The organism is Solirubrobacter phytolaccae, from assembly GCF_027587195.1.
Classification (GTDB): domain Bacteria; phylum Actinomycetota; class Thermoleophilia; order Solirubrobacterales; family Solirubrobacteraceae; genus Solirubrobacter; species Solirubrobacter phytolaccae.
In genome coordinates, this window is the sequence record NZ_JAPDDP010000046.1 from 1 (window position 1) to 56,382 (window position 56,382).

The following is a 56,382-nucleotide window of genomic DNA, read 5'->3' on the forward strand; positions in this document are numbered from 1 at the left end:
CGGCAACCGTCACCCGCGCCCCCGCCTGCCCGGGCGGCGCCGCGAGCCCGCGTCCCGGCCACGCGGCCACGACCCGCCTCGTGTGCGCGGACGCCGACGGCGATTCGCTCACGCTGAAGATCACGACGCCGCCCCGCCCCGTGGACTCGCCGGCCGCCCCCGCTGGGGTCGTGCTGCTCGGGCACGAGGTCGGCGAAGACGTCGTGATCGCCGCGGCGCGCGCCGCCGAGGCCGCGGGCTGGCCCGTCGTGCTGAACCCCGCGCCCGCGCGCGAGCTGCCCGCCGCGCCCCTTGCCGTGCTCACGCCCAACGCGTCCGAGGCCGAGCAGCTCACCGGCGAGCGCGATCCCGAGGCCGCCGCCCGAGCGCTGTCCGAATCGACCGGCGCCGCCGTGCTGATCACGCTCGGCGCGCGTGGCGCGCTGCTCCTGGAGCCGGGCGGCGAACCGGAGCGGTTGGCCGCGACGCAGGTCGACGTCGTCGACACGACCGGCGCCGGCGACACCGTCAACGGCGCGCTGGCCGCCGAGCTCGCCGCGGGCCGCCCGCTGCGGGAGGCCGCCGAGTTCGCCCTGAAGGCCGCGGCGCTCTCGACCACGAAGCCCGGTGCGCGCGGCGGCATGCCGACGCGCGACGAAGTCGACGCCGCGTGAGCGCGACCACGCCCCTCGCCGCCGGCGCGCACGAGGTGCGCGCGTGAAGCGACGCTCGTCACCACGCGCCCGCGTTCGCGCCGCGCTCGGCGTCGTGCCGGCGCCCGTCGTCGGCGGCGCGCTCGCGACCGGGGCCGGACTCGCGGCGTGGGCCGGCTGGATCGAGCCCCGCCGGCTGGTCGTGCGTGACGTCGAGCTCGCCCTGCCGCACTGGCCGGAGGCGCTCGACGGGCTCCGGGCCGGGGTCATGTCCGACCTGCACGCGGGCGTGCCGCACGCGGGGCTCGACAAGATCGCGCGGGCCGTCGACGCGCTGAACGCGCTCGAGCCCGACGTGCACCTCCTGCTCGGCGACTACCTGGACTCCAGCCAGAAGCTCGCCCGCAAGCTCGCGCCCGAGGCGGTCGCGGCCGAGCTCGGACGACTCCGGGCGCCGCTCGGCACGTACGCGGTGATCGGCAACCACGACTGGCGCAACTCCGGCGACCGGATGTGGCGCGCGCTCGACGCCGTGGGGATCACCGTGCTCGAGGACCGCGCGGTGAAGGTCGGCGCGTTCTGGATCGCCGGGCTCGGGGACATGCGCCACCGGATGCCGAACGTCGTCCACGCGCTGCGCGCCGTGCCCGAGGACCAGCCCGTGATCGTGCTCTCACACGACCCGGACCTGTTCCCGCGCATCCCCGCGCGTGTCTCACTCACGCTCTCCGGCCACACGCACGGCGGGCAGGTCGCGATCCCACTGGTGCGGCGCCCGCTGATGCCCTCCCACTACGGCGAGCGTTACGCACGCGGGCACATCGTGGAAGAAGGCCGGCACCTGTACATCACGAGCGGTGTGGGCACGAGCGGGCTCCCGATCCGTTTCCTCGCGCCACCCGAGATCCTCCACTTGCAGCTCCGGAGCGAGTGAGCTCAGCGCTGTCCTCGACCGCGCCGGGCTCGTTGCCGCGCAGCGGCACGGTCGCGAGGTGAGGTACGTCGTCCAGCCCGAACCCCTCCAGGCGACGGCGGCGTGGATGTCACGACTTGCGGCGGGCTGGGTCGCTCGTCTGGCGGCGGTGAAGCGGCTGGCGGAGCGGGCTGCGGACGGCGACGGCTCTCCCGGATGAAGATCACGAGCTGAGCGGCGAAGAACAGGAAGCCGGGGACCGCGAGGATCCACAGCCCGTCGGCCGCGGTGAGGATCGTGAACGCGGCGGCGAGGGGCAGCAGGACGAGCGCCGTGCGCCTGCGTTGTTGGCCGAGCGTTCTCCGCACAGATGGAGTTGTACCCGGCGCGGGTACCAAGGACCGATGCGATTCGTGCTCGCGCTCTTCGCCGCCCTGCTGCTCGCCGGCCCCGCCCACGCCGCGACCAAGCCCGTCGGCGCCAAGCCGCTCACCGACAAGCAGGCGGCCGCGAAGGTCAAGCGCTCGAGCTGGGAGCCCCGCCCGGACAACGCCGACGAGAACCGCCGCACGCTGACCGCGAAGCAGCTCCGCGCGTTCCGAGCCAAGTCCGACATGCCCTACAAGGCGCGCGTCACCGGCCGCTTCAAGGGCACGACGGACGAGATCATCCAGTGGGCCGCGTACAAGCACGGGATCGACGTGAACGTGATGCGCGCGGTCGCGGTGGTCGAGTCGTGGTGGCGGATGTCGACCGTCGGCGACAACGGGGACAGCTTCGGGCTCTACCAGCTGCGCCGACCGTTCCACTGCTGCCCCGCGTACGCGAAGTCCAGCACCGCGTTCAACGCCGACTACTACGGCGCGATCATCCGCGCCTACTACGACGGCAAGATGCCGTGGCTCAACGACGTCGAGCGGGGTCAGGACTACAAGGCGGGCGACCTGTACGGCTCGCTCGGCGCGTGGTTCGCGGGCCGCTGGCACACGCAGCCCGCGAACGAGTACATCCAGCGCGTGAAGGACACGCGCTCGCAGCGCACGTGGCGCACCCCGGATTTTCAGGGTTGAAAGCGCGCGCCCCGCGTCTACCTTTACCGCTTCAGTCGCCGTGCGTTCGGGAGCACGCAGGGCAGGGGTCCAGGCTGCGCATCGCGCCTGGTAGTGCCATCCGTCGTCCGTCCGCCTTCACGATCGCCCTCTGGGGAGGGCGGCGGTCGTGAAGGCGGACCGACGGAGGCGTACCCCGACGTGGCTTCAGCCCGCTTCGAGCTCGAGCGACCTGGCGACGGCCTCGCCGTCGAGGCCGTCGTCGTGTCCCGTGGAGACGAGCTGGACCACGGACTTGCGGTCCTTCGGGACGGCGTGGACCATGACGACGGTCTCCTGCTTGCCCTCGGTCTTGAAGCGGACGCGGTGCTCGGCGTGCGCCGACTCGAAGTCGACGTCCTGCACGCTCAGCACGATCAGGGCGTTCCGGTCGCCCGGCGCGGTGGCGCGCCACTCGGTGTTGTCGCGCTTGACCGTCCAGCCCTGTGGGTGGACGAACGACGCCGCCGGCGCCTCGTAGGTCATGTAGTCGTCGGGACCGGACGCGGCGCCGCCACAGCCGGCGGTCGCGAGCAGGGCCAGCACGGCGATGAGCGTTCGCATGATGGTGCGGTAGCCGCCTGCTCAGGCGTCGTAGAGCCCCTCCAACGAGAAGATCCGCCGCATGATCGCCACCGACGACGCGTAGGTGGAGTCCAGCCCGTAGTACGACAGCCCGCGGGCGCCGAGCGTGCGGGCCTGCGAGTAGGGCGTGTCAGAGGCGTAGTGGATGATCCCGAAGTCGATCGGGAGCTTGGAGAAGTTGACCGCCTCGCCGCTCGGGTAGCGGTCGGCGTCGGCGATCTCGTAGACCGCGTTGCAGAACGGGCCCGCCTCCATCTCGACCACGGTGTACGCCTCGCGGTAGTAGAAGTCGAGGTAGTTGCGGTTCTGCAGGAAGGTCGACTTGACGGTCACCGCGCGCTGGTTGTCCAGGCCGGAGCCGAACACCAGGTACGGGGCGACATCGTCGAAGGTGAACGCGTTGTCGAGCCAGTAGGTCGAGCCGGAGTGCTCGTCGTGGATGACGCCGCTGATCAGGACGTCGCCGACGTCGGCGTTCAGGGTCGCCGCCTTGCCGAGGACGTAGACGCCGCGCAGCGTGTCGTGCGCGGTCGTGATCTCGCGCAGGATGTTGTAGGCGGCGAGCCCGAGCGGGTACTCGATGTTGACCACGACCCCGCCGGTGCGGGCGAGCTTGTCGGCGTCGATCGGGCCGAGCCGGGAGTCCAGCCCGGCCGGGTCGAGCTTGGCCAGGTCGATCACCTGCGCCGAGACGCGCAGGCCGGTGCGGGAGGAGATGTGCGTGATGCCGAGCTCGCGCTCGGCCTTGCGGCGCCGATCCCACGCCGGCCCGTCCTCGGGCTGGCGCTCGTAGAACAGCCGCGCGCCGTAGTAGAGGAAGTTCTCCCACGAGCCGGTCTTGCGGCTGGTCCGGAAGCGCTCGAGCTCCTCGAGCAGGTAGTCCGGGCCGTTGGCCTCCACCCAGGTGACGATCTCCTCCTCGCTCACGCCCGCCCTCGTCGAGACGAGGTTCATGATCGAGTGGGTGTTGGAGGAGACGAAATACATCGGCCGGTCCGACAGCGACTGGTCCGTCAGCCGCGCGCGCACCGGCGCCCACCAGCGGCGCGTGAGCCGCTGATAGCCGGCCTGGGAGCCGCCGAGCATCCGGATCCGCAGGTTGAGCTTGCGGTCGCCCACCTCGCGCACGAAGCCCGCGAGCCCGTCGGGCCAGGACTCGTGCACGCGCGCCCAGTCGCCCGCCGAGCCGCCGTACGCGGACGCCGCGGCCTCCGGCTCCGGGTCGTCGGGAACGGTCGCGGCGCGCATCAGCACGTGCAGCTTGTTCCACTCGAGCTGGTAGGCGACGAGCGACGGGATCGCGTCGTCGAGGTCCGAGGTGGAGGCGAGCAGGACCGCGAGCGTGCCTTCGCCGTTGTCGAACCAGCGCCGCCGCCGGGCGGGCGCCTCCATCGCGGTCCAGTCCTCGATCCGGCCGAACCCCGCGCGCGCGAACGCCTCGGCCTCCTGGCCCATCACCACGCGCTGCGCCCGCCAGACCGACTCCGGCAGGCGCCGCAGCGAGTACAGGAACGCACCGAGGTCGGGCTGCTCGAGGTCGTACGCGAGCGGGTGCAGGCTCGAGTTCATCGCCGCGTGCGAGGGCTCGAGCACCCGCAGCAGCGTCTCGCCCGAGGACCGCAGCAACGTCGTGTACGTGCGGTGGTAGAGCTCGACCTCATCCGAGGCCCGGTGCAACGTCCCACTCGGCTCGGCGGACGGGACGCGAAGACGAGGGACGGCCATGCGCCTGGACGCTACCGCACCGGCTGACACGACCCGCCGACCACTCATTGTGGAAGGCTTCACCGGTGCTCGACGGGATCGTCAACCGCGACGCGCGCCGGGTCGCGCGGGCGCTGCGCGGCCTGCCGGAGGCCGAGCGTCGCGCGCTCGCGCCGGAGCTGCTGCGACACGCACGCGGCATCGCGGGGACCGGTGGCGAGTCCGTGGTGCACGTCGCGCTCGCCGGGACGGCGACGCTGACGGAGATCCGCCGCCTCGGGATCTGGTCGGCCTCGACCATCGACGTCGAGCAGGGCCTCGCCGTCCTGCTGGACCGGCGACCCGACTGGCTGCAGGAGTACGCGGAATGGCGGCTGACCGGGGACGCCCTGGACTCGCCGTGGACGCTCGTGCGTGGGCTCGTCCGGGCGGGAGCGATCGAGCGGCCCGGCCCGCCGTACCTGAGCGCGCTGATCCGCGCGAGCCGGCCGCGGTACCACGGCGGGGAGGCCGCCGCGGAGCTCGTCGCCGCCGACCCCACGCTGCTCGAACGCGAGGTGTGGGACCTGCTCACCTCGGACACGGGCGAGGAGTCGCTGCGCGCCGCCGACGTGACCAACGACTGGGCCCCTGGCGCGGGCTGGAACGAGGTGATCCGCGCGCGGCTGCCACGCGAGCGCGTGCTCAACGCCGTCCTCGACGGGCTCGCGAACGACATGGTCGCCTACCGCGCGGCCTGGCACACGAAGCTGTGGAAGGACCTGGCGCCGACGCCCGCCGAGCTCGCGGCCCGCGCCGACCGACTGCGGGTCCTGCTCGGCGCGGCCGCCGAGGCGATCGTCGCGTTCGCGGTCGAGCAGCTCACGCGCGCGAAGGTCCCGGTGCCGGCCGACGACCTCGCCCCCGCGCTGGCGGCGGCGTCGAAGAAGACCGTCCGCGGCGCGCTCAAGCTGCTGGGCGACGAGCCGGCGGCCGCGACCATCGCGCTCGGCCACGCGGACGCGGCCGTCCAGGGCGCGGCGCTCGACCGGCTCGAGCGCACCACGCTCGACGATGGCGCCCGCGACGGGCTCCTGCGTCACCTGGACCTGCTGTCGGCGACGATGCGGCCGCGGGCGGAGGCGCTGCTCGGCCTCGCGCTCCCGGCGACGGAGGAGGTCGTCGCGGTCGACGTGTCGGAGCTCCCAGAGGCGATCCGTACGGCGCTGAACTTCGGCGGCCCGCTGCCGCCGGCGCCGATCGCGGGCGAGCCGGTGCTGGGCGAGCCGGTCCCGCCGCTGGAGACCGTCGAGGCGCTCGCCCAGTCGCTCGCCGAGCGCCACGAGTACGGCCCGCCGTTCCCGGAGGACGAGCGCCAGCTGGACGCGATCCTGCGCCACTGCGCGACGCGGGAGCCGTTCGAGGGCGCGCTCGCCCCGTTCGTCGAGTCCTTGCGCGAGCTGTCCGTGGACGGTTGGCTGCTGTGGCCGCGGGGTGTGGCGGCGAGCTGGCTCACCGGCACGGAGCCCAAGTGGAGAGACGGGCCGTCGTCGGTCGACTTCCTGCGCCTCCACACCGTCGGCACCCGTGCCGCTCGCGGCGAAGCGGGGCCGCTGCTCGCGTTGCCGACGCACGTCGGCGGGTGGATCGACGCGCGCGTGCTGGTCCAGCGCGTCGTCGCCTCGGGCACGCGGGTCGACGAGGTGGAGCTCGCGCAGGCGATCCTCCGGCTGGCCCTGGATCACCGCGCGGAAGCGCTCGCCGCCGCGGCCGACCTCCCCGGAGCGTCCGGCGCGGCGCTGCGCTGCGCGTTCGGCGGCGAGCCGGTCGAGGCCGGCAGCTGGGTCGCGGACGCCGCGCGCGCCGTCGCCGGGCTCACGCCGATCGTCGCCAAGGTCGTGCATCACCAGACCTTCAAGGGCGACGCGTTGCGCGTGCGCGTGCCGACGGGTCCCGTCGGCGGCGGGCCGCTCGGCGCGGCGCTCGGCGGCATCGGCGGCGACGGGTGGTACGACAGCCACGACTTCCCGGCGCGCACCGATCTCGCCGCGGCCGCGGCGATCCGCAGGATCAGCCGGTACCTCGACAGCACCGAGTCGGTCCCCACCGCCGGCGCGCTGCTGCCGCGTCTGCTCCCGCCGCGCCAGCCGATCGCACCGCTCACGGTGCGTTTCCTCGTCCTCGCGCTGGGCTCCGGCGCGCCGGGCGAGCATCTGCTCGCGGTCGACGTGCTGATCGCCGCGATCGAGGACGGCCGCGTCGACGCGCTGCCGCCCGACGACGTCGGCTTGATCAAGCCGAACCGGCTCGCCGCGCGGCTGACCACGATCGCCGAGGCCGGTCCGCTCCACGGCGCCGTCGTGCGCGAGCTGCTGGACGCGTCGATCCACCTCGTGCCCGCCCGCTCCGGCCCGCTGCTCGTGCTCTTCGACGAGCTCTGCGCGCAGACGAGCACCGGCCCGCGACGTTCCCGCGAGCACCTGCGCACGTCCAAGCACAAGGCGGCGAAGGCGTTGCTCAACCGACACGGCGACCCGCCCGCCGAGGAAGCGCAGCTTGCACTCGCCGCGCGCGCCCGCCGGGCCCGGCGCTGGATGGCGGCGACGTGAGCGCGTTCCCGGACACCCTGCTCGACGCGCTCGTCGCCGCCGACCAGGCGGGCGTGATGTCCGCGCTGCGCGGGCGCGAGGAGGCGGAGCGACGCGCGGCCGCCAAGCTCCTGATGGCCGCGCCCCACCGGGACTTCGGGTTCATCGAGCGCGCGCCGGACGGCGGGCTCGTCGCGGTACCGCGGACCGAGTGGACCAACGAGGCCTCGATGCGTGAGTACGAGCAGGGCAAGCTGTTCTACCTCGCGCTGCTCGGCACCGCGTCGATGGAGCAGCTGCGCCGTCACGCGTGGGCGCTGAGCTGCGTCGACGACGCGCCCGCCGCGACGGTGCTGCTCGAGCGCCGCCCACGCTGGCTCGCCTCCTGGGCGCAGTGGATCCTCTCCACGCAGACCGCGTTCGTGAAGTGGCCGCTGGTCCGCGACCTCGTCCGGGCCGGCGCGATCGAGCGCCCCGACGCTTACGTTCCCGCCCTGCTGCGGATGCGCTGGTACCACGACCCCACCCCGCTGGCCGAGCTGCTCGACGGCGACCCCGAGTTCTGGGAGCGCGACGTGTGGGAGCTGATCGCCTACCGCGGCGACGACGCCAGCCAGCGCGCGGCAGACGTGTGCGGGTGGAGCACGCTGATCGCGGCGCGGGTGCGGGAGCGCGACCGGCTGCTCGACGCGCTGCTCGAGCCACTCGCGGACCTCAGCGCCTACCGCGCCGCCTGGCACACGAAGCTGTGGAAGGCGTTGAAGCCCACGCGGGCCGAGCGCGCGGCGCGGGCCGACACGCTGCGGGCGCTGCTCGGCGCGTCCGCCGAGCCGGTCGTCGGCTTCGCGCTGGACGAGCTCGTGCGCTCCGGCGCGCCGATCGCCGCGACCGACCTCACCCCCGCCCTCGCCGCCACCGCGAAGAAGACCGTCCGCACCGCGCTCAAGCAGCTCGACGGCGCGCCCGCGCTCGCATCCATCGCGCTCGGGCATCCCGACGCCGACATCCAGGCCGAGGTGCTCGACCGGCTCGAGCGTGGCCCGCTCGACGACGCCGCCCGGGGCGAGCTGCTGCGCCAGCTGGACGGGCTCGCCGCGACGCAGCGCCCGCGCGCCGAAGCCCTGCTCGGCGTGGCGCTTCCAGAGGCGCACGAGACCGTGGAGGTCGACGTCTCGGGCATCCCCGCGGCCATCCGCGCCGCGCTGAACTTCGGTGGCCCGCTGCCCGACGCGCCGATCCCGGGCGAGCCGGTGCTCGGTGAGCCGGTGACGCCGATCGCGACCGTCGACGCGCTCGTGCGCGAGCTCCAGCCGCTGTCCGCGCGCGACGACGTGCTCGACGCGCTGCTGCGCTTCTGCGACCGGCCCGCGCCCACGGCGCTGATGGAGCGATACCCGGAGGGGATGGGGTCGTGGCTCGGCGCGCTCGACCGGGTCGGCTACGCCTGGGTGCACCGGGAGCTCGCCGCGCCGCCCGAGTACCACCCCGAGGTGCCGCCGGCGCCCGCGGAGCACCGCGCCGCGCGCGCCGCCGCCGGCCCGTACCTCGCGCTGCCCACCCACCGCGGCGGCTGGATCGACCCGCGCGCGCTCGTCGCCCGGCTGCACGCGCACGCGACCGAGGACGAGCTCGCCCGGGCGATCCTCCGGCTCGCGCCCGAGGGCCGCGCCGAAGCACTCGCGGCGGGCGGCGAGCCGCTCCCGCCCGCGCTGCGGTGCGCGCTCGGCGGCGAGCCCGTCGGCGGCGACGGACCGGCGGCCGTCGCGGCACGCGCGGTGGCCGGCCTCGACCCGTTCGCCGTGGAGGTGGAGTGGGGCCCGGACGAGTGGGAGTCCGAGAGCTTCGAGGTGCGGGTCACGCCGCTGCCGAGCGCCGGCCCGCTGCGCCGGCACGTCGAGGAGGCGTGCGGCGAGCACAGCGTCTACGGGCGCGTGCCGCTGGACCCGAACGCGTTCCCCGGCCGCCGCGAGCTCGCGTGCGCGGCCGCGATCCGCGAAGTCGGCTGGAACCTGGACGACGTCCGTCGCGGCGAACTCGGCGCGGTCGTGCTGGAGACGTTGGCGCCCGCGACCGAGCCGCTCCCGCCGCTCGGCATCCGCCTGGCCGTGCTCGCGCTGGGCTCGTTCGCCGAGCGGGAGCGGCTGCTCGGCGCCGACCTGCTGATCGCCGGCATCGAGGACGGCCGCATCGACCGGCTCCCCATCCTCGACGCCGCGCGGCTCAAGCCCAACCGGCTCGCGACCGGCCTGGGGAACGTCGCCACCGCCGGGCCGCTGCCGCGGGCGCTCGTGCGCGCGTTCCTCGACGCGACCGAGCCGCGCGCCGCGCCGCTCCTCGTCCTGTTCGACGAGCTGTGCGCGCAGACGCACACCGGGCCGGTCGCGGCGCGCGCGCACCTGGGCACGCTCACCGGCTCGAGCAAGGCCGCGAAGGCCGCGCGTTCGCTCCTCGCGCGCGAGGGGAACGAGGATGTCGAGTCCCTGGTCCTCGCCGCGCGGGCACTCCGGGCACAACGCTGGATGGAGCCATGATCGAGCACGCGTACACCTACGCCCACCCGTCGACCGCGACCGCGGACGCGCTCGACCTGGCCACGAGCGGCGGCGTCGCCGCGCACCCGCACCTGTTCCGCGGCGAGCTCAACGACCCGGCGATCCACGCGAGCGCGATCCTCGCCGTCGCGCGCACCGCCCGCGCGCGGTTCTTCGAGCATGGGAAGGTGATCACCGACCCGGTCGTCACCTGCCACGCGGACCGGATCCGCTTCGAGGCGCTGAGCTCGTGCGCGGGCGTGTACGCGCGTCACGACGCCCTGCTGAGCGGCGCCGACGGCGAGGTGCTGCGCGTCGGCGTGACCAACGTGGACGTCAATGAGGCCACCCGCGGCGTGCTCGCCCGCGTCGGCGGAACCGGCTGGCTGCACCTCGCGGTCGGCGAGGACGAGGTGCAGGTCGCCGGGCCGGGCGGGGTCGCCGTCGAGCGCAAGGTGGCGCTGCCGACGCGCTGGGTGAAGGGCTTCGGCGAGGTCGGCGTCGCCTCGCGCGCGCTGCAGCCGGGGTTCGAGCTGTCCGGCGTCGCCGCCCAGCGCTTCCTGCGGACGTCGGTCCCGCGCACGCGCGAGGTCTTCCTGATGCCCGGCGGGCGCTGGTCGGTCGCGGGCGGTGCCGGCGCCGTCGCCGTGCGCGATCCCGAGCGGCTGAAGCTGCTCGAGCCGCTCGCCCGCTTCGGCAGCGCGCTGCGCGTGTGGGGCGGCCCGACCGGCGTGAGCGCGTTCACGCTCACGCTCGGCACCGCGGGCACGTTCACGCTCGTGCTCAGCCCGGCCAGCTCACGCGGATTCTCCGGCGAGGGCGGCTCGCTCAACCCGCTGGCGACCGAGGCGCTGCAGCCGCAGGCCGACGACGCCGAGCTCGACCTCGCGTGGCAGCCCAAGCTCGCCGGCGACCCCGCCGTGCTCGACGTCCTCGCCGCCCGCGGCCGCGCGGGCTTCGACCTCGACGCCGGCGGCTTCTTCCACCGCGACCTCCCCTACGACCTCACGCAGGTCGAGGCGCTGCACCCGCGCCTGCTCGCCGCGCGCAAGCTCGTCCCCGAGGTGCGATGGGAGGGCGACCACGCGTGGGTCGGCCAGTACCGCGTGTCGCCGCCGGCGTGCACGTGCGAGTGGTGGGGCCGCTACCGCGGTGAGCGCGGGCCGTGCAAGCACGTGCTGGCGGCAGAGCTCGCGCGTGACGCCTGACCCGCTGCTCGCCGCGATCATCGCGGGCGATGCGCGCGCCGTCGTCCTGCTGCTGCGCGGGTGGACGGAGGCGCAGCGGCGGGAACGAGCGCCGGCGTTGCTCGCGCTCGAGCGGGCGACGGACGACCCGCTGAAGCTCCTCGACGACGCCGGCAGGCCGCACGAGGTCGGCTGGGACGACCGCGAGCGCTACGACCGCGCGTACGCGCAGCGTCGGGCGCTCGAAGTCGCCCTTGTCGGCACCGCGTCGCTGGCGGAGCAGCGCGCGCTCGCCGAGCCGTTTCCCGCGTGGCTCGACGTGCAGCGCGCCGCCCAGGTGGTGTTCGACCGCGACCCGCCGTGGCTCGCCGACTGGACCGCGTGGCAACTGCGCAGTGAAGGCCCGGAAGGCCGCTGGCCGCTCGTGCACCTCCAGGTGCGGGCAGGGCTGATCAAGCGCCCGCGCGACTACCTCGACGGCCTGCTCGGCGCGTTTCCCTGGTTCGACGCGCGCGACCTGCTCGAGGATGACCCGGAGCTGCTCGAGCACGATGTCTGGGCGTTGCTGTGCCACCACGACGGTCAGGAGAGCCTGCGCGCGGCGCAGGACCGCGGCGCGCACTGGCGCGAGGCGCTGATCGCGCAGCTGGACCGCGAGCGCCTGATCGACGCGACACTCGAAGCGCTCGGGAGTGACCTCAGCGCCCACCGGGCGGCGTTCTTCACCGGGCTGTGGCGCGAGCTCGCGGTCACCAACGCGGAGCGGGCCGCGCGGCATGACCAGCTGCGCGGACTGCTCGGCGTGGCCGCCGCGAACGTGCTCACACTCGCGCTCGACGAGCTCACGCGGGACCCGCGCCCGGTGGCCCCGCCGGAGCTGGCTCCCGCCCTGGCGGCACGCGCCAAGCGGACGGCCCGGGGTGCGCTGAAGCTGCTCGACCGCGCGCCCGACGCCGCGACCGCGACGATCGCGCTGGGCCACCCCGACGCTGACGTCCAGGCCCAGGCGCTCGACCGGCTCGAGCGCTGGGGCCTCACCGACGCCGCCCGCGACGCGCTGCTGCGCCAGCTCGACCTGCTCTCCGCGACCCAACGCCCGCGCGCCGAGGCCCTGCTCGGCGTCGCGTCGCCGCGCTCGCGGCCCGACCCCGTCGAGCTCGATCTCGACACCATCCCCGAGGCGATCCGACGCGCGCTCAACTTCGGCGGAGCCGTGCCGCGCGCGCCCGTGCCCGGCGAACCCGTCCTCGGTGAGCCGATCGAGCCGATCGCGTCACTCGACGAGCTCGCCGACGTGCTCGCGACCACGTTGTCGGAGCCGTGGCGCGGCGACGAGCGACTGCTCGACGGCGTGCTGCGGTTCTGCGACCGGCCGTTCGACGGCCCGCTACGGCCGTTCCACGAGCGCATCCTGGACCTCGAGCACTGGTTCTTCTCCCCGGTCACCGTCGCGGCGGTGTGGGCCACGGGCTTCGTGACCCGAGCGCCGGACGAGCACGGCAGCCCGTGGGAGTTGCGGCTCTACGAGGCGTCCCAGCGCGTGGTGCGCGGTGAGGCGCGGCCGCTGCTTTCGCTGCCGACCCACGCGGGCGGGTGGATCGAGCCGCGCGTGCTGCTCGACCGGATGCACGAGGACCCCGACCCGATCGACCTCGCGCAAGCGCTGCTGCGGCTCGCGCCCGAAGGCCGAGACCACGCGCTCAGGCGGGTGCGTCGGCACACGAAGCGGGGTCCCGCCGCGGAAGCCGCGCGGGCGGCGCGCGAGCCGGACCGCTTCGCCGTCGAGGTCGTCTACGACGACGCCGAGCCGCTCAACCAGCGCGTCAAGGTGCTGATCGACGGACCGCGCGTGAAGCACGACGGCCCGCTCGCGGAGTACGTCGACACGCAGCGTCGCCGCTGGTCGGGCGCACCGGTCTGGTCCGTGTGGCCCGAGCGACGGGACATCGCGTGCGCGTGCGCGTTGCCGGAGCTGCTCCAGAACCTCGAGAGCGGCAGCGGCCGGGACACCGACGTCGGCGTCCTGCTGGAGGCGCTGCTGGACCAGCCGCTGCCTCCGCTGGCGCTGCGGCTGCTCGTGCAGGCGCTCGGCTCCGCGTACGACCGCGAGCACATCGCCGCCGTCGACGTGCTGATCGCGGGCATCCAGGACGGGCGTGTGGACGCCACCGCGCTCCCGCCCGACGACCTCGCGCGGATCAAGCCGAACCGGCTCGCTGCTCGCCTGCAGACCGTCGCGGACGGCGGGCCGCTGCAGCGGGCGGTCGTGCGGGACTTCCTCGACGCGCACGTCGCCGCCGTGCCCGAGCGCCCCGCGGCGCTGCTCGTGCTCTTCGACGAGCTGAGCGCGCAGACCGGCGTCGGCCCCCAGCGCTCGCGCGCCTACCTCGAGACGCTCAGCGGCACGTCCAAGGCCGCCAAGGCGGCGAAGGCGCTGCTCGCCCGCGCCGGCGAGCCGCCGCCGGTCGAGGCGGAGCTCGCGCTCGCCGCGCGGGTGCGGCGAGCTCAGCGCTGGATGGGGTAGCCCGCGCGGCCCCAGGTGCCGACGCCGCCGTCGACGACGTGCAGCACCTCACCCGCGCCGAAGCGCTGGACCAGGGACGCGCCGACCGCGGCGCGCTGACCCGAGGCGCAGATCACGGCCACCGGTGTGTCCGCGTCCAGTTCGGGCGGGAGCGCGTCGATGTCGTGGTAGGGCACGAACACCGAGCCCGGGATGTGGCCGGATTCCCACTCGTCGCGCTCGCGCACGTCGAGGATCTGCAGGCCGTCACGGCGCGCGTGGAGCTCGTCGACGGTGAGCCGCTCGATCTTCGATACCGGCAGCTTCTCCTCGCGCCAGCTCGTCATGCCGCCCGCGAGGTAGCCCGCGATCCGGTCCACGCCGACCGCGGCGGCCAGCTCGGCGGCGTGCAGGGCGTCGGCGTCGTCGCGGCCGACGAGCACGATCTCCTCGTCCGGGCCGGCGATCCACGCCAGGCGCGTGCCGAAGCCCGACTGGAGGATCGTGTTGGAGATCGCGCCCGGGATGTGCGCGTCGTCGAACTGCAGTGAGGTGCGCACGTCGATCACGGGCGCATCGAGCGTCTGGATCTGGCGCGGCGTCAGAGGGTGCGCGTCCACGGTCCGGCGATCCAGCGGCCCGCGGTTGATCGCGACGATCCCCTTGAAGTTCGGCGGCTGCGGGCGGAGCCCCGACGTTGCGCGCGTGACGAACTCCCCCTCGTCGTCGACGCCCAGCAGCGCGTTGTGGCGGCGCTCGAAGCCGATCGTCGTGGACACCTTCAGGTCCATCGCCGGCCCGCCACACAGCGACCCGCCGAGGTGGCCGGGCCAGACCTCGACGTCGTCGCCGAGCGACAGCAGCTCGCCGTGGAGAGAGCGGAAGATGTCGCGCGCGCCTTCCTCCTTCTCGACCGCGAGGTCGGGCCGCGCGATGTCGCCGACGAACAGCGAGTCGCCGGTGAGCACCGCCCAGGGCTCAGAACCCCGAGCCGTGTCGATCAACGCGAACGCCGTGTGCTCGGGCCGGTGCCCGGGCGTGTGCAGCGCGCGCACGATCACGTCGCCCAGCGCGAGCTCCCACCCGTGGTCGAACGGCTCGTGGTCGTAGTCGGGCGACGCGAGGCGGTGGACGTGGATGCGCGCGCCGGTCGCGGCCGCCAACCGGCCGTGGCCGCTGACGTGGTCGGCGTGGTTGTGGGTCTCGAGGATGTGCTCGATCTGCACGCCGAGGTAGCGGGCGACGCGTAGGTACTCGCCGATCTCCAGGCGCGGATCGACGACCGCGGCCACGCCCGCGGACTCGTCGCCGACCAGGTACGACGCGCACCCGAGATCCTCATGGGCGATCTGGCGGAAGATCACGGACCGAACCCTACAGCGGTCCGTGAGGCCAATCACATTGCATGCGCAAGCAACCGCTATCTTAGTCTGCGTGACTGAGATTTTCGACACCACTCCCACGCTCTGCGCCGTCTGCGGCGAGCGGCCGGGTACGGTGCGCATGGTGTTCGCGGCGGGCCCTCAGCGGCGCACCGCGGTGCTGTGTGAAACGTGCGCGGCCGAAGTCCGCGACCGCACGCCCGCTGACCCCTCCCGCGCCAAGCCGCAGGGTGCGCTCAGCGAGTTCGGCCGTGACCTGACCGCCGACGCGGCGGCGGGGCGGGTCGATCCGGTCGTCGGTCGCGACGACGAGATCGCCCAGACCATCGAGATCCTCGCCCGCCGGCGCAAGAACAACGCCGTGCTGATCGGCGAGGCCGGCGTCGGCAAGACCGCCATCGCCGAGGGCCTGGCCCTCCGCATCCACCAGCAGGACGTCCCCGAGACGCTGCACGGCACCCGCCTGGTCGCGCTCGACCTGAGCGGCATGGTCGCCGGCGCCCAGTTCCGCGGCCAGTTCGAGAAGCGCCTGAAGGAGGCGCTCGAGGACGCCAAGGACGGCAAGACGATCCTGTTCATCGACGAGCTGCACACCGTGCTCGGCGCGGGCAACGCCGAGGGCGGCATGGACGCGGCCAACATCCTCAAGCCGCTGCTCGCCCGCGGTGAGCTGCGCGTGATCGGCGCCACCACGCTGGCCGAGTACCGCAAGATCGAGCGCGACTCCGCCCTCGCCCGCCGCTTCAGCGCGGTGACGATCGAGGAGCCGTCCGTCGAGGACACCGTGACGATCCTGCGCGGCCTGCGCGGCGCCTACGAGAAGCACCACAGCGTCATGATCGACGACGCCGCCCTCGAGGCCGCGGCGCGGCTCAGCGACCGCTACATCAGCGACTACCACCTCCCCGACAAGGCGATCGACCTCGTCGACCAGGCCGCGGCGCGGCTGCGGCTGACGGGCGCGAAGGACCTGTCGGAGGAGATCGCGGACGCCGTCGCGCGCGAGGACTATGAGCGCGCGGCCGAGCTCAAGCGCCGCCAGTCGGACGCCGGACCGGTCGTCGTCGGCGAGACGCAGATCGCGTCGGTCGTCGCCGCCCGCACCGGCATCCCGGTCGGCGAGCTGGTCGAAGGTGAGCTCCAGCGCCTGACCGAGCTCGAGGCGGACCTGCACGAGCGCGTGGTCGGCCAGGACGCGGCGATCGAGGTCGTCGCGGACACGATCCGCCGCGCCCGCGTCGGGCTCTCCGAGGGCGACCGGCCCCTGGGCAGCTTCCTGTTCCTCGGCCCGACCGGCGTCGGCAAGACCGAGCTGGTCAAGGCGCTCTCGGAGCGGCTGTTCGCGACCGAGAAGGCGCTGGTCCGGATCGACATGTCCGAGTTCCGCGAGCCGCACACGGTCGCGCGGCTGATCGGCTCTCCCCCCGGCTACGTCGGGTACGGGGACGGCGGCCAGCTGACCGAGCCCGTGCGCCGGCGCCCGTACTCGGTGATCCTGCTCGACGAGATCGAGAAGGCGCACCCCGAGGTCTGGAACGTCCTCCTGCAGGTCATGGACGACGGCCGGCTGACCGACGGCGAGGGCCGCACGGTGGACTTCACCAACGCGGTGATCGTGATGACGTCGAACCTCGGCGCGGGCAAGGCCAAGCGCGGGATCGGCTTCACGGCCGGTGAGCCCGCCGCGGAGGCGTCGCGCATGGAGGACGCCGCCAAGCAGGCGTTCCTGCCGGAGTTCATCAACCGGATCGACGAGATCGTGACCTTCGACGCGCTCGCCCCCGAGCAGGTCGAGCGGATCGCGGGCCAGATGGTCGCCCGGGTCGGTGACCGGCTGCGCGCCGAGCGCGGGATCGAGCTCGACGTGTCCGGCGAGTACGTCGCCGCCCTGGCGCGTGAGGGCTTCGACGAGGCCTACGGCGCCCGCCCGCTGCAGCGGCACATCCGGCGCACGCTGGAGAAGGCGCTGACGCGCGCGATCCTCGCCGGCGAGATCGCCGACCACGATCGCGTGCACGTTGCGGAAGATGGCGCGCTGGCCATCGAGCCGGAGCACGCGATGGTCTAAAGCTCTGACCATCGGCGCCGATCATCGGAGGTCGATGGGACGGATCTTGAGCCGCCGCGAGGTGATCACCACGGTGATCCTCCTCGCGGCGGCGTTGTCGTACTGGAGCCCGCTCGGGCTCGCGGCGCCGCTGGTGGTCATCCCGCTGGTGGCGGCGCTGTGGTTCTTCGCGCGCGAGCGCCGGATCCGCGCGGAGCAGGTCGCGACGCTGCGGGTGATCCTGCAGCACGCCTCCGACCTGATCCTGATCGTCGAGCGCGACGGCCGCCTGCGCCGGGTGCTCGGCGCGTCGGCGACGCTGCTCGGCGACGCGGAGAGCGGCGGGCGCCTGATCGACCACGTGCACGAGGACGACGTGCCGGCCGTCCTGCGCTACCTGGACGCCGGGACCGGCGAGGCCGAGTTCCGGCTCCGCCACGCGGACGGCTCCGTGCGCCACGTGCACGCGGTCGCCGCCGACCTCACCCGTGACGAGCGCGTGCGCGGGCTCGTGCTGACCGTGCGCGACGACGAGTCCCGCCAGGCGCTCCGCCACCGCGCGTGGCACGACCCGCTGACCGGGCTCGCGAACCGCGCGCTGTTCGACGAGCGCCTGACCGAGACGGGCGAGCCCGCCGTGCTCTTCATCGACCTCGACGCGTTCAAGCCGATCAACGACCGGCTCGGGCACGCGGCCGGCGACGAGGTGCTGCGGATCGTCGCCCGGCGCCTGCAGACCTGCGTGCGCGCGACGGACACGGTCGCCCGGCTCGGCGGCGACGAGTTCGCGCTGCTGGTCGAGGCGGGCTCCGAGCTGGAGGTCGCCGCGCGCGTGGAGGAGGCGTTCGCCGACCCGTTCGCGGTCGGCGGCGAGCTGCTCGTCGTGACCGCGAGCGTCGGCGTCGCCGCGGGTGGCGAGGACGTCCTCGCCGCCGCCGACCGCGCGATGTACGCCGTCAAGCGGCAACATGCCCGGGATGACCGACTTCCCGCTGCCGGGCTCGGCGACTCCGACGGTCGCGGCCCCGGCACCCGGTAGGGGACCGCAGTTCTGGGCCGGCGCGCCGTGCGCCGTGCTCGACGAGTATGGGACGTTCGTCGTCGGCTACCGCGTCCGCAACGGACCGGACACCACCGACGAGACCGTGATCGCGCGCTCCGTCGACGGCGAGACGCTGGAGACGGTGCTCGTGCTGCCCCAGGACCACTTCGGCGCGCAGTGGACCGAGCGCCCCGCGCTCGCCCGGACCGAGGCCGGCTGGCGCCTGTGGGCGAGCTGCGCCACGCCCGGGACGAAGCACTGGTGGATCGCCGTGCTGGAGGCGCCGACGCTGGAGGGCCTTGCCGCTGCGGAGATCAGCGTCGCCTTCGCCGGCGACGAGGCGACCGCCGTCAAGGACCCGATCATCCGCCGTGCCGGCTCGGGTTGGGAGGCGTGGATCTGCTGCCACCTGCTCGACGTCCCGGGCGAGGAGGACCGCATGAACACGGCCTACGCCACCAGCGCCGACGGCTGGACCTGGGACTGGCACGGCACCGTCCTCGAGGGCCGCCCGGGCACGTGGTCCCAGCGCGGCGCGCGCCTCACGACGGTCCTGCCCGACGGCCGCGCGGCCTACGACGCCCGCGCCTCCGAGGCCGAGAACTGGTTCGAGCGCACAGGCGTCACCGTGCGCGACGGCGACCGCTTCGAGGCGAGTGGCGAGCCGCTCGCGGACGTCCGCTACCTCGAGGTCCTCCCGCTCTCCGACGGCTACCGGATCTGGTACGAGGCGCGCCTCCCGGACGAGTCGCACGAGCTGCGTACCGAGCGGCTACGCGCCACGAAGTAGGTCACTGTCGATATCGGGATCGCCCGGTCGTCGCGCTTGTAGATCCCAACCAAGGAGACTGCTGGCAATGGCTCGATTCCTGCTCTTCATGTACCCCGTCATCAGCGACGAGGAGTACGCCGCCGGACCGTCGCTCGAGGACGTCGAGGCGATGAACAAGTTCAACCAGGCGCTGTCGGACGCGGGTGCGCTGCTCGGCGCGGACGGGCTGGCGCCCGAGTACACGCGCGTGAGCGAGGGCGGCGTGACCGACGGGCCGTTCAGCGAGGCCAAGGAGCTCGTCGGCGGCTACTGGATCATCCAGGCCAAGGACCAGGCCGAGGCGGTCGAGTGGACCAAGCGGATCCCGCTCTCGGGGCAGTCGTTCGTCGAGGTCCGCCGGATCTACGAGATGGAGGACTTCAGCGAGGACATCGCGGCGGCCGCCGAGATCAAGTAGTGCCCCGAGTCGGAAGTTCGCGGGCGCCTACCGGACGTCTCGCCGCGCCTGGCGGCCGCCGGCGATCCCGCACGTACCACCAGTATGCGCTGGAATCACCAGCGGACCCAGCCACGACGATCGGGCCCGCTATGCACGCGCCAACTTCCGACTCGGGACACTAGGTGTCATCGCGCGAGGCCATCGAGGCGGTCTGGCGGATCGAGTCCGCCCGGCTCATCGGTGGCCTCGCGCGGATGGTGCGGGACGTCGGCGTCGCCGAGGACCTCGCGCAGGACGCGCTGGTGGCGGCGCTGGAGACGTGGCCGCGGTCGGGCGTCCCGGACAACCCGGGCGCCTGGCTGATGGCCACCGCGAAGCACCGCGCGATCGACCTCATGCGCCGCAACCAGCGGCTGGCGACCAAGCAGGAGGAGCTCGCGTGGGAGCTCGGCGTGCAGCTGGCGATGACGCGCGTCGAGCGGCCCGGCGACGAGATCGGCGACGACGTGCTCGCGCTGATGTTCACCTGCTGCCACCCGGTGCTGAAGGTCGAGGCGCGCGTGGCGCTCACGCTGCGGATGCTCGGCGGCCTCACCACGCCCGCGATCGCGCGCGCGTTCCTCGTGCCTGAGGCGACGGTCGCGCAGCGGATCGTCCGTGCCAAGCGCGCGCTGGCCGACGAGCACGTGCGCTTCGAGGTCCCGGAAGGCGACCAGCTCGCCCCACGGCTCGCGAGCGTCCTCGAAGTCGTCTACCTGATCTTCAACGAGGGCTATACGGCGTCCGCCGGCGAGGACTGGATGCGGCCCGACCTGTGCGAGGACGCGCTGCGGCTCGGCCGCATCCTGGCGCGGCTGGCGCCCGGCGCCTCCGAGGCGCACGGGCTCGTCGCGCTGATGGAGATCCAGGCGTCACGCCTACACGCGCGGACCGACCGGGCCGGCAACCCGATCCTGCTACTCGACCAGGACCGCCGCCGCTGGGATCCGCTGCTGATCCGCCGCGGGCTCGAAGCGTTGGCGAACGCCGAGCGGCTGGGGCTCGGCCCGTACGGCCTGCAGGCCGCGATCGCCGCCTGCCACGCCCGTGCGCGCCGCCCCGAGGACACCGACTGGTACCGGATCACGGCGCTCTACGAGCAGCTCGCGCGCCTGTCCCCCAGCCCGGTCGTGGAGCTCAACCGCGCCGTCGCGATCGGGATGGCGTTCGGCCCGGCCGCCGGCCTCGCGCACGTGGACCAGCTGCGCGACGCGCTCCCGAGCTACCACCTGCTGCCGAGCGTGCGCGCCGACCTGCTCGCCAAGCTCGGTCGCGCGGACGAGGCGCGCGCGGAGCTGGAGCTCGCCGCCACCCTCACCGACAACGCCGCCGAGCAGCAGCTCCTTCGCACGCGCGCCGCCGCCCTGTAACGTCCGCGAGGTCACCGGCAGGGGGAGGAGAGACCCGTGAGCGACGTCGACCAGTGGTTGTCCGAGTTCGACACTGCACTGCGTGCAAACGACACCGCGGGAGCCGCGGCGCTGTTCCACGAGGAGAGCTTCTGGCGCGACCTCGTCGCGTTCACGTGGAACCTCAAGACCGTCGAGGGCCCGAGCGAGATCGAGGCGATGCTCGACGCCACGCTCGAGCACACGCAGCCCACCAACTGGCATACGACGGAGCCGCCGGACACCGCGGACGGCATCACGACGGCCTGGATCGCGTTCGAGACCGCAACCGGCCGCGGCAACGGCCTGCTCCGCCTCAGAGACGGCAAGGCGTGGACGCTGCTCACCGCGCTCTACGAGCTCAAGGGGCACGAGGAGCCGAAGGGCACGCATCGGCCGAAGGGCGTTATCCACGGCGCCGACCCGGACCGCGTGACCTGGCTCGAGGATCGGCAACGCGAGGCGGAGGAGCTCGGCTACAGCGTCGACCCCGAGGTCGTGATCGTGGGCGGCGGCCAGGGCGCGATCGGCCTCGGCGCGCGGCTGCGCCAGCTCGGCGTGCCGACGATCATCTGCGAGCGCAACGAGCGCCCCGGTGACAGCTGGCGCCGGCGCTACAAGTCGCTGTGCCTGCACGACCCGGTCTGGTACGACCACCTGCCGTACATCAAGTTCCCCGAGAACTGGCCCGTGTTCTCGCCCAAGGACAAGATCGGCGACTGGCTCGAGATGTACACGCGGGTGATGGAGCTCAACTACTGGGGCTCGACCACCGTGCGGAGCGCCTCGTACGACCCCGACGAGGCGCGCTGGACGGTGCAGGTCGAGCGCGCCGGCCAGGCGATCACGCTCCGCCCGCGCCAGCTCGTGCTCGCCACCGGCATGTCCTCGCAGCCGAACCTGCCGGTGATCGACGGCATGGACGTCTTCAAGGGCGACCAGCACCACTCGTCCAAGCACCCCGGCCCGGATGCGTACGCCGGCAGGAAGTGCGTCGTCATCGGGTCCAACAACTCCGCCCACGACATCTGCGCGGCGCTGTGGGAGGCGGGCGCGGACGTGACGATGGTGCAGCGCTCCTCCACGCACATCGTCCGCAGCAACACGCTGATGGAGATCGGCCTCGGCGCGCTCTACTCCGAGGAAGCCGTCGCGGCCGGCGTCACGACCGAGAAGGCCGACCTCATCTTCGCCAGCCTCCCCTACCGGATCCTGCACGAGTTCCAGATCCCGCTCTACGACCAGATGCGCGAGCGCGACAAGGACTTCTACGACCGGCTTGAGGCCGTCGGCTTCCAGCTCGACTGGGGCGAGGACGGCTCCGGCCTGTTCATGAAGTACCTGCGTCGCGGCTCGGGCTACTACATCGACGTGGGTGCGTCAGAGCTCGTCGCCGACGGCAAGATCAAGCTCGCCCACGGCAAGGTCGCGCGGCTCACTGAGCACGCCGTCGAGCTCGAGGACGGCACCACGCTCGAGGCCGACCTGGTCGTCTACGCCACGGGCTACAACTCGATGAACGGCTGGGCCGCCGAGCTGATCTCCCAGGACGTCGCGGACACGGTCGGCAAGGTCTGGGGCCTCGGGTCGGATACGACCAAGGACCCCGGTCCGTGGGAGGGCGAGCAGCGCAACATGTGGAAGCCGACCCGGCAGGACCAGCTGTGGTTCCACGGCGGCAACCTGCACCAGTCGCGCCACTACTCGCTCTACCTCGCGCTGCAGCTCAAGGCCCGCATGGAGGGCGTCGAGACGCCCGTCTACGGGCTACAGGAGGTCCATCACCTAGCGTGAGGACGCCACGCGCTGAACCGCCCACAGGACGATCCCGAGTGCCACCAGCGCACCCGCGTAGGCGAAGTACTCGGGGTTGTCCGACGCGCGACGGATGAGCAGGAAGACGATGATCACGACCGAGGCGACGGGGATCACGCTCGGCGCCTGGAAGTGCGGGTGCGCGCCGGGGTCGGGGCGCAGCACGAGCACGGCGACGTTGACGATGGCGAAGACGAACAGCAGCAGGGTCGTCGTCGTGCCGGCGAGGTCGCTGAGGTCGCCGAGCGAGGCCAGCAGCATGGCCAGCCCGGTCGTGAAGATGATCGCCGCGATCGGCGTGTGCCGGCCGCTGTGCACGCGGTCGAAGATCCGCGGCACGACGCCGCGGACCGACATCCCGTAGACGAGCCGGGAGGCCATGATCATGTTGATCAGCGCGCCGTTGGCGACCGCCAGCAGCGCGATCCCGGCGAAGAGCTTGGTCGGGACGCCGAGCGGGCCTTCGCGCACGACCTCGAGCAGCGGACCGTCGCTGTCGGTGAGCTGCTGCGTCGGCACGACCATGGACGCCGTGAAGGTCACCAGCAGGTAGATCACGCCCGCGATCAGCAGGCCGCCGAACAGCGCCTTGGGGAAGTTGCGCGCCGGGTCCTTGGTCTCCTCGGCGACGTTGACCGCGTCCTCGAAGCCGATCAGCGCGTAGAAGGACAGCGCGGCGCCGCCGACGATCGCCAGCGCCACGTTCTCGCCCGCAGGGAAGTCCAGGTTACGGCCGGCGTCACCGTCGCCGTTGGCGAGCGCGGCGACGCCGATGACGACGATGATCACGAGGCCGAGCACCTCGATCCCCGTCAGCACCATGTTGAGCTTGATCGACTCGCTGATCCCGCGGAAGTTGATGAGCGCGACGATCAGCAGGAAGCCGATCGCCACGAGCACGACCGGCAGCTCGACGAACTCCGACAGGTAGTCGCCCGCGAACGCCTTCGACAGGGTCGCCGCGGAGGCGATCCCCGAGCACATGACCGCGAACGCGATCACGAACGTCAGCAGCGGCACCTTGAAGGCGGTGTCGACGTAGGTCGCGGCGCCGCCCGCCGCCGGGTACTTCGTGACCAGCTCCGCGTAGGAGAAGGCGGTCATGATCGCGAGGATGGTCGCGAACAGGAACGCGGTCCAGATCGCGCCGCCGGTCTCCCCCGCGACGACGCCGACGAGGGCGTAGATGCCGGCGCCGAGCACGTCGCCGACGACGAACACCAGCAGCATCCCCGGCCCGATCACCCGCTTGAGCGGCGTCTCGAACTCGCCGGTCTCCGGGTTCAGATCTGCGCGGGGTGGTTCGGCGACGGCCATAGGGCGGGCGTTACCCAGGGCGAGTATCCACCCAAAGGGACCGACGAGCCAAGCCCTGGGGCCCGCCGGTCCGAACTAGGACGGTCAGGGGGCGGGCGGACGCTCCGGCGACATGCCGGTGCGACGCAGCACGAAGCCCGCGAGCGGCAGCACGATGAGCACGCCGATGACCGCGGAGAGGAGGCCGCCGAGGTCGAAGACGTCCTCGTCGCCGATCCCGAGCAGGTAGGTGAACAGGAACCAGCCGACGGCCGCGCCGAGCAGGCCGATGACGAGGGAGACGAGCCACGAAGTGGGCCCGTTCATGTGACGGAAGACATCGCCGGGCATGAGAAGCCGCCCGATGATGCCGGCAAGGAATCCAAGGATGAGTGCGCCGATCATCCCGAGGCCCTACCCCGGCTAGGCTCCGGATCATGCGCCTCGACCACGTCATCTACGGCACGAGCGACCTCGACGCGGCCAGTGAGCGGATGCGCGCGCTCGGCCTGGAGGTGCGGCCCGGCGGCGTGCACGAGGGCCAGGGCACGCACAACCGGATCGTCCCGCTCGGTGAGACCTACCTGGAGCTGATGGCGATCGGCGACCGCGACGAGGCCGCCGCGCACCCGTTCGGCAGCCGCGTGCTGGCGCGCATCGAAGCGGGCGACGGGCTGATCGGCTGGGCCGTGCGCGTGGAGAGCGTCGAAGCGGTCGCGGAGCGGCTCGGCACGCGCGTGTCGACGATCCGCCGCGCGGGCCTGGAGGGCAAGCTGACCGGCGTCGAGGAGGCGCTCGACGAGCCGACGCTGCCGTTCTTCATCCAGGGCACGTCGCGGCCCGGCGAGGGTGGCGCCCCGGAGCTCACCTTCATCGAGGTCGCCGGCGACGCGGACCGGCTCGGCCGCTGGCTCGACGGCGCCGACCTCGGCGTGCGCGTCGTCGATGGCGCGCCGGCGGTGCGCGCCATCGGCCTCGGCGAGCAGACGTTCAGGCCGTAGCCTTGCGCTCCGCGAACTGCTCGCGGAGCGTCTTCTTGGAGAACTTGCCCACGGACGTCTTGGGCACCTCCTCGATGATCTCCAGGTCGTTCGGGAGCCACCACTTGGGCACGCGCTCGGCCAGGAACTCGCGCAGCTCGTCCAGCGTGACCTCCTCCCCGTTCTCCGGCACCACGCACGCGAGCGGCCGCTCGGACCACTTCTCGTCCGGGATGCCGATCACCGCGGCCTCGGCGATCTTCGGGTGGGCCATGATCGCGTTCTCGAGCTCGACGGACGAGATCCACTCGCCGCCGGACTTGACGAGGTCCTTCGTGCGGTCCACCAGGCGCACGTAGCCGTTGGGCGAGATCGTCGCCACGTCGCCCGTGCGCAGCCAGCCGTCCTCGGTGAAGGAGTCGTCGGAGCGCTCGTCGTTGTAATAGGCGCGGGCGATCCACGGCCCGATCGCCTGCAGCTCGCCGCGTGCCTCGCCGTCCCAGGGCAGCTCCTCGCCCGTGGCGGGATCGGCGATCCGCAGCTCGACCAGCGGGATCGGCGTGCCCTGCGCCGCGCGCAGGTCCGCCAGCTCCTCGTCGGAGGCGTCCGCGAACTGCGACTTGATCCGCCCGGTCGTCGCGACCGGCGAGGTCTCGGTCATGCCCCAGGCCTGCAGGATCGGCAGCCCGACCTGCTCGCGGTAGGCCTCGCTGAGCGACTTCGGCACCGCGGACCCGCCGCACACGATGTCCCGTAGAGACGACAGGTCCCGTCCCTTGAGCTCCGGCAGCACGCCCATCCAGATCGTCGGCACGCCCGCGGCCAGCGTCACCTTCTCGCCCTCCATCAGCTCCGCGATCGCGGCGGGCTGCATCTTCGGGCCGGGCATCACGAGGTTCGCGCCCGCCATCACCGCCGCCTGGCACAGGCCCCAGGCGTTGGCGTGGAACATCGGGACGACCGGCATCACGCGGTCCTTCTCGGAGACCGCGGCCGCGTCGACCACGAGCGCGCCCATCGAGTGCAGGACGGTCGAGCGGTGCGAGTAGACGACGCCCTTCGGATGGCCGGTCGTGCCGCTCGTGTAACACATGGCGGCGGCCTGGTTCTCGTCCTCGAGCACCGGGAACTCGGCGGGGGAGGCGGCCGCGAGCAGCGTCTCGTAGTCCTGCACGCGCGGATCGTCGGGAACTTCCTCAGGAACACCGTCGTCCATGACGATCACATGCTTGACGGTGCTCAAGCGATCGACCAAAGGCCAGAACACGCCGAGCAGCGACCGGTCGACGAACACGACCTCGTCCTCGGCGTGATCGGCGATGTAGACGATGTCGTCCGGGAACAGGCGGATGTTCAGCGTGTGCAGGACGCGGCCGCTGCAGGGCGCTGCGAAGTAGAGCTCCAGGTGGCGCGCGGTGTTCCAGGCGAAGGTCGCGACGCGGCCGTCCGGGCTGATCCCCAGCTCGTCGAGCACGGTCGCCAGCTTGCGCGTGCGCTGCGCCCACTCGCCGTAGGTGATGCGGTCGATGCCACCGGCCTGGACCGTCGCCACCCCCTTGTCCGCGAACAAGCGCTCAGCCCGATTGAAGATGTGGGTGAGTGTGAGCGGGTACTGCGACATGAGTCCTTGCATGCGGCCTCTCTCCTTCCCGTTCGTCTAGCTCATGTTCCCGTATTTGCTGCCATGGTGGGCCGTGTGAAGTGGTGGAGGGTCCTTGCCGTGGCCGCGCTCGTGCTCGCCGGCTGCGGAGAGGAGCAGCGCTCGGAGCCCGTGCCCACGCCCGCGCGCTTCGACGAGCTGGATCGCCTGCCGCCCAAGACCGGCGGGTTCGACGCCCTCGTCAAGCGCCGTGAGGCCTACGAGGCGGCGCGCCGGGCCGAGATCGCGCGCATGCGGCGCTCGAAGTCGGTCGAGGGTGCGCTGCGCGTCGCGCGGCTGACGGGCCGGATCACGGTCGGCGCCGAGGGCTCGATGCGCGCCGAGTGGACGAACGCGAACGCGGTCCTCGGGCGGCTCTCCGGCGTCCCCCACACCGAGCTCGCGTACGTCGTGAACGCGGTCCGCTCGCTGGCCGCCGGGCACATCCTCACCGCCGACCGGCTGCGCCCGACGTTCCTCATCCTGCGCCAGAACGTGCGCTTCTGGAAGGACCAGCCGGTGCCCGCGTCGGGCTGGCGCACGACCTTCGGGCGCGACCCCACGATCTTCCAGTACTACCCCGGCCGCGGCCTGCAGCTCCAGCCGCTCGCGAGCTGGGGCCGGGCGAACGCGATCGCGGGCGCGTGCCTGGCCGCGCTGCGGACCAAGACCACGCGCGACACCTGCCGGCGCGCGGCGGTCACGCGCTCCCTCGACCGGCTCGCCTCGCTCGGCGCCCGCCGCAGTGGCTACCTCGCGTGGGAGTACTACTTCGCCTACGGGACCGGCTCCCCGCCGTGGGTGTCCGGTATGACGCAGGCGACCGCCGCGCAGGCGCTCGCGCGCGGGTACCGGGCGCTCGGCTACACCCGCTGGAAGCGCGCGGCGGAGCGGTCGCTCGGCGCGTTCGAGCAGGCGCCGCCGAGCGGCGTCGCGGTGTCCGGCCACTACCGGCTGTACTCGTTCTCGCCCGGCCATCAGGTGCTCAACGGGGAGCTGCAGGCCGTGCTCGGCCTGCGGGACACGAGCGCGCTCCTGCACTCCGACCGCGCGCGCCGGCTGTTCCGCTCCGGCGACCGCGCCGCGCGCCGCTCCGTCGCCGAGTACGACACGGGCGCGTGGTCGCTGTACTCCCAGCGCGGCGCCGAGTCCACGCTCAGCTACCACGCGCTGACGGCCGGGTTCCTCGGCGGGCTATGCGACCGCACCGACGCACGGATCTACTGCCGGACGTTCTCGCGCTTCGAGCGCTACGAGAAGGAGCCGACGCGGATCGGGCTCGCCCCGCTCAAGGGCACCCGCTGGGACCGCGCGCGGACCGTGCGCTTCAGCCTCTCGAAGGTCTCCTCCGTGAAGGTGCGCGTGTGGGGCAAGCGCGGGCTGAGCCTCTCCCGCGACTTCGCGCAGCTCCCGCGCGGGAGCCACTCGTTCGCCTGGAAGCCGGAGGGCCGCGGGCGCTTCCGGGTCCGGATCGAGGCGCGGGGCCCGAGCGGGCCGGTGGGCGTCGAGACCCGGGTCGTCCGGGTCACGACACCGGCCGCCAAGAAGAAGAAGCCCAAAAAGCAGAAGAAGGCGAACAAGCGCCAAGCGGCAGGTGAGAGACCCGACACAGGTTGAGTCGTCAACGCGCGCCGACGTGACACACTGGCGCGCAATGACGGCCACCCAGCCCACCCGCGACGATGTCCAGCCGGTCGCCAACGAGAACCTCGACCGCTTCCTGACCGGAACGGTCACGGTGCTGCCGATCCTGGCGCTCGGAGTCGTCGCCTGGCAGGTATGGTCGGAGCTGCTCGGCTGGAGCGACCTGATCGTGTTCGCGATCATGTACACGCTCACAGGCTTCGGGATCACGGTCGGCTTCCACCGGCTGTTCACGCACCGCTCGTTCAAGACGGGCAAGGCCGTGCGCGCGATCCTCGCCGCGCTCGGCAGCGCCGCGATCGAGGGTCCCGTCATCTCGTGGGTCGCCGACCACCGCAAGCACCACACGTACTCGGACCAGCCGGGCGACCCGCACTCCCCGCACGTGGACCACGGGCACGGCCTCAAGGGCGCGCTCCGCGGCCTGTTCCACGCGCACGTGGGCTGGCTGTTCATCCACACGGAGCGCGGCCTGAAGTCCCGCTACGCGCCGGACCTGATGAAGGACCCGGTCGTCAGCTTCATCAACCGCACCTTCGTGCTGTGGGTGGCCGCCGGGCTCGTCGTGCCGTTCTTCCTCGGCTGGGCGATCGGCGGCACGGTCGCCGAGGGCCTCACGGGCCTGCTGTGGGGCGGCGCCGTGCGGATGCTCGTCCTGCACCACGCGACCTACAGCATCAACTCGCTGTGCCACTTCTTCGGCCGTCGCAAGTACGAGACGACGGACGAGTCGCGCAACCTGTGGTGGCTGTCGTTCTTCACCTTCGGTGAGGCGTGGCACAACAACCATCATGCGTTTCCCACCTCCGCGCGGCATGGTCTCTCACGATGGAACTTCGATCCTTCCGCGTGGGTCATCTGGGCCCTCGAGAAGACGGGCCTCGCCTGGGACGTGGTCCGCGTGCCCCCCGAACGTCAGGCCGCCAAGCTCGCGACGTGACGGAGGAGCTCCGCGCTGCACTGGCGGAGGCGCTGCCGGACCGCCCGTTCACCCTCCAGCTGTGGGACGGCACCTCGCTGTCGCCCACAGGCGGCGCTGAGGGCCCCACCTTCAGCCTCACCTCACCCGTCGCGCTGGGCCACATCCTGCGCGCGCCCTCGCAGCTCGGCGTCGGCCGCGCGTACGTGAGCGGCGGCATCGAGGTCGACGACATGGACGCGGCGATGGCGCTGATCGCGCGCTGGTCGCCGCCGCCGATGGACAACGCCACCAAGCTCAAGATCGCGCGCGGCGCGGTCAAGGCCGGCGCGCTCCGGCGCGTGCCGAAGGTGCCGGCGATGGAGTTCCGCGCGAAGGGCGCGCGGCACTCGATCCTGCGCGACAAGCGCTCGGTCACGCACCACTACGACCTCTCCAACGAGTACTTCTCGCTGTTCCTGGACGAGTCGATGACGTACTCGTGCGCGATCTGGTCGCGCGGGGCGAAGACGCTCGAGGAGGCGCAGTTCACCAAGCTCGAGCTGGTCTGCACCAAACTCGGGCTCAAGCCCGGGATGCGCGTGCTCGACGTCGGCTGCGGCTGGGGCGCGTTCGCGATCCACGCGGCGCGCGAGCACGGCGTGCACGTCACGGGCATCACGCTGAGCGAGCCGCAGGCGCGGCTGGCGCGCGAGCGCGCGGCCGGGCTGCCCGTCGACATCCGGGTGATGGACTACCGGGAGCTCGGCGGTCGAACGCAGCAGCCGACTTCGTCGGCGCTAAGCGCGACCACTGGCGAGCAGTTCGACGCGATCGCCTCGATCGGCATGGTCGAGCACGTCGGCGCGGTGAACGTCGACGCGTACATGGCCAAGCTGGCGTCGCTGCTCAAGCCGGGCGGGACGCTGCTCAACCACGGCATCGCGCGGTTGCGCGTCGGGGACGCGGAAGCGGGCCCGTTCTCGGAGCGCTACGTCTGGCCCGACGCCGCGCCGCTGCACGTCTCGCGCATCCAGACGGCGGTCGAGCGCGCCGGCCTGCACACCCGCCACGTGGAGGACTTTCCGGACGACTACGCGCGGACGCTGCTCGAGTGGCAGCACCGGTTCGAGGCCAACCTCGACCGTGCCCGGCAGCTCGGCGGAGACGAGCGCGTGCGGGTCTGGCGCATCTACCTGCGCGTCTCCCGTCAGGGTTTCGAAAGTGGGTTCCTGTCCGTTTACCAGGTGCGAGCAGAGAAAACGTCACACAACGGCTAGCCCGCCGCGCGCTAGCATGTACCTCACGGGCGGCATCCGGCTGCTCGTGAGGTTCGAGCGCACTTGAGTCCGCCACCCGGGCGGTTTGGGGTCGTCAAAGCCTCCCCAGATCTTCCGCGGCCGCTCCCCAGTGCCGCCCCCTTAGGAGTTTCTTTGTCCCAGAAGTCTTTCGCCGATCTCGGCCTGTCGCAGCCTGTTGTGGGCGCGCTCGCCAAGAACGGCATGCAGTCCCCGTTCGCCATCCAGGCCCTCGTGATCGAGGATGTCCTGGACGGGCGTGACGTGCTCGCCAAGTCCCCCACGGGCTCCGGCAAGACGATCGCCTTCGGCGCACCCACGGTCGACCAGCTCGACCCCAAGCAGCGCGGCATCGCGGCGCTCGTGCTCGCGCCGACGCGTGAGCTCGTGAGCCAGATCGTCGAGGAGCTGCGGCCGATGGCCGAGGCCCGCGGCATCCGCGTCGCCTCCGTCTACGGCGGGGTCGGCTTCGAGAAGCAGATCAAGAACGCCCGCGCGGCGCACATGATCGTGGCCACGCCCGGCCGCCTCGAGGACCTGCTCGCCCGTAACGCCATCTCGCTCTCCGACGTCGAGATCCTCGTCCTCGACGAGGCCGACCGCATGCTCGACATGGGCTTCCGCCCGGCCGTCGACCGGCTCGTGAAGCGCTGCCCGGACGACCGTCAGACGCTGTTCTTCAGCGCGACGCTCGACGGCGAGGCCGGCCGGATCGCGGCCGAGTACACGTACGAGGCCGTCACGCACGAGCACCGTCCGACCGAGGAGTCGCGCGGCGAGATCGAGCACCGCTTCCGCGCCGTCGACCGCGACAGCCGCCTTCCGGCGCTCGTCGCCGAGCTCAACGACGCCGAGCTCGCGCTCGTCTTCGTGCGCACCAAGCGCGGCGCCGACCGCCTCGTCAAGCGCCTCGAGACGCAGGGCATCAAGGCCGTCGCCATGCACGGCAACAAGTCCCAGAACCAGCGTGAGCGCGCGCTCGCCGCGTTCGAGTCGGGCCGGGTCACCACGCTCGTCGCCACCGACGTCGCCGCCCGCGGCATCGACGTCGAAGGCGTCAGCCACGTGATCAACTTCGACGCGCCGGACGACCGCGAGGGCTACGTGCATCGCATCGGCCGCACCGGCCGCGCCGGCCGCACCGGCATCGGCATCACGTTCGTCGAGGCCGACCAGGCCAAGGACGTCGGCCGGATCGCCGCCGCCCTGCAGCTGCACGGTGAGTTCGAGGGCACGGGCTTCGCGGCCGCCAGCACGGCGCGCCCGCACGCCACGGGCGGCCCCGCGCGGCGCAATCGCCGCCGCCGCCCGGCGCGCAGCAACAACAACCACGCTTCCCGCTAGTCCTCGTGTCAGTCGCGGCGCCCTCGGGCGCCGCGGCTAGGACTTTCCGGCGTTCTCGCTGACGTAGTCCGCGATCGCCTGGATCTGCTCGGGCGAGAGCTTGCCCTTGAAGGACGGCATCGCGCCGCCGCCGTTCTCGGTCTGGGACTTCACGAGGTCCGGGCCCGGACGCAGGTCGTCCAGGTTCGGGCCGACCTGGCCCTTGGCGCCGGCGGCCGCGAGCGTGTGGCAGTTCGCGCAGTTCTGCGTGAACAGCGCCGCACCGTCGGCCGCGCCACCGCCTCCACCCTGCGCCGGAGTCGGGGTGCTCTCACCATCTGAACCGCCCCCGCAAGCCGCGAGGACGAGCGCCGCACCGAACGCGGCGACACAAGCCGGGATCTTCACACGACGCACCCTATCTGGCCAATAGGTATGTCGGACGCGGCGGTTCTCGCCTATCCTCGTCTGCGATGAAGCGCGCCCTGGCGTTCGTCTGCATGTTCGCGCTGGTCGCGACCGCGCTGGTCGCGTCGCCCGGCCTTGCCTTGACGATGGCGCCGGCGCTGTTGCTGCTCGCGCTGCTCGCGGGCGGTTTCCGGCCCGGTGAGGCGCTGATCGAGCGCCTGCGCGACCGTCGTCGCCCGGCCGTCGCGCTCCCGCGCGCGGTCTCCATGCCCCGCCCCCGGCTGGCGCTCATCGCTCGCCCCACGGCCGGTCCGGCCGCATCCGCGCTCGCGATGCGGCCACCCCCTTCCGCGTTCGCCGTCACCACCTGAGCGAACGTGGCGCCCCGCGCGCCGTCAACCCGGAAGAAGGACACTCACATGCGCAACAAAGTCACCACGGCCCTGGCGGCCACCGCCGCCGTCTCCGCGATCGTCACCGCGACCGCCTTCGCCCACACCGAGGTCAAGTCGACCTACCCGGGCAACAACAAGTCGGTCTCGAAGAACCTGAGCAAGGTCACCGTGACCTTCTCGGGCCAGATCCGCAGCGGCACGATCAAGGTCACCGGCCCGAGCGGCACGATCTCCTCCGGCAAGGGCGGCCGCGACCCGCGTGACGTCAAGCGCCTCGCCGTGCCGATCAAGTCCTCCAAGAACGCCGGCACCTACACGGCCAAGTGGACGATGAAGGCCGCCGACGGCCACACGCAGACCGGCTCCTTCAAGTTCAAGATCAAGTGATCCGCCGCACCCTTCTTGCCACGCTCGCGGCGACGCTGGTCGCCGCGGTGCCCGCGTCCGCACACGTGCAGGTCCGGCCCGCGCTCGTCGCGCCCGGCGACCCCGTCCTGTTCGAGGTGATCGTGCCGAACGAGCGCGACGCCCACACGACCGAGGTCACCCTGCAGATCCCGAAGGACCTGATCCCGTTCTCCTTCCAGGAGCCGGAGGGATGGACGCGCGAGAACAAGGAGGGTGCCGACGGCAGCCTCGAGACCGTGACGTGGAAGGGCGAGCTGGCCGAGGACGGCTTCGCGCGCTTCTCGTTCCTGGCCTCGACGCCCGAGCAGCCGGGCGAGATCTCCTGGAAGGCGATCCAGACCTACGACGACGGGTCCGTCTCGCGCTGGATCGGCGCGCCGGACTCCGACAACCCCGCCGCGGTGACGACGGTCAGCGCCGACGCGCCGCGCCAGAACGCGGGCGGTGAGGGCGCGGAGGACGCGACCGAGGCGACGGCGACCGCCACCGCGGCCGCGCCGACCAGCGGTGAAGGCGAGGACACCGAGCTGAACCTCTCGTCGCCGGCCGAGGACGACTCGGACTCCCCGCTGCCCCTGATCCTCTCGATCGTGGCCGTGGCGCTCGCCGCCGTGGCTGTCCTCCTGCAACTGCGCCGCCGCACACCATGACCAAGCCCGCCGCACTCCTCGCCCTCGTCGCGCTGCTGTTCGCCGCGCCCGTCGCGCTCGCCCACGAGGGCAACCCGAACTACCGCTCGGTCGTGAAGACCGTCACGCCCACGACCGACGGCGCGAACTTCGAGATCCTCAACTTCGACGACCGCATCCTGCTGCACAACACCAGCGGCAAGGACATCGAGATCTTCGACTACGAGAACGGCCCGTACGCGCAGGTCAAGGCGGACGGCACCGTGCTCCTGAACACGAACTCGAAGGCGTACTACCTCAACGAGGACCGCCAGGGCCAGTCCGCGGTGCCGCAGGACCTCGGCTCGGAGCCGAACTGGAAAGAGCAGTCCAAGAGCGGCCGCTTCGAGTGGCACGACCACCGCATGCACTGGATGGGGGCCGGCGACCCGCCGAACCTCACCGACAAGGGCAAGGAGACGGTGATCGACGACAAGTGGGAGATCCCGATCTCCATCGGCGGCCAGAAGGGCGAGGTCACCGGCACGCTGACGTGGGTGCCGCTGGACAGCGGCGGCCTGCCGATCGGCGCGATCTTCGGGTTCGCCGCGCTGCTCATCGTGCTCTCGGTCGCGGTCTTCGTCGTGCGCCGTCGCCGCTCGTCGGATGACGGCGGGGATTCCGGGCCTGCCGACCAGCAGCCCAAGGCACCCGTCGAAGCGTGGTGAGGCGGGCTCTCGCCCTCACGCTGGTCCTGCTCGCGGGGCTGATCGCGCCGGCTTCGGCGCTCGCCCACGCGACGCTGCAGTCGACCGTCCCGGAGCGCGGCCAGAAGCTGGACGCCGTCCCGCCGGAGGTCGTCTTCATCTTCGACGAGTCCGTCGAGGCGAGCTTCGGCGCGCTGCGCGTCTTCGACGCGAGCGGCAAGGAGGTCCAGACGGGCGAGGCCTTCCACCCGAACAACCGCGGCGAGCAGATCGCCATCAAGCTCAAACCCGGCCTCGGCGACGGCACCTACACCGCGACCTACCGCGTCGTCAGCGCCGACGGCCACCCGATCTCGTCCGGCTTCGTGTTCACCGTCGGCGAAGGCGCGGCCCCGTCGGCGACGCTCGACGAGCTGCTCGGCTCCGGTACGTCCGCCCCGGTCACCAACACGGCGCTCGCCGTCGCGCGTGGCCTGCAGTACACGGCGATCGCGCTCGGCCTCGGCACCCTGATCTTCTTCCTCTTCTGCTGGCGCCCGGCGCGCCGCGAGTCGCGCCCGTTCACCGCCCGTCTGGAGCGGATCCTCCTGGCCGCCGCGCTCACGGGCCTGGTGTCCGCGCTGCTGGCCGTGATCCTGCAGGGGGCGATCGGCTCCGGCGAGTCGTTCTGGAATGCCGCGCGGCCGGACGTCTTCACCGAGGTCCTCGGCACCCGCTTCGGCCGGGCCTGGGGCATCGGCGCCGCTGTCTGGCTGGTCGTGCTCGTGGTGCTGCTGGCCTTGCGCCCCCTGCGCGACCTGCCGGCCCAGCACGAGACGGGAGAGCGAGCCCTCCAGGCGAGTTCTCCCAACGACCCGAGCCGCAAGGCGAGGGTCGTCGCGCTCGCGGTGCCCCTGTTCGCGATCACGTTGCTGCCGTCGCTCGGCGGTCACACGAGCGTGCAGAAGCCCGTCGCGGTCCTGATGCCGATGAACGTCCTGCACGTGCTGGCGATGGCGGCGTGGCTCGGCGGCGTCGCCGTGCTCGTGCTCGCGCTGCGCGCGGCCACCGCGGGCGTCGAGCCCGAGGAGCGCACGCCGCTGCTTGCGACCGTCGTCGGCCGCTTCTCGACGCTCGCCGGCCCCGCGCTCGCGGTGCTGCTCATCTCCGGCTCGGTCCAGGGCATCATCGAGGTCGGCCGCTTCGGTGCGCTGCTGGACACGCCGTTCGGCCGCTCCGTGCTGATCAAGATCGTGATCGCGCTGGCGATCATCGCCCTGGGCGCGTACAACCGGCAGAAGCTCGTGCCGGCGCTCAAGCGGTTGACCGGCTCACCGGGCAAGACGGGCGTGCTGCTGCGTCGGATACTGGTCGTCGAGCTCGCGCTCGGCGTGATCGCGCTCGGCGCCACGGGCGCGCTGTCGAGCTACGCGCCGTCCACCGCGCAGTCGGCGGGGCCGTTCTCGACCACCGTCAACGTCGGCCCGGCCCGCGTCGAGGTCACCGTCGACCCCGCGCGCGTCGGCCCCAACGAGACGCACGTCTACCTCTTCGACCGCAAGTCCGGCGCGCCCTACGAGGCCGCCAAGGAGCTGCGGCTGACGGCCGAGATGCCGTCCAAGAACATCGCCAAGATCACGCTGGAGCCGAACGTCGCCGGCCCGGGCCACTACGTCGTGAACGCGGCGAGCCTCGGCGTGGCGGGCGACTGGACGATGGAGATGACCGTGCGGATCTCCGACTTCGACGAGTACACGTCGAAGTTCGAGGTGCCGATCGACGGTTAGCGCATCGTTCGGCGCAGCAGCACGAAGCAGATCGCGGCGATCACGAGCGCGATGACGGAGAGGAAGCCGACCTCGAGCACGCCGACGATCGAGAGCAGGAGCCCGATCGCACCGACGAGGCCGAACCCGCCGGTCGCGAGCACGAGTTGGTACGCGCGGTCGGCGCGCTGCTTGCGGGAGGGGCGGGAGCCGCCGCGGCGTTCGAGATCACTCATCGCCGTTAAGGATGCCACGGGTCAATACGATCCCGCCCGATGAGCGACCCGCTCCGGTCTCTCGCCGACGCTGCGCGCGCCGTCACGGCCGCCGCGACCGACGAGGACGTGCTGAACATCGTCGCGGCCGCTGCGCGTGATGTGATCGGCGCGCGCCAGGCCGCAGCCCGCCGTGGACCCAACGGCGCGCCGCACGGCCCGCGGCTCGTCGCGCCGCTCGTCGCCCGTGACGGCTCCAGCCTCGGGCTGCTGGAGCTGTGGGACAAGGACGGCGCGTTCACGCGCGACGACGAGGCGATCGTGTCCGCGCTCGCACAGATGGCGGCCAACGCGATCGAGACGCTCGAGCTGCTCAACCGCGAGCACGCCGCGCGCGTGGAGGCCGAGGAGACCGGCCGCCGGCTGCTGCTCGAGAAGCAGCGCGCGGAGGCGCTGCACCGCGTCGGGCAGGCGATCTCGCGCCGGCTGGAGCTGCAGGAGATCGTCCAGCTCGCCACGGACGCGGCTCGCGAGCTGACCCCGGCGCAGTTCGGCGCGTTCTTCTACAACGTGATCTCCGACGCCGGCGAGGCGTACATGCTCTACACGCTCTCGGGCGTCGAGCGCAGCGCGTTCGAGCGCTTCCCGATGCCGCGCAACACCGACATCTTCGCGCCGACGTTCAACGGCGAGGGCGTCGTCCGGCTCGATGACGTGCTCGCCGACCCGCGCTACGGCCACAGCGCGCCGTACCACGGCATGCCCGAGGGCCATCTGCCCGTGCGCAGCTACCTCGCAGTGCCCGTGCTCACGAGCGACGGCGAGGTCGTCGGCGGGCTCTTCTTCGGCCATCCGGAGCCGGGCATGTTCAGCGCCGAGGACGAGCACATGGTCGCGGGGATCGCGGCGCAGTCGGCGATCGCGATCGAGAACGCCCGCCTCTACCAGGAGCGCACGCGCACGGCCCAGACGCTGCAGCGTGCCCTGCTCCCGCCGCACCTGCCGACGATCGAAGGGCTGGAGCTGGCCGCGACGTACCGCGCCGCGGGCGAGGGCAACGAGGTCGGCGGCGACTTCTACGACGTGTTCGGGCAGAGCGACGGGAGCTTCGCGCTGGTCGTCGGCGACGTCTGCGGCAAGGGCCCGCAAGCCGCGGCCGTCACCGCGCTCGCCCGCTACACGCTGCGCGCGCACGCCGTCGCCGGCCTGCGCCCGAGCTACCAGCTCGTCCGCCTGAACGACGCGCTGCTGCGCCAGCAGGCGCCGGGGTTCGTGACCGCCGCGCTCGCGCGCATCGACCTCACCCCCGCGGGCGTTCATCTGGAGCTCGCGACCGCCGGTCACCCGCTCCCGATCCTCGCCCGCGCCGACGGCACCGCGACGCCGATCGGGGACGTCGGCACCCCGCTGGGGATCATCGAGCGCCCGGAGCTGCCGGAGGTCGCGCTGGCGCTCGAGCCCGGCGACCTGCTCGTCTTCTACACCGACGGCGTCAGCGAGGCCGCCGCGCCGCGCCTCATCCTGAGCGAGGACGACCTCGCCCGGCTCGTGGCCGAGAAGGCCGCCGAGGGGCCGCGCGCGGTGGTCGAGCACCTCGAGCGCACGGCGGTCGCCAACGCCGGCGGCAACCCGCGCGACGACATCGCCTGCCTGGCGCTGCGGGTCGCCGCGCCGCTGCGCGTCTCGCAGCGCTTCGCCGCCGCCCCGCGGGCCGCGCACGACGTCGCGGACGCGCTCGCCCCGATCGCCGCGGAGCTCGGCGAGCGGCTCGCGATGGACGTCCGGCTGCTCGTGACCGAGCTCGTCGCCAACGCCGTCCGCCACACGGGCGTCGAGGGCGGGACGGTGGCGATCGAGGTGCGGATCGCGCCGCGCACGGTGCAGCTGAGCGTCTACGACGACGGCCCCGGGTTCGAGCTGCCCGAGCGCCCGATCGCGAACCCCGAGGGCCCCGGAGGCTGGGGCCTGTACCTCGTCGACCAGTGCGCGGCCCGCTGGGGCACCGAGCGCACCGACCGCCACCGTGTGTGGCTGGAGCTGGACCGTGGCTGAGATCATCACCGAGCCGCTCGGGCCGGGCACCGCCGTCGTCGCCGTCGACGGCGAGGTCACGTTCTCCAACGTCGCCGCGCTCGACCACCAGATCACGGTCGCGCTCGCGGAGGCGACCAACCTCGTCGTCGACCTCACGGCCGTGACGTTCATCGACTCGTCCGGCCTCTCGACGCTGCTGACCGCGTCGGCGCGGGCGCGCGAGGGCGGCGGCACGGTGGCGCTCGTGGTGGCGCAGGACGAGCCGCCGTCGATCTTCCGCTTCCGCGGCGTGGACCGGCTGCTCGCGCTCTACCCGAGCCGCGAGGCGGCGCTGGCCGCTTTGTCCTGACGCGGCGCGCACATCTTGGCCCGCGGTCCACACGCGAGCGCGGCGGGGCCGGGCAACCTGTCGGCCACGAGTGCAGATCGGTCTCGTCCTCCCCGGTGGTGGGGCGCGCGGTGCGTATGAAGCCGGCGCCCTCTCGATCCTGGTCCCCGCGCTCGAGCAGCGCGGGGAGCGGGTCGAGATCGTGTGCGGGACGAGCGTCGGCTCGATCAACGCCGCGGTCGTGGCGGCGGTCGCCTCGCTTCCGGCGCGCGAGCAGGCGCTGACGTTCCTCGAGCACTGGCGGTCGGTGCGCAAGGGGTCGGTGATCCGGCCGGTGATCGGCGTCGGGACGGGGCTCGGCCTCGCCCGGCTGGCGGGTGAGCTGCTCGAGCTGCCGGGCATGCGGGCGGCGTCCTTGCTCGATCCGTCGCCGCTCGCGCGGAGCCTTGAGGGCTGGATCGACTGGGACGCGCTGCACGCGAACGTCGCCGGGCGCGTGATCCACGCGGTGTGCGTGATGGCGACGTCGGTCGAGCGCGGCGTGCCCGTCGGGTTCGTGGAGAGCGCGGCCAAGCCGCCGCGCAGCGACCGCGAGATCGAGTACGTGCACACGCGGCTCGAGGGCCAGCACGTGCGCGCCTCGGCCGCGATCCCGCTGCTGTTCCCGCCCGTCGAGGTGACGGCGCCGCTCGGGGCCGCGGGCCACTACGTGGACGGCGCGACGCGGCTGAACGCGCCGATCTCGCCCGCGCTGGCGTTGGGCGCGGAGCGCGTGATCGTGGTCGGGTACGAGCCCTTCGCGGGCGCACGTGCGCCGGCCGCTACGCCGCGCACCACCGGCGACGGCTCGGGCCGCGCCGCCGTCTCGCCCCACGCGCCCGCGTTCTCCCCACCGCGGTTGGCGGACGTCGCCGCGAACGCGCTCGACGGGCTGCTGCTCGACCAGGTCGCGCACGACGTGCGGCGGATGCTCGCGGTCAACGCGTTCTTCGCCGAGCACCCGTCCACGGGCACCTCGCGCGCCGCCCGTGCGTACCGCGAGGCGCAGGGCCGGCCGCCGTACCGGCGGATCTCCTACGCGCTCGTCGCCCCGACGCGGCGGGGCGAGATCGGCGCGCTGGCCGAGGCCGTGTTCCGCGAGCGCTACGGCGGGCTGCGCGGGCTCCGGTCACCCGACTTCGCGCTGCTCTCGCGCCTGCTCGGCGGTGGCGGGGCGGCCGCGCGCGGCGAGCTGCTGTCGTTCATCTTCTTCGACGAGGTGTTCATCGAGCGGCTGCTCGAGCTCGGCCGGCGCGACGCGCGGCGCTGGCTGGAGGAGCACCCGGGCTTCTGGTCGTCCGACGCGGGCGCGGTGGGCTTCGAGGCGCCCGAGGTGTCTTCCGACGCGGTCGCGCTCGACGAGTTCCGGGCGCGGCGGCGCCACTAGGTGCTGGGGCCGCGCAGCACGGAGACGCCCGAGTGGCCGGGGTCGCCGTCGCCGGCCTCGAGGGAGACGTCGAAGTAGCGGAACGCGCCGGGGTCGACCGGGAGCGGAAGCCGGAGCGTGGCCGTGCCGTCCTTGTCGACCCGGAACGAGCCGAGCCCGACCAGCTGCTGCTGCTCGCCGAGCAGCCAGAGCTCGTAGAACTCGCCGTCGCCGGTCGGCCTGAGGCCGTTCACGCGGACCGTGACGCGATCGCTGCCGACGCCGACGCGCCCCGTGGCCGTCGGGTCCAGTCCGCCCACCGGGGCAAGCGCGAGCGGCGTGCTCGGCTCCGGGTCACGGTCCAGCAGCACGCCGAGGCCGACGCCTCCGGCGAGCAGGGCGAGCGCGCACAGCGCCGCGACCGCCGGTCGCAGCACGAGTCGACGGGCGCGCCGCGGGGCCGACGGCTCCGGCATCCCCGGGAGCCGGAGCGGCGGCGGAGCAGCCGCGTCCCAGCCGTCGGCGGGCAGGTGCTCGAGCCGGGTGACGACCGGTCGCAGCGCGTCCACCTCGGCCCGCAACGCGGTGTCGGTGGCCAGCGCCCGCTCGAAGTCGGCGGCCCGCTCGGGGTCCATCTCGCCCAGGAGGTAGTCGGTCGCGTCGCTCACGACCCGCCCTCCAGGAGCTCACGCATGTGGCGCAGCGCGCGCGTCATCCGCGTCTTGACCGTCCCGAGCGGCATGCCCGTCGCCTCCGCGATCTCCGTCTGGCTCTGCTCGAGGTAGAAGCGCCGCCGGAGCAGCTCGGCCTCTTCCGGCGGCAGCTGGTCGAGCACGCCGACGAGCCGCCACTGCTCGAGCAGCTCGTCGATCCGGGTGGCTTCCGCTCCGTCCGCGAGCGTGACCGTGGCCGCGGGATCACGGGGTTCGGGAACGCGGCGGCGGAGATGGTCGACGGCACGGCTGCGGGCGATCGTGAGCAGCCAGGCGACGAGGTTCCCTCGTGAAGGGTCAAAGCGATCTCCGTGCTGCCAGGCCTCGAGGAACACCTGCTGCTGGACGTCCTCAGCGGCCGCGCGGTCGTCGAGCAGGCGCAGCAGGAAGCCGAACGTCGTGCGGCCGTGCAGCGCGTACAGCTCGCGGACGGCCGCGGGATCGCGGCGCGCAAGGCGCTCGATGAGTCGCCGTTCTGCCCGGTCTTCGAAGGCCACGCGGACCCGCATGTTGCCATGCCCGTTCCTACGTGGCGCATCGGCACCCGGTTGTGCCGAATCCGAACCTGGCGCACCACACGTAGGGCCGGTCACAGACGTCAAACGACCCTCGGAGGAGTCCTTGACCAGAAACCTCGTCGCCGCGGCCACGGCGCTATCGCTGCTGGCCGCAGCGCCCGCTGCGCATGCGCAAAACCCGCTTGCGTCGGGCACCACCACCCTGAAGCTGGACCGGGGCATCGCCCGTGTCCTGGCCGACAACGGGGTGCGCGTCGCTCCCGTCAAGCCGGCCCGCGGTGGGGTCTCGTTCCCCATCACCGGCGGCTCGCTCGACGGCGCCCGCGGCACGATCGAGCACTCCGGCGGCCTGCGCTTCTCGGCCGGCGGCAAGTCCCTCACCGCCCGCTCGTTCACCGTCAAGTTGGCGCGGCAGGCCACGCTCACGGCCCGCGTCGGCAGCGCCCGCGTGACGCTGCTCGAGCTGGACACGAGCAAGGCCCGCGTGACCCGCGCGGGGCTCGACACGCGCATCTCCCGCGTGCGCGTCGCGCTGACCGGGGCGGCCGCGAAGGCCTTGAACGCCACCTTCAGCACCCACCTGTTCCGTGCCGGGCTGGAGCTGGGCAGCGTGACCGTGCGCGCCACGCCCGAGTCCGTCGCGTTGGCGTCGGGCACGACGTCGGTGACGCTCGCCGCGGGCGCCGGAGCCGCGCTGCAGAGCCTCGGCATCGCCGCGGCGCCGATCGGCAGTGACGCGCTGGCGTTCCCGATCACCGGCGGACGCGTGGACGCGAAGACCTATGCCGGCTCGATCGAGCACTCGGGCGGCATCGCGCTCACACGCGGCGCCACACGCGTCGAGCTGACCGACTTCACCATCGGCATCGACGACACGCCGGAGCTCACCGCGCTCGTCGGCGGCGCACGCGTGCCGATCCTCACCGTCGACCTCGCCGCGCTGAAGGCCTCGGTCAAGGGCCGCCAGATCACGCTGGCCGGCGCGGCGCTCAAGCTCACCGGCGCGGCCGCCGCCGCGCTCAACCAGGCGTTCGCCACCACGGCGTTCACCGAAGGCCTGCTGCTCGGCACGGCCACCGTCCAAGCCACCGCGGAGTGATGACCATGCGCAAGCTCATTGCCACCCTGGCCGCGCTGATGCTGCTCGCGCCCGCCGCCGCCGAGGCGCGGACGTACGGCGCCACCACGCTGACGCTCGACCCCGGCGCCGTCGCGGCGCTCACCGGCTTGGGCGTGACGCCGGCGCCGATCGCGCCGGCCGCGGCCACGCCGGACGGTGCGTTGGCGTTCCCGATCACCAACAAGCCGTTCGGCGCGCTGCTGTCGGGGACGATCCGCCACAGCGGCGGGATCTCGCTGACCGCCGGCGCGACCACGGTCAAGCTGGAGACGTTCTGGATCGATCCGATGCGGCGCCAGCTCACGGCGCTCGTCGGTGGCGCCCGCGTCCCGATCCTGGCCTTGGACTTCTCACGCACGCGAGTTGGGCTCGGCGGCGGGACGCTCAGGCTCGGCCCGGTCGGCGGGTCGCTGACGGCGGTGGCCGCCGGCGCGCTCGACAGCGCGTTCGGGCTGGCGCCCGGGACGATCCCGCCGGGCCTCAAGCTCGGCGACGCCACGGTGCGCTACCGGCTTTTCTGAGGGGTACGGTCCGGCCGGGCGCAGCGCTTGCGTCCGGCCGGATCAGCTAACGTCTTGGGGGATGCTGCTGTTCGCCGATGAGGCCCTGGCCGTCACGCTCGTGTCGCTCGCCATCTGGGTCGTTCTCTTCCCGGTCCTGGTCCAGGGTGGAATCGCCTTCGCGATCGTCCTCGCGCGCGGTGAGAAGCGCGAGAACGACGAGTACAAGGCGAGCCACGGCTACGGGCCTTCCGACCTGAGTTAAGGGTCAGGATCAGGGAGCTCCCTCATGTGGGAGCGCCCCCGCCGCGGCGAGGATCGCGGCATGCCCTCCCCAGACGTCCTCGCGTTCTTCGCCGCCACCACGCTGGCGCTGCTGCTGATTCCCGGCCCGTCCGTGCTGTTCATCGTCGCGCGGACGCTCGAGCACGGCCGCCGCGGCGGCCTGGAGTCGATGCTCGGCGTCGAGACGGGCGCGCTGCTGCACGTGCTCGCGGCGACCGCCGGCTTGGGCGCGCTCGTCGCCGCCTCGCCGAACGCGCTGCTGGCCCTGAAGCTGGCGGGCGCGGCCTACCTCGTCTGGATGGGCGTGCGTGCGCTGCGCGGGAGGACCGACCTCGCCGCCGCCCCGGGCGGTGACGGCAAGCTCTACCGCCAGGGCCTGCTCGTCGACGCGCTGAACCCGAAGACCGCGATGTTCTTCGTCGCCTTCCTGCCCCAGTTCGTCGACCCGACGGGCAACGTCGCGCTCCAGACGCTCGTCCTCGGCCTCACCTTCGTCGCGCTGGCGACGCTGACCGACGGCGCCTACGCGCTCCTGGCGGGCGTGATCGCCGAGCGCCTCCGGCGCCGCACCCGCCACCTCTCCCGCGCCGCCGGCACGGCCTACCTCGGCCTCGCCGGCTCGCTCGCGATCTAGGACGTCTCGACGATGGTGAAGCGCTCGGCCACGACGAACGTGCCGCCGAGCTCGAGCAGGGACAGGCCGTTGCGGCCCGGGCCGGTGACGGTCAGGTTCGTGGCGACGCCGTGGTCGTCGGCGACGTGGGCGTACTGGCGCAGGAGCGTGACCGGGCCGCTGGCCAGGCGGCCGTAGCCGACCGCGAGCCGCGCTGCGAGGCCCTCCTCGAAAGCGATGTGGCCGCCGGCGGCCTGGGCGTGGGCGGCGCGCAACGCCGCCTCCAGCCGCTCCGGCTCGGCGACCGCGCCGTTGAAGGAGAGGCCGCCGCGCTCGTCGACGAACGGCAGCAGGCCCGGGTGCTCGGCGTGGAGGTTCGCGCTCAGGAACGGCTCGCTCGTGGCCTGCCAGCGGACGGCGCCGTCGCAGCGGAGGGTCCGGTTCCAGGCACGGTCGCGCCACGCGCTCAGGCGCACGTAGAGCTGCAGGGCGTCGCCGCGCACGCGCGTGCCGACGACCGAGCCGGCCGCCTGCACGCCCTCGTCGTGCAGCAGCGCGGGGATATCACCGAGGTCGCTGGCGATGCCCGCGCGGCGCTTGAGCTCGGCGCGCGGCGCCGACGCCGGCCCGGGCCAGAGCTGGAAGCGGTACTCGCCGTCGCGGGCCGACCAGCGGGCGCGATAGGCGCCGTTGGCGATCCCCACCCGCACCGGCCCCGTCGTGCCCGAGGCGAACGCCAGCGACTCCGACTCCACCCGCAGCGAGAACTCGGTCACCTGCTCCCAGCGGGCGAGGTCCAGCGCGGGCTTGGCGCCGTAGCCCTCGAGCCGCACCGGCACGCCGAACTCCCCCACGTGCGGCATCCGCAGATCCACGCGCGCGGCGGTGTCGCTCCAGTGCCCCGCGCCGTCGTGGACGTACAGGTGCCCGAAGTCGTACGCGATCTCGATCTCCGTCGTCCACGCCGTCATCCGGCGCGAAAGGTAGACCGCTCAGAGCCGATTGAGGAGCTGTGCGAACTCGCTGGCCGGCGGGATGATGATCTGCTCCTCGGTCTCCTCGAGGTCGATGAGCGCCAACGTGCCCTCGCGCAGCCAGTACAGGTTCGGGCTGATCTGGCCCGGATCGCGCTCGACGGCGCGCCGTGCGAGCTCGAGCATCGGCGTCAGCATCGCCACCACCGAGCGGTCGCGGATCGGGTGGGCGAACACCACCTGGCGGTTCGGGACCGCCACGAGCGTGCCGTGCTCGGACTCCGGCGGGTCGAACTCGGCCGCCCACAGCGCGTGCGTGGCGGTGAAGTAGGAGTCGCCGCTGACCATCAGCAGCTCCGAGCCGGCGACGGCGTGGCGCGTGAGCTCGAGCCCCTGCTCGCTGCGCGTGCGCACGAGCGCCTCGGCGAAGATCGCGTCGTCGTCGTACTCCGTGCCCACCGACTCGACCCGGTCGGGCAGGTCGGCGGCGAGCACGAGCAGGAGGTCGTCCGCCGCGCGGCGCGCCACGACCTCGCGGGTCTCCAGCTGGGACTCGGCAATCAGCCGCACCTTGAGCGTGTCGTTGTCGTACGTCGTCACACCTGGAGTCTGACGCGCGCGAAGGCCAGCGCCCGCTCGATCAGCTCCTCCTGCTCTTCCCGATAGAAGCCGGCGGTGCACAGGCTCCACAGCACCGCGACCCCGTCGCGCTGCTCGTAGACGAGGTTGCGGTCGGGGTGGCGCTCGCCGCCGGGCGGGGTCGGCGGGAGGTCGCGCGTCTCGAGCAGGACCGCGCCGCGCGCCCGCTCGGCCACGCGCAGGTTGCGCTCGGCCGAGTAGACGAGCCGTCCGTGCACGCCGGGCGCGAGCTCCCCGCGCAGCACGGCGACCGCGCGGCCGGGCACGCCGAGCGTCGGGAACGCGCGGTGGTACTCGTCGGCGTCCTCCTCGGTGAGCTGCAGTCGCTGCGCCAGCCGCGCGTAGCCCTCGCGCCAGGCCGGCGTGACCTCCGGGTGGTGCGAATGCGGCGCGCGCAGCTCGGTGGCGAACGGGAGCGCCGGGGAGGGCGCGGAGGCGGCCGCGAACGCGTCGGCGATCGCGCACGCGTCGCGGGCCAGCTCGTCCAGGTCGGCCAGGTAGCCGTTGCGGCGCACGATGATCGTGCCGCGCAGCGCGAACACACCGAAGTACGGGTCGTCGGTGTGGCGGGCGAGGATCGCGTCGATGTCGAGCGGCGGGGTCGGGCCGTGGGCGCGCAGCCGCCAGCCGTCGTTCAGCCGCTCCTGGTGAGGGAAGTCGAACGGGGCGAGGTGATGGCGGCGATCGATCCGCGTCAGGAAGAACGGCAGCGCCGCCTCGGGCACGTTGATCGCGACGGTCGTCGTCGGGATCCACACCGCGTGACTCTCGAACGCCTCGGGCTCGCGGTCGTCGGTCGGCGTATCCAGGAACGCGCCGATGTACGGGATGTCCGTGCGGTCCGGCATCCACCAGCGCCGGTTCTTGACCTTGACGGTCGACGCGTGAAGCGTCCCGCTCACGTTCGGCGACCCCGTCACGGGGACTTCGAGCAGCTGGTGGAAGAGGACGCCGTGCCGGCCGCCCGGCAGCACGCCGCGGACCGCGTTGTAGCGGTACTCCTCGAAGCCGGGGAAGGCGGCCGAGTACCCCGCCGCGGACCGGCGGTCGAGCCACTCGAGCCCGCGCGCGGCGGCGTAGTCGGCAAGGCTCGTCGCCGGATGCCCGCGCCGCGCGTCGGCGACGTCGGCGCGCGCGAACGCCGCGTACCCGTGCCTAGCCACGTCGCACCCGCTTGCTCGCGCTGGCGACCACGGTCCCGTTGAGGGCCCGGGCCTTGACCGTGTACACACCGCGCGGCAGCCGGCGCGTGAACGTGAGCTTCCAGGTGCTGTTGCCCTTGACCGCCAGCCATGCGCACCGCTTGGCTTTGCGGAGCGTGCCGCGCTTGGTCACGCACTTCGTGCCGCGCTTGAGCGCGACCTGCACGCGCTTGACGCTCCCCACCGATCCCCCGCGCAACGTCCGGCCCTTCAACGAGGCGACCGTGACCTTCGGCTTGAGCTGGAACGGGGTGGGGACGGGCGTGACCGTGGCCTGCGGCGTCACCACGGGCGTGGGGACCGGCGTCACCACCGGCGTGGCGGTGGCGGTGGCGGTGGCGGTCGGCGTCGGCACGACCGTGGCCGCCGGCTCGATCAGCACCACCTTCGCGGGCGCGACACTCGTCTTCGCTGACGCCTCGTACGCCCCGATGTCGCGGCGCGCGACGCCGTCCATGTCGCCGTCGAGCGGCCGCTTGCGGTTCTCGATGTCGACCCCGTCCTCGGTCCCGGGCGTGCCGGAGTCGATCAGCGCGCTGCCCGCGGCCGGCGCGAAGACGCCCGCCTCGAAGCTCGGCAGGCCGAGCAGGGAGCGCGACAGGTCCACGTTGTCCGCGCCGGGCTGCTCGATCGGCCCCGTCACACGTGCGGGGCGGAACGCGCTGGAGCGCAGCGCGAGCGGCCGGTCCGTGGCCACGTCGAAGCCGATGTCCGCGCCGATCAGCGCGCTGTCGCGGACCGTGACCTGCGAGCCGGTCCCACGCAGCGCCGTCGCGCCCGTGTGGCGGGCGGCGAGCGTGACGTTGCGGATCGCGACCGTCGAGTCGACGGCGTGGAACGCGTTCCCGCCGAACAGGTCGGTCGCCGGCTGGTTGACGAACGCGGTCAGCTCCTCGGCGGTGACGTCGGTGGTCCCGCGCACGAACACGCCGGTCAGGCTCGCGGACAGCGCGGCGTGGCTGATCCGCACCGGCTGCGTCCAGCCGTCGACCTTGACCGCCGTCCCCGCGTGGACCGACAGGCCGCGCAGCACGAGCGGCGCCTCAGGCTGTCCGGCGGCGACGATCCCGGACGACCCCGGCGTGTAGAAGTTCGCCCAGACCTTGTCCAGCGTCGCGCCGCGGCGCACGAGGATCCCGGTCTGCTGCTGCGCCCCGGCCGCACCGTCGACGCTGACCCGCGTCAGCGTCGGCCCGGCGGCGATCACGTCGATCCCGACCGAGCCGACCTCCGGCGTCGTCTGCACACTCACGCCGTCCACGGTCGAGTCGCCGTTGGCGATCGCCAGCACCGTCGACCCGGTCCCGACCAACCGCGCCGCGTCGTGCTCCGGCCCGACCAGGTCCACCGGGTTCGCGGCCGTGATCGTCCACGCGCCGGTGAACGGCCCTTCGCCGAGCACGATCTCGTCCCGGCCGGGATTGGCGTTGGCGGCCGTCAGCGCCGAGCCGAGCGTCGGCTTCGACAGCCCGGCGCACGGCGTGCCGACGCAGTAGGTCCCCGCGGAGGCGCGAGGCGTGACGAGCAGCAGCGTCAGGAGCGCCGCGAGCAGGAGTCTGGGGAGCATGACGCCGAGCCTGCCGGTCCTCGCGCGCGCCCGCCACGGGACCCCACCCTGCACTTAACCCTGGCCACTTCAAATCCGTCGGCTTTAAGTGAAGAACGGTCGGCGCACAGCACCCCCAACGCAACGGAGGACCAACTCGACAGACGCGTGGAAAGATCCCGCGATGATCCCGATCACTAACGAAACAATCGACGAAGCCATCGATCGTGTCCTTGACTTCCTCGATGTGCAGCGGGGAAACCCGGGGTTGCCCGACGCGCCGCTTGAGGCTCACTTCGCTAGTCACGGGATGGCTGGTGAAGCTTTCACCCACTTGAATCAAGGGATCGAGGCGAGAGTGTTTCCGACGGGACCATCGACCGACATCGTCAACGCTTTGCACGGCGGAGCGCTCCTCGGGGTCGCGATTGGCCTCGCGATTGCGGAACGTCGGGCCGAGCGGTCGGACCCGTGATCTCCGAAGTCGGTGTCTCCGAACGTTGACATCTCGTCGTTGTCGTCGTACGTTGACATCAATGCCGCCGGTCGACACGCTCCACAAGCTCAAGTCCATCGTTCGTGGTCGACGAATCGACCTCGGACTCAGCCAGGCTGAGGTCGCCCAGCGCGCGGAGGTCTCCAGGCAATGGGTGAACGCGTTCGAGCGCGGGAAGGGCTCCGCCGAGCTGCAACTGGTACTGCGTCTACTCGATGCCCTCGATCTGCACTTGAGGATCGACGCCCGCACCGACGAGCACACCGTCGCTTCAGCGCGCGTCGACCTGGACGCGCTGCTCGACGAGCACCGGCACCGTGACTGATCCGGCGCCGGCGACCGTCGACGCTTGCGGCTAGCCCGCCTGCTGGTCGGTAGAGGTGCTCGGGTCGCCGTCGACGGCCGCCGCGAGGCGCGGTGCGAGCTCCTTCATCAGCAGCGGCATGCTCAGCACGGACGGGAACGACAGCGCCTCGTAGACGCGGTCCTCGAGCAGGATGAAGACGTCCCGCTCCTCCTTGCGCACGTTGAGCTTGGAGTAGACCGGGTCCTGCTTGAGCTCGTCGACGCTGCGGTCGCCGTCGGCGAGCCAGACGAGCGCGTCGACGTCGAGGGCGTCGAGCTTCTCGTCGGAGAGCTGGCCGCCGAACTCGTCCGGGAACGCGTCCGCGAGCGGCTTCGGGAAGACGAAGCCGAGCGACTCGAGCGTGGCGGTGCGCACGTCCTGCGGGCCGTAGACGAAGACGCCCTGGTAGTCCGTGACCTCCGCGGCGGTCTTGCCCTTGAACTCGGGGTGCTCGGCGGCGGTGTCCGCGATCAGCTGCTCCGTGTCGTCGACGAGCTGCTGGGCCTTCTCGGGCTGGCCGACCGCCTTGCCGATCGTGAGCTGCTCCTCCTGCCAGGTGGAGCCGTAGTCGACCTTGTCCTTGGGCTGCGCGACGACGGGCGCGAGCTTGGAGAGCGCGTCGTACTCCTTCTGCGTCAGGCCCGAGTAGACGCCGACGATGAGGTCCGGCCGCTGCGCCGCGACCTTCTCGATCTGCACGCCGTCCGTGTTGGTGAGGACCACCGGCTCCTTGCCGCTGCCGAGCGCCTCCTTGGCCCACGGGAAGATCGCGCCGGGATGCTTGCCGAACCACTCGGTGGTCGCGACGGGCACGACGCCGAGCGCGAGGAGCGCGTCCTGGTCGCGCAAGCCGACGACGACGACCCGCTTGGGCTCGCTCTCGATCGTGGTCGAACCGTACTTGTGCTCGATCGTGACCGGGAACGCGCTGGCTTCAGTCGTGCCCTGCTCCGCGGCGGGAGCGCTGTCCGAGCTGGACTCGGTGTCGTCGGAGCCGCAGGCGGCGAGGACGAGCGCGCAGAGACATGTGAGGAGGATGAACGGCAGACGCATGGGTTAGGTCACCCTAACAAGCGCCCTGTTAAGGTCGCGCTGCGGAATGAGCGTCTCGACGGCCCCTGACGCCATGGCTCAACGCGCGCGCGGTGGTCGGTTCACGCGCAGCGCCGGGCTCACCATCTCGTTCGCGCTACTGGCCTTCGCGGCCCTGCTCAGCCTCGCCGTCGGCGCCCGCTCGATCCCGCTCGGCGACGTCGTCAACGCGCTGCTGCACTCGGGCAGCTCACAGGAGGAAGCGATCATCCGCGACCTGCGCGTGCCGCGCACGCTGCTCGGGATCGTCGTCGGCGCGGCGCTCGGCGTCGCCGGCGCGCTGATGCAGGCGCTCACCCGCAACCCGCTCGCCGACCCCGGCCTGCTCGGCGTGAACGCGGGTGCCTCGGCGGCCGTCGTGATCGCGCTCTCGCTCGGCGTCGCGGGCGCGGCGAGCTCCGTGTGGTTCGCGTTCATCGGCGCCGCGGTGGCCGCCGTCGCGGTCTACGTGATCGGCACCTCGGGACGGGGCGGCGCGACGCCCGTCCGCCTCGCGCTCGCCGGCACCGCGATCAGCGCGGCGCTCACGGCCCTCATCTACGGCATCGCGCTCGCCGACGTGAAGCTGCTGCAGCAGTACAACTTCTGGTCGGTCGGCGCGCTCGGCGGCCGCGGCCGGACGCAGCTCGACGCCGTCGTGCCCTTCATCGCCGTCGGCCTGCTGCTGGCGTTCGCGCTCGCCCGCTCGCTCAACGCCCTGGCGCTCGGCGACGACTCGGCCCGCGCGCTCGGCGCGAAGGTCGGCCGGACGCGGATCGGCGGCGCGGTCGCGGTCACGCTGCTGTGCGGCGCAGCCACCGCCGCGGCCGGGCCGATGTACTTCCTGGGCCTCACGGTCCCGCACGCGGCGCGCGCGCTGTGCGGGCCCGACCAGCGTTGGATCCTCGCCTACTCGGCGGTGCTCGGCGGGGCGCTCATGCTCGTCGCCGACGTGATCGGGCGCGTGATCGTGCGGCCGGGCGAGATGCCGGCGGGCGTGATGATGGCCATCGTCGGCACGCCGCTCTTCATCGCCCTCGTGCGCCGCAAGCGGATCGCGCAGCTGTGAGCGCCGCGCCCTACACGCTGCCCGGACGGGTCGTGCGCTTCGGCGAGGCCGTGTCGCTGCGCATCCAGCTGCGCGGCGTCGTCGTCGGCCTCATCCTCGTCGCCGTCGTGCTCGCGCTGTCGGTGTTCGCGATCGGCACGGGCGAGTTCGCGATCCCGCCCGGCACGGTCGTCAGCACGCTGCTCGGCGGCGGCGACCCCGGCTCGGCCTTCATCGTGCGCGAGCTGCGGCTCCCGCGGGTGGTGTGCGCGCTGCTCGTCGGCGCCGCGCTCGGCGTGTCCGGCGCGGTCTTCCAGTCCTTGACGCGCAACCCGCTCGGCTCGCCGGACATCGTCGGCTTCCCGCAGGGTGCGGCGGTCGGCGCGCTGATCGTGATCACGATCCTCTCCGGGTCCGGCGCCGCGATCACCGTCGGCGCGCTGGCGGGCGGCGTGCTGACCGCGTTCTCCGTCTACCTGCTGGCGTTCAAGCGCGGCGGGACGTCGGGCTTCCGGATCGTGCTGATCGGCATCGCGATCTCGTACCTGCTGGTCTCGGTCATCGACTACCTGCTCGCGCGGGCGCGGATCGAGGACGCCCAGGAGGCCACGCGCTGGCTGCTCGGGTCGCTAAACGGGCGCACCTGGGAGGACGTCACGCCGCTCGCCATCTCGCTGGCGGTGCTCGTGCCGCTGGCGATCCCCGCGGCCCGTGCGCTGCGGGCGCTGGAGCTGGGCGACGACTCGGCGCACGCGCTCGGCCTGCGCGTGGAGCGTTCGCGGCTGGGCCTGGTCGCGTTGGCGGTCGGGCTCGTCTCGGTGACGACCGTCGCGGTCGGCCCGATCGGCTTCATCGCGCTGACCGCACCGCAGATCGCGCGCCGGGTGGCGCGCACCGCGGGGCTGCCGCTCGTATCCTCGGCGCTCATGGGCGCGGCCTTGACGCTCGCCTCGGACATCGCCGCCCAGCGGCTCGTGCCCGACCGGGCGCTGCCGGTGGGCGTGATGACCGGGCTGTTCGGCGGCGTCTATCTCGCCTGGCTGTTGACGATGGAGTGGAGAAAGGGACGCGGATGAGCTCGTCACCGTTGCGGGCAGAAGCGGTGACGCTGGCCTACGACGCGCGCGTGGTCGCCGAAGGGCTGTCCGTCGACATCCCCGAGGGCGGTTTCACCGCGATCGTCGGGCCGAACGCGTGCGGCAAGTCGACCCTGCTGCGGGCGCTCGTGCGGATGCTCAAGCCGAAGGCCGGCAGCGTGCTGCTCGACGGCGTGGAGATCTCCTCGCTGCCGACCAAGCAGGTCGCGCGCCGGCTCGGGTTGCTGCCGCAGACGTCGATCGCGCCGGACGGGATCACGGTCGTCGACCTCGTCGCGCGCGGGCGCCATCCCTACCAGCGGCTGCTGCGCCAGTGGTCCCACGACGACGAGCGCGCGGTCGCCGAGGCGATGGCCCAGACGCACATCGAGGAGCTCTCGGGGCGGCTCGTCGACGAGCTCTCGGGCGGGCAGCGCCAGCGCGTGTGGATCGCGATGGCGCTCGCGCAGGAGACGCCGCTGCTGCTGCTCGACGAGCCGATCACGTTCCTGGACATCGCCCACCAGGTCGAGGTGCTCGACCTGTGCGCGAAGCTCCACGTGGAGGGTCGGACGCTGGTCGCGGTGCTCCACGACCTCAACCACGCGTGCCGCTACGCGACGCACCTGATCGCGATGCGGGACGGCTCGGTCGTCGCCGAAGGACCGCCGGCCGAGATCGTGACGGCGGAGCTGGTCGAGGCGGTCTTCGGCCTGAAGTGCCTCGTCGTGCCGTGCCCCGCGACGGGCGCGCCGATGGTCGTTCCCGCCGCGTCGCAGCAGTGACGGGCGCCGCCCTGCTGCGGGGCGTGCTGCGCGCCCATCGCCGGCGCGTGGCGCTGGCGGCGACGCTGCTCGGCGCGCACCAGGGCTTCGAGGCGCTCGTGCCGGTCGTCGTCGGCGCGGCGATCGACGACGCGGTGGCGCCTTCCGACGGCAGCGCGCTGCTGCTGTGGGTCGGGTTGCTCGCGGTGCTGTTCGCATTCCTGTCGACCGCCTACCGCGAAGGCGCGCGCGCCGAGGAGCGTGCGCGGGAGACCGCGGCGCACGCGCTGCGGATGCAGGTGATGGAGCGTGTCGTCGACCCGCGCGGCGGCGGCGAGGCCGGGCTCATGCCCGGGCAGCTGCTCAGCGTGGCGACCGCGGACGTGGACGCGTCGGCGGGCGTGATCGCGGGCCTCGCGTACGGCACGGGCGTCGTGGTGGCGCTGGTCGCGGGCACGATCGTGCTGCTCGTGACGTCGCTGACCTTGGGGCTGACGGTCCTGGTGGGCTTGCCGGTCATCGTCTGGGCGGGCGGACGGCTGGGCGCGCTGCTGTCGCGCCGTGCGGCGGGCCAGCAGGCCGAGGCCGCCGACGCCTCGGGCGTGGCCGCGGACCTGGTGACGGGGCTGCGCGTGCTGCAGGGGATCGGCGCCGCCGACACCGCGGCGGAGCGCTATCGCGTCGCGAGCCAGTCGTCCCTGCGCGCGACGCTCGGCGCCGCCCGCGCGGAGATCGCACTGGGGGCGACGGCCGTGCTGGTCGGCGGGCTCGCCGTCGCGGGCGTGGCCTTCGTCGGCGGTCGCCTGGCGCTGGAGGGCGAGATCTCGCTGGGCGAGCTGATCGCCGCCGCCGGCATCACCCAGTTCCTCGTCGGTCCGCTGAGCCGCCTCGCCTGGGTCGGCGGCCTGCTCGCCCGCGCCCGTGGGTCGGCGACGCGTCTGGCGGAGGTGCTGTCGGCGCCGCCCGCCGTCCCTGCACCCACCACCCCCACCTCTTTGAGGTTGGAGAGCCCGCCGAAAGTCTCCGTCGGAACGCTCGAGGTACCCGGTGGGGCGTTGTTCGGGGTCGTCACCGACGCGCCCGAGGCGCTGCTCGCCGCGCTCGCCCGTGAGTCCTCCGAGGCGGTCGTGACCGTGGACGGCGTCGCGCTCGCGGCGATGGACCCCGCGGCGGCGCGCGCCACCGTCGTCGTCGCGCCGCACGAGGCGACGCTGCTGTCCGGGACGGTGCGCGACAACGTGCCCGGCGCGGCCGACGCCGCGCTCGAAGCGGCGGCCGCCACCGACGTGATCGCCGCGCTGCCCGACGGCCTCGACACCGAGCTCGCCGACGCGGGCAGCTCGCTGTCCGGCGGCCAGCGCCAGCGGATCGCGCTCGCCCGCGCGCTCGCGACCCAAGCGCCCGTGCTCGTCCTGCACGACCCGACGACCGCGCTCGACGCCGCCACCGAGGCCCGCGTGGCGGCCGCGATGCGCCAGGCGCGCGCGGGCACGACGACGATCCTCGTCACGACCAGCCCGCTGCTGCTCGCCGCGTGTGACGTGGTCGCCCACGTCCGCGACGGCCGCGTGAAGACGGCCTCGCACGCCGAGCTCCTCGCGGACGCCACGTACCGGGAGACGGTGGCGTGAAGTCGCTCCCGACCGCGACCGGACGCGAATGCTGGACGGTCGTGCGCGCGCTGTTGCGGCCGCGCCGCAAGCAGGCCGCGCTGGCGGTCCTCGTGCTCGTCGCCGCGGCCGCGCTCGGCCTCGCCGGGCCGCTCCTGCTCGGCGAGATCGTCGACCGGATCGACGACGACCGCGCGGCGAGCTCGATCACGGCGCCCGCGCTCGGCCTGCTCGCCGCCGCGCTCGGCGAAGCCGTCCTGTTCGCGCTCGGCCTCATCCTCATCTCCAAGCTCGGCCAGCCGATCCTCGCGACGCTCCGCGAACGCGTCGTCGCGCGGGCCCTCAAATTGCCCGCCGAGCAGGTCGAGCGCGGCGGCCGCGGCGATCTGCTCAGCCGGCTCGGCGACGACATCGCCGTGCTGTCGGAGGCCGTGGTCGAGGCGATCCCGCCGCTCGCCGCCGCGTCCCTCACGCTCGCGCTCACGTTCGTCGGCCTCGCGACGATCGACCCGCGGCTCACGCTCGCCGCGCTGCTCGTCGTGCCGGTGCAGCTGTGGGCGCTGCGTTGGTACGCGAAGAAGGCCGGCCCGGCCTATGCCGCCGAGCGCCGGATCAGCGGGGAGCGGGCGCAGGCGATCCTCGACGTCGTCGGCGGCGCCAAGACGATCCGCGCGCTCGGCCTGCAGCCGACGGCGCTCCCGCGGGTCGAGGCGCGCTCGCTCTCCAGCGTCGCGGCCGTCGTCAGGACGATCCGCATCTCCACCCACTTCAGCTCGCGCCTGAACCTCGCCGAGTTCGTCGGCACCGCGTCCACGCTGGTCATGGGCTACTTCCTGGTCAAGAGCGACAGCATCACCGTCGGCGCCGCGACCGCCGCCGCGCTGCTGTTCATCCGCACGTTCGACCAGTTCAACATCGTGCTCGGGACGATCGACGAGGCCAACCGCGCGCTCGCCGCGCTCGCGCGCCTGGTCGGCGTCCTCCAGGTGCCCGAGCCGCCGCCGCCCGTGCCGCACCCCGGCGCGCACGTCTCACTCGACAAGATCCGCCACGCCTACGACGACGGCCCTGTCGTCCTGCACGACGTCGACCTGCACATCGAGGCCGGCGAGCGCGTGGCGATCGTCGGCGTGTCCGGGTCGGGCAAGACGACGCTCGCGAAGGTCGTCGCCCGCTTCCACACACCGACCTCCGGGACGGTCGACGTCGGCCACGTCGCGCTCGTCACGCAGGAGGTCCACGTGTTCGCGGGGCCGCTCGCCGACGACCTGCGACTGGCCGCGCCGAACGCCACCGACGCGCAGCTGCAGGCCGCCCTCGACGCCGTCGACGCCGACTGGGCCAAGCTCGACGCGGTCGTCGGCCACGGCGGCGTCGAGCTCACGCCCGCGCAGGCGCAGCAGATCGCGCTCGCCCGCCTGCACCTCGCCGACCCGAAGATCGCCGTGCTCGACGAGGCCACCGCCGAGGCGGGCAGCGCCGGCGCGCGCGTGCTCGAGCGGGCCGCCGACACCGTCCTGCAGGGCCGTACCGCGCTCGTCGTCGCGCACCGCCTCACGCAGGCAGCGCGCGCCGACCGGATCATCGTGCTCGACGCGGGCCGTGTCGTCGAGCAGGGCACCCACGACCAGCTCGTGGCGGCCGAGGGCGCGTACGCCGCCCTCTGGCACACCTGGTCGCAGGACCGCGCCTAGCTACTTCCCGACCAGCGCCTCGGGCGACTCGCCCGCGACCGCGTCCTTCAAGGCCGGCGTCAGCTTCTCGAGCGTGTACTTGAGCGCGAGCGGCGTGTCGAAGTACATCGCACCGCTGAGCGTCGGGTCGGTGTACACCGCGTGCTTGCCCTTGACGGCGGACAAGAAGCCGAACGTCGGCTCCTTCTTGAGCGCCGCGATG

General features: G+C 73.0%; 53 protein-coding genes (1 of these 53 only partly in view). 37 read left to right on the plus strand and 16 right to left on the minus strand.

Annotation, left to right across the window (positions count from 1 at the left end):
* The 3 genes from OJ997_RS22230 to OJ997_RS22240 all read left to right on the plus strand — a co-directional run.
* Positions 1-653: PfkB family carbohydrate kinase (locus tag OJ997_RS22230; protein WP_270027433.1), on the plus strand; the 653-nt coding region annotated here is incomplete at its 5' end.
* Positions 654-696: 43 nt separating this feature from the next.
* Positions 697-1,566: a metallophosphoesterase gene (locus OJ997_RS22235; protein ID WP_270027434.1), complete on the plus strand. Its 870-nt coding sequence runs from the start codon at positions 697-699 to the stop codon at positions 1,564-1,566.
* Between the two features lie 383 nt (positions 1,567-1,949).
* Positions 1,950-2,615 carry a hypothetical protein gene (locus tag OJ997_RS22240; RefSeq protein WP_270027435.1) on the plus strand — a complete coding sequence of 222 codons (666 nt, stop codon included), beginning with the start codon at positions 1,950-1,952 and terminating at the stop codon, positions 2,613-2,615.
* A gap of 186 nt (positions 2,616-2,801) precedes the next feature.
* On the opposite strand, the gene OJ997_RS22245 is transcribed toward OJ997_RS22240, so the two are convergent.
* Together OJ997_RS22245 and OJ997_RS22250 are read right to left on the minus strand one after the other, a co-directional pair.
* Positions 2,802-3,197: a hypothetical protein gene (locus tag OJ997_RS22245; RefSeq protein WP_270027436.1), complete on the minus strand. Its 396-nt coding sequence runs from the start codon at positions 3,195-3,197 to the stop codon at positions 2,802-2,804.
* Between the two features lie 21 nt (positions 3,198-3,218).
* On the minus strand, positions 3,219-4,943 hold the full coding sequence (locus OJ997_RS22250; RefSeq protein ID WP_270027437.1) for a DUF6909 family protein: 1,725 nt from the start codon (positions 4,941-4,943) through the stop codon (positions 3,219-3,221).
* A 65-nt stretch (positions 4,944-5,008) separates the two neighbouring features.
* Here OJ997_RS22250 and OJ997_RS22255 point away from each other — a divergent pair, with 65 nt between their 5' ends.
* The 4 genes from OJ997_RS22255 to OJ997_RS37745 are packed head-to-tail and all read left to right on the plus strand — an operon-like array spanning position 5,009 to position 13,731.
* Positions 5,009-7,510, plus strand: a complete 2,502-nt coding sequence (locus OJ997_RS22255; protein ID WP_270027438.1) for a DUF6493 family protein — start codon at positions 5,009-5,011, stop codon at positions 7,508-7,510.
* Positions 7,507-10,020 (plus strand): DUF6493 family protein, encoded by a 2,514-nt coding sequence (locus OJ997_RS22260; protein WP_270027439.1) that lies wholly within the window; start codon positions 7,507-7,509, stop codon positions 10,018-10,020. Before OJ997_RS22255 ends, OJ997_RS22260 begins: the two co-directional genes overlap by 4 nt.
* Positions 10,017-11,228 carry an SWIM zinc finger family protein gene (locus tag OJ997_RS22265; protein ID WP_270027440.1) on the plus strand — a complete coding sequence of 404 codons (1,212 nt, stop codon included), beginning with the start codon at positions 10,017-10,019 and terminating at the stop codon, positions 11,226-11,228. Before OJ997_RS22260 ends, OJ997_RS22265 begins: the two co-directional genes overlap by 4 nt.
* The gene (locus OJ997_RS37745; protein WP_270027441.1) at positions 11,218-13,731 is read left to right on the plus strand and encodes a DUF7824 domain-containing protein; all 2,514 of its coding nucleotides are present in this window, start codon (positions 11,218-11,220) and stop codon (positions 13,729-13,731) included. Before OJ997_RS22265 ends, OJ997_RS37745 begins: the two co-directional genes overlap by 11 nt.
* Here the strand turns inward: OJ997_RS37745 and OJ997_RS22275 are convergent.
* Positions 13,713-15,074, minus strand: a complete 1,362-nt coding sequence (locus tag OJ997_RS22275; protein ID WP_270027442.1) for an MBL fold metallo-hydrolase — start codon at positions 15,072-15,074, stop codon at positions 13,713-13,715. The genes OJ997_RS37745 and OJ997_RS22275 overlap by 19 nt on opposite strands.
* Before the next feature lie 70 nt (positions 15,075-15,144).
* Between OJ997_RS22275 and OJ997_RS22280 the strand changes: the two genes are divergently transcribed.
* The 6 genes from OJ997_RS22280 to OJ997_RS22305 all read left to right on the plus strand — a co-directional run bounded on the left by OJ997_RS22280 (position 15,145) and on the right by OJ997_RS22305 (position 22,613).
* Positions 15,145-17,160 (plus strand): ATP-dependent Clp protease ATP-binding subunit, encoded by a 2,016-nt coding sequence (locus OJ997_RS22280; RefSeq protein WP_270027443.1) that lies wholly within the window; start codon positions 15,145-15,147, stop codon positions 17,158-17,160.
* Between the two features lie 34 nt (positions 17,161-17,194).
* The gene (locus OJ997_RS22285) at positions 17,195-18,178 is read left to right on the plus strand and encodes a sensor domain-containing diguanylate cyclase (RefSeq protein WP_270027444.1); all 984 of its coding nucleotides are present in this window, start codon (positions 17,195-17,197) and stop codon (positions 18,176-18,178) included.
* Entirely contained in the window at positions 18,117-18,971 is an 855-nt protein-coding gene (locus OJ997_RS22290; RefSeq protein ID WP_270027445.1) for a hypothetical protein, read from the plus strand. Before OJ997_RS22285 ends, OJ997_RS22290 begins: the two co-directional genes overlap by 62 nt.
* A 67-nt stretch (positions 18,972-19,038) precedes the next feature.
* Positions 19,039-19,410, plus strand: a complete 372-nt coding sequence (locus tag OJ997_RS22295) for a YciI family protein (RefSeq protein WP_270027446.1) — start codon at positions 19,039-19,041, stop codon at positions 19,408-19,410.
* A gap of 164 nt (positions 19,411-19,574) precedes the next feature.
* Positions 19,575-20,801: an RNA polymerase sigma factor gene (locus OJ997_RS22300; RefSeq protein ID WP_270027447.1), complete on the plus strand. Its 1,227-nt coding sequence runs from the start codon at positions 19,575-19,577 to the stop codon at positions 20,799-20,801.
* Positions 20,802-20,837: 36 nt separating this feature from the next.
* Entirely contained in the window at positions 20,838-22,613 is a 1,776-nt protein-coding gene (locus tag OJ997_RS22305; RefSeq protein WP_270027448.1) for a flavin-containing monooxygenase, read from the plus strand.
* Here the strand turns inward: OJ997_RS22305 and OJ997_RS22310 are convergent.
* Together OJ997_RS22310 and OJ997_RS22315 are read right to left on the minus strand one after the other, a co-directional pair.
* Positions 22,605-23,951, minus strand: coding sequence for an APC family permease (locus OJ997_RS22310; protein ID WP_270027449.1), 1,347 nt, complete (start codon positions 23,949-23,951; stop codon positions 22,605-22,607). The genes OJ997_RS22305 and OJ997_RS22310 overlap by 9 nt on opposite strands.
* 84 nt (positions 23,952-24,035) lie before the next feature.
* On the minus strand, positions 24,036-24,257 hold the full coding sequence (locus tag OJ997_RS22315) for a GlsB/YeaQ/YmgE family stress response membrane protein (protein WP_270027450.1): 222 nt from the start codon (positions 24,255-24,257) through the stop codon (positions 24,036-24,038).
* Positions 24,258-24,367: 110 nt separating this feature from the next.
* Between OJ997_RS22315 and OJ997_RS22320 the strand changes: the two genes are divergently transcribed.
* The gene (locus OJ997_RS22320) at positions 24,368-24,931 is read left to right on the plus strand and encodes a VOC family protein (RefSeq protein ID WP_270027451.1); all 564 of its coding nucleotides are present in this window, start codon (positions 24,368-24,370) and stop codon (positions 24,929-24,931) included.
* Here OJ997_RS22320 and OJ997_RS22325 read toward each other — a convergent pair.
* Complete coding sequence (locus OJ997_RS22325) at positions 24,921-26,543, minus strand: long-chain fatty acid--CoA ligase (protein ID WP_270027452.1); 1,623 nt, start codon at positions 26,541-26,543, stop codon at positions 24,921-24,923. The genes OJ997_RS22320 and OJ997_RS22325 overlap by 11 nt on opposite strands.
* 63 nt (positions 26,544-26,606) lie before the next feature.
* On the opposite strand from OJ997_RS22325, the gene OJ997_RS22330 reads away from it, so the two are divergent.
* The 4 genes from OJ997_RS22330 (at position 26,607) to OJ997_RS22345 (ending at position 31,733) form a co-directional block, all read left to right on the plus strand.
* Positions 26,607-28,166, plus strand: a complete 1,560-nt coding sequence (locus OJ997_RS22330; RefSeq protein WP_270027453.1) for a D-glucuronyl C5-epimerase family protein — start codon at positions 26,607-26,609, stop codon at positions 28,164-28,166.
* Positions 28,167-28,203: 37 nt separating this feature from the next.
* On the plus strand, positions 28,204-29,133 hold the full coding sequence (locus OJ997_RS22335; RefSeq protein ID WP_270027454.1) for an acyl-CoA desaturase: 930 nt from the start codon (positions 28,204-28,206) through the stop codon (positions 29,131-29,133).
* Entirely contained in the window at positions 29,130-30,371 is a 1,242-nt protein-coding gene (locus tag OJ997_RS22340; RefSeq protein WP_270027455.1) for an SAM-dependent methyltransferase, read from the plus strand. Before OJ997_RS22335 ends, OJ997_RS22340 begins: the two co-directional genes overlap by 4 nt.
* 153 nt (positions 30,372-30,524) lie before the next feature.
* Positions 30,525-31,733: a DEAD/DEAH box helicase gene (locus OJ997_RS22345; RefSeq protein WP_270027456.1), complete on the plus strand. Its 1,209-nt coding sequence runs from the start codon at positions 30,525-30,527 to the stop codon at positions 31,731-31,733.
* Positions 31,734-31,769: 36 nt separating this feature from the next.
* On the opposite strand, the gene OJ997_RS37750 is transcribed toward OJ997_RS22345, so the two are convergent.
* Positions 31,770-32,120 carry a c-type cytochrome gene (locus tag OJ997_RS37750; RefSeq protein WP_270027457.1) on the minus strand — a complete coding sequence of 117 codons (351 nt, stop codon included), beginning with the start codon at positions 32,118-32,120 and terminating at the stop codon, positions 31,770-31,772.
* A gap of 65 nt (positions 32,121-32,185) precedes the next feature.
* On the opposite strand from OJ997_RS37750, the gene OJ997_RS22355 reads away from it, so the two are divergent.
* The 5 genes from OJ997_RS22355 to OJ997_RS22375 are packed head-to-tail and all read left to right on the plus strand — an operon-like array spanning position 32,186 to position 36,004.
* Positions 32,186-32,491 (plus strand): hypothetical protein, encoded by a 306-nt coding sequence (locus OJ997_RS22355; RefSeq protein WP_270027458.1) that lies wholly within the window; start codon positions 32,186-32,188, stop codon positions 32,489-32,491.
* 48 nt (positions 32,492-32,539) lie between these two features.
* Positions 32,540-32,902: a copper resistance CopC family protein gene (locus OJ997_RS22360; protein WP_270027459.1), complete on the plus strand. Its 363-nt coding sequence runs from the start codon at positions 32,540-32,542 to the stop codon at positions 32,900-32,902.
* Complete coding sequence (locus OJ997_RS22365; protein WP_270027460.1) at positions 32,899-33,573, plus strand: DUF1775 domain-containing protein; 675 nt, start codon at positions 32,899-32,901, stop codon at positions 33,571-33,573. Before OJ997_RS22360 ends, OJ997_RS22365 begins: the two co-directional genes overlap by 4 nt.
* Positions 33,570-34,259 carry a hypothetical protein gene (locus OJ997_RS22370; protein WP_270027461.1) on the plus strand — a complete coding sequence of 230 codons (690 nt, stop codon included), beginning with the start codon at positions 33,570-33,572 and terminating at the stop codon, positions 34,257-34,259. Before OJ997_RS22365 ends, OJ997_RS22370 begins: the two co-directional genes overlap by 4 nt.
* A complete protein-coding gene (locus tag OJ997_RS22375; protein WP_270027462.1) occupies positions 34,256-36,004 on the plus strand; it encodes a copper resistance CopC/CopD family protein in 1,749 nt (582 codons plus the stop codon). The genes OJ997_RS22370 and OJ997_RS22375 overlap by 4 nt, the downstream gene beginning before the upstream one ends.
* On the opposite strand, the gene OJ997_RS22380 is transcribed toward OJ997_RS22375, so the two are convergent.
* On the minus strand, positions 36,001-36,219 hold the full coding sequence (locus tag OJ997_RS22380; protein ID WP_270027463.1) for a hypothetical protein: 219 nt from the start codon (positions 36,217-36,219) through the stop codon (positions 36,001-36,003). The genes OJ997_RS22375 and OJ997_RS22380 overlap by 4 nt on opposite strands.
* Before the next feature lie 39 nt (positions 36,220-36,258).
* Here OJ997_RS22380 and OJ997_RS22385 point away from each other — a divergent pair, with 39 nt between their 5' ends.
* From OJ997_RS22385 to OJ997_RS22395, 3 genes are all read left to right on the plus strand, one after another.
* The gene (locus tag OJ997_RS22385) at positions 36,259-38,250 is read left to right on the plus strand and encodes a SpoIIE family protein phosphatase (RefSeq protein WP_270027464.1); all 1,992 of its coding nucleotides are present in this window, start codon (positions 36,259-36,261) and stop codon (positions 38,248-38,250) included.
* Positions 38,243-38,581, plus strand: a complete 339-nt coding sequence (locus OJ997_RS22390) for an STAS domain-containing protein (RefSeq protein WP_270027465.1) — start codon at positions 38,243-38,245, stop codon at positions 38,579-38,581. Before OJ997_RS22385 ends, OJ997_RS22390 begins: the two co-directional genes overlap by 8 nt.
* A gap of 70 nt (positions 38,582-38,651) precedes the next feature.
* The gene (locus tag OJ997_RS22395) at positions 38,652-39,986 is read left to right on the plus strand and encodes a patatin-like phospholipase family protein (protein ID WP_270027466.1); all 1,335 of its coding nucleotides are present in this window, start codon (positions 38,652-38,654) and stop codon (positions 39,984-39,986) included.
* Here OJ997_RS22395 and OJ997_RS22400 read toward each other — a convergent pair.
* Positions 39,983-40,633 carry an anti-sigma factor domain-containing protein gene (locus OJ997_RS22400; RefSeq protein WP_270027467.1) on the minus strand — a complete coding sequence of 217 codons (651 nt, stop codon included), beginning with the start codon at positions 40,631-40,633 and terminating at the stop codon, positions 39,983-39,985. The genes OJ997_RS22395 and OJ997_RS22400 overlap by 4 nt on opposite strands.
* The gene (locus tag OJ997_RS22405) at positions 40,630-41,175 is read right to left on the minus strand and encodes an RNA polymerase sigma factor (protein ID WP_270027468.1); all 546 of its coding nucleotides are present in this window, start codon (positions 41,173-41,175) and stop codon (positions 40,630-40,632) included. The genes OJ997_RS22400 and OJ997_RS22405 overlap by 4 nt, the downstream gene beginning before the upstream one ends.
* A 124-nt stretch (positions 41,176-41,299) precedes the next feature.
* Here OJ997_RS22405 and OJ997_RS22410 point away from each other — a divergent pair, with 124 nt between their 5' ends.
* From OJ997_RS22410 to OJ997_RS22425, 4 genes are all read left to right on the plus strand, one after another.
* Positions 41,300-42,295 (plus strand): hypothetical protein, encoded by a 996-nt coding sequence (locus OJ997_RS22410; protein WP_270027469.1) that lies wholly within the window; start codon positions 41,300-41,302, stop codon positions 42,293-42,295.
* A 5-nt stretch (positions 42,296-42,300) separates the two neighbouring features.
* Entirely contained in the window at positions 42,301-42,837 is a 537-nt protein-coding gene (locus OJ997_RS22415) for a hypothetical protein (RefSeq protein ID WP_270027470.1), read from the plus strand.
* Positions 42,838-42,898: 61 nt separating this feature from the next.
* Positions 42,899-43,081 carry a hypothetical protein gene (locus OJ997_RS22420; protein ID WP_270027471.1) on the plus strand — a complete coding sequence of 61 codons (183 nt, stop codon included), beginning with the start codon at positions 42,899-42,901 and terminating at the stop codon, positions 43,079-43,081.
* Between the two features lie 60 nt (positions 43,082-43,141).
* Positions 43,142-43,735 (plus strand): LysE family translocator, encoded by a 594-nt coding sequence (locus OJ997_RS22425; protein ID WP_270027472.1) that lies wholly within the window; start codon positions 43,142-43,144, stop codon positions 43,733-43,735.
* Here OJ997_RS22425 and OJ997_RS22430 read toward each other — a convergent pair.
* The 4 genes from OJ997_RS22430 to OJ997_RS22445 are packed head-to-tail and all read right to left on the minus strand — an operon-like array spanning position 43,732 to position 48,096.
* Entirely contained in the window at positions 43,732-44,685 is a 954-nt protein-coding gene (locus OJ997_RS22430; RefSeq protein WP_270027473.1) for a hypothetical protein, read from the minus strand. The two genes, OJ997_RS22425 and OJ997_RS22430, sit on opposite strands and share 4 nt — an antisense overlap.
* A gap of 21 nt (positions 44,686-44,706) precedes the next feature.
* Positions 44,707-45,288 carry a hypothetical protein gene (locus OJ997_RS22435; RefSeq protein ID WP_270027474.1) on the minus strand — a complete coding sequence of 194 codons (582 nt, stop codon included), beginning with the start codon at positions 45,286-45,288 and terminating at the stop codon, positions 44,707-44,709.
* Complete coding sequence (locus OJ997_RS22440) at positions 45,285-46,490, minus strand: hypothetical protein (protein WP_270027475.1); 1,206 nt, start codon at positions 46,488-46,490, stop codon at positions 45,285-45,287. Before OJ997_RS22440 ends, OJ997_RS22435 begins: the two co-directional genes overlap by 4 nt.
* Complete coding sequence (locus OJ997_RS22445) at positions 46,483-48,096, minus strand: hypothetical protein (protein WP_270027476.1); 1,614 nt, start codon at positions 48,094-48,096, stop codon at positions 46,483-46,485. The genes OJ997_RS22440 and OJ997_RS22445 overlap by 8 nt, the downstream gene beginning before the upstream one ends.
* A 163-nt stretch (positions 48,097-48,259) precedes the next feature.
* Between OJ997_RS22445 and OJ997_RS22450 the strand changes: the two genes are divergently transcribed.
* Together OJ997_RS22450 and OJ997_RS22455 are read left to right on the plus strand one after the other, a co-directional pair.
* The gene (locus OJ997_RS22450; RefSeq protein ID WP_270027477.1) at positions 48,260-48,550 is read left to right on the plus strand and encodes a hypothetical protein; all 291 of its coding nucleotides are present in this window, start codon (positions 48,260-48,262) and stop codon (positions 48,548-48,550) included.
* Between the two features lie 61 nt (positions 48,551-48,611).
* On the plus strand, positions 48,612-48,896 hold the full coding sequence (locus OJ997_RS22455) for a helix-turn-helix transcriptional regulator (RefSeq protein ID WP_372517923.1): 285 nt from the start codon (positions 48,612-48,614) through the stop codon (positions 48,894-48,896).
* 30 nt (positions 48,897-48,926) lie between these two features.
* Here the strand turns inward: OJ997_RS22455 and OJ997_RS22460 are convergent, their stop codons facing one another.
* On the minus strand, positions 48,927-49,970 hold the full coding sequence (locus tag OJ997_RS22460; protein WP_270027479.1) for an iron-siderophore ABC transporter substrate-binding protein: 1,044 nt from the start codon (positions 49,968-49,970) through the stop codon (positions 48,927-48,929).
* Positions 49,971-50,043: 73 nt separating this feature from the next.
* Here OJ997_RS22460 and OJ997_RS22465 point away from each other — a divergent pair, with 73 nt between their 5' ends.
* Genes OJ997_RS22465 through OJ997_RS22485 form a run of 5 tightly spaced genes read left to right on the plus strand, consistent with a single transcriptional unit; the run spans position 50,044 to position 56,180 of the window.
* Positions 50,044-51,057 (plus strand): FecCD family ABC transporter permease, encoded by a 1,014-nt coding sequence (locus OJ997_RS22465; protein ID WP_270027480.1) that lies wholly within the window; start codon positions 50,044-50,046, stop codon positions 51,055-51,057.
* Positions 51,054-52,112: a FecCD family ABC transporter permease gene (locus OJ997_RS22470; protein ID WP_270027481.1), complete on the plus strand. Its 1,059-nt coding sequence runs from the start codon at positions 51,054-51,056 to the stop codon at positions 52,110-52,112. Before OJ997_RS22465 ends, OJ997_RS22470 begins: the two co-directional genes overlap by 4 nt.
* Entirely contained in the window at positions 52,109-52,897 is a 789-nt protein-coding gene (locus OJ997_RS22475; RefSeq protein WP_270027482.1) for an ABC transporter ATP-binding protein, read from the plus strand. Before OJ997_RS22470 ends, OJ997_RS22475 begins: the two co-directional genes overlap by 4 nt.
* A complete protein-coding gene (locus tag OJ997_RS22480; protein ID WP_270027483.1) occupies positions 52,894-54,507 on the plus strand; it encodes an ABC transporter transmembrane domain-containing protein in 1,614 nt (537 codons plus the stop codon). Before OJ997_RS22475 ends, OJ997_RS22480 begins: the two co-directional genes overlap by 4 nt.
* Positions 54,504-56,180: an ABC transporter ATP-binding protein gene (locus OJ997_RS22485; RefSeq protein ID WP_270027484.1), complete on the plus strand. Its 1,677-nt coding sequence runs from the start codon at positions 54,504-54,506 to the stop codon at positions 56,178-56,180. The genes OJ997_RS22480 and OJ997_RS22485 overlap by 4 nt, the downstream gene beginning before the upstream one ends.
* On the opposite strand, the gene OJ997_RS22490 is transcribed toward OJ997_RS22485, so the two are convergent.
* Positions 56,181-56,382 carry the 3' portion of an ABC transporter substrate-binding protein gene (locus OJ997_RS22490; RefSeq protein WP_270027485.1) on the minus strand. It continues 827 nt past the right edge of the window, so 202 of the gene's 1,029 nt are visible here — the last part of the coding sequence; the start codon falls outside the window, past its right edge; its stop codon occupies positions 56,181-56,183.

What these genes read in the sequence shown, in the direction of transcription:
- OJ997_RS22430 (WP_270027473.1), bottom strand. Translation starts at nt 44,685, where the DNA reads ATGACGGCGTGGACGACGGAGATCGAGATCGCGTACGACTTCGGGCAC.
- OJ997_RS22245 (WP_270027436.1), bottom strand. Translation starts at nt 3,197, where the DNA reads ATGCGAACGCTCATCGCCGTGCTGGCCCTGCTCGCGACCGCCGGCTGT.
- OJ997_RS22450 (WP_270027477.1), top strand. Translation starts at nt 48,260, where the DNA reads ATGATCCCGATCACTAACGAAACAATCGACGAAGCCATCGATCGTGTC.
- OJ997_RS22250 (WP_270027437.1), bottom strand. Translation starts at nt 4,943, where the DNA reads ATGGCCGTCCCTCGTCTTCGCGTCCCGTCCGCCGAGCCGAGTGGGACG.
- OJ997_RS22455 (WP_372517923.1), top strand. Translation starts at nt 48,612, where the DNA reads ATGCCGCCGGTCGACACGCTCCACAAGCTCAAGTCCATCGTTCGTGGT.
- OJ997_RS22265 (WP_270027440.1), top strand. Translation starts at nt 10,017, where the DNA reads ATGATCGAGCACGCGTACACCTACGCCCACCCGTCGACCGCGACCGCG.
- OJ997_RS22360 (WP_270027459.1), top strand. Translation starts at nt 32,540, where the DNA reads ATGCGCAACAAAGTCACCACGGCCCTGGCGGCCACCGCCGCCGTCTCC.
- OJ997_RS22475 (WP_270027482.1), top strand. Translation starts at nt 52,109, where the DNA reads ATGAGCTCGTCACCGTTGCGGGCAGAAGCGGTGACGCTGGCCTACGAC.
- OJ997_RS22290 (WP_270027445.1), top strand. Translation starts at nt 18,117, where the DNA reads ATGACCGACTTCCCGCTGCCGGGCTCGGCGACTCCGACGGTCGCGGCC.
- OJ997_RS22285 (WP_270027444.1), top strand. Translation starts at nt 17,195, where the DNA reads ATGGGACGGATCTTGAGCCGCCGCGAGGTGATCACCACGGTGATCCTC.
- OJ997_RS22240 (WP_270027435.1), top strand. Translation starts at nt 1,950, where the DNA reads ATGCGATTCGTGCTCGCGCTCTTCGCCGCCCTGCTGCTCGCCGGCCCC.
- OJ997_RS22295 (WP_270027446.1), top strand. Translation starts at nt 19,039, where the DNA reads ATGGCTCGATTCCTGCTCTTCATGTACCCCGTCATCAGCGACGAGGAG.
- OJ997_RS22325 (WP_270027452.1), bottom strand. Translation starts at nt 26,543, where the DNA reads ATGCAAGGACTCATGTCGCAGTACCCGCTCACACTCACCCACATCTTC.
- OJ997_RS22425 (WP_270027472.1), top strand. Translation starts at nt 43,142, where the DNA reads ATGCCCTCCCCAGACGTCCTCGCGTTCTTCGCCGCCACCACGCTGGCG.
- OJ997_RS22465 (WP_270027480.1), top strand. Translation starts at nt 50,044, where the DNA reads ATGGCTCAACGCGCGCGCGGTGGTCGGTTCACGCGCAGCGCCGGGCTC.
- OJ997_RS22335 (WP_270027454.1), top strand. Translation starts at nt 28,204, where the DNA reads ATGACGGCCACCCAGCCCACCCGCGACGATGTCCAGCCGGTCGCCAAC.
- OJ997_RS22460 (WP_270027479.1), bottom strand. Translation starts at nt 49,970, where the DNA reads ATGCGTCTGCCGTTCATCCTCCTCACATGTCTCTGCGCGCTCGTCCTC.
- OJ997_RS22370 (WP_270027461.1), top strand. Translation starts at nt 33,570, where the DNA reads ATGACCAAGCCCGCCGCACTCCTCGCCCTCGTCGCGCTGCTGTTCGCC.
- OJ997_RS22310 (WP_270027449.1), bottom strand. Translation starts at nt 23,951, where the DNA reads ATGGCCGTCGCCGAACCACCCCGCGCAGATCTGAACCCGGAGACCGGC.
- OJ997_RS22445 (WP_270027476.1), bottom strand. Translation starts at nt 48,096, where the DNA reads ATGCTCCCCAGACTCCTGCTCGCGGCGCTCCTGACGCTGCTGCTCGTC.
- OJ997_RS22320 (WP_270027451.1), top strand. Translation starts at nt 24,368, where the DNA reads ATGCGCCTCGACCACGTCATCTACGGCACGAGCGACCTCGACGCGGCC.
- OJ997_RS22415 (WP_270027470.1), top strand. Translation starts at nt 42,301, where the DNA reads ATGCGCAAGCTCATTGCCACCCTGGCCGCGCTGATGCTGCTCGCGCCC.
- OJ997_RS22380 (WP_270027463.1), bottom strand. Translation starts at nt 36,219, where the DNA reads ATGAGTGATCTCGAACGCCGCGGCGGCTCCCGCCCCTCCCGCAAGCAG.
- OJ997_RS22385 (WP_270027464.1), top strand. Translation starts at nt 36,259, where the DNA reads ATGAGCGACCCGCTCCGGTCTCTCGCCGACGCTGCGCGCGCCGTCACG.
- OJ997_RS22420 (WP_270027471.1), top strand. Translation starts at nt 42,899, where the DNA reads ATGCTGCTGTTCGCCGATGAGGCCCTGGCCGTCACGCTCGTGTCGCTC.
- OJ997_RS22355 (WP_270027458.1), top strand. Translation starts at nt 32,186, where the DNA reads ATGAAGCGCGCCCTGGCGTTCGTCTGCATGTTCGCGCTGGTCGCGACC.
- OJ997_RS22315 (WP_270027450.1), bottom strand. Translation starts at nt 24,257, where the DNA reads ATGAACGGGCCCACTTCGTGGCTCGTCTCCCTCGTCATCGGCCTGCTC.